This window comes from Gemmiger formicilis, from assembly GCF_016900095.1.
Lineage (GTDB): Bacteria > Bacillota > Clostridia > Oscillospirales > Ruminococcaceae > Gemmiger > Gemmiger formicilis_A.
This window is the reverse complement of sequence record NZ_JACJJP010000022.1, coordinates 1-54,935: the sequence shown is the minus strand read 5'-3', so window position 1 is coordinate 54,935 and position 54,935 is coordinate 1. Positions and strand designations below refer to the sequence as shown.

Genomic DNA, 54,935 nt, shown 5'->3' with positions numbered 1-54,935 from the left:
ATTCACCGGGCTGGGGCCCGGTGAACAAGGAATGGTTTTAATACCATTGCCCAACAGCAACTGCTAATGGCAGACTCCGGGTTGGCAGCGGCTTTCCCTTATGGTTTTTAATTTTTTCCTTGCTCAGGTCCCCCAGGACCTGAGTAGGCCGTCCCGGAGGGGTGGCCGCATATGGGTCCAGGGGTGAAACCCCTGGTCGGCGTCCACCGCCTCGAAACGGTGGCGCTTTTTCCGTCGCTTTTTGGCGTCAAAAAGCGACAACCACACGGCTGCCAGCCGTTACCCCCGCAGCCGGGCGCCCAAAAGCAAAAAAACTTACTTCCGCACGCCCTTCTCCAGGGCCTCGATCTTATAAAGATCCACGTTCTCCTCGGCCCGTTCCACGGCCACCTTGCGCATGTCGCTGCGCACCATCAGGCGCACCAGCTCCTCAAAGGGGGTCTTGGTGGGGTTCCAGCCCAGCTCAGTCTTGGCCTTGGTGGGGTCGCCCCACAGGTTGACCACGTCGGTGGGACGGTAGAAGTCGGGGCTGACCTCAATGAGCACCTTGCCGGTGGCCTTGTCGATGCCCTTCTCCTCCATGCCTTCGCCCACGAACTCCAGCTCGATGCCCACCTCGTGGAAGGCCAGCTGGCAGAACTCCCGCACGCTGTGCTGCTCGCCGGTGGCAATGACGAAGTCATCCGGCTTGTCCTGCTGCAGGATCAGCCACATGCACTCCACATAATCCTTGGCGTAGCCCCAGTCCCGCAGGCTGGACAGGTTGCCCAGATACAGCTTGTCCTGCTTGCCCTGGGCGATGCGGGCCGCCGCCAGGGTGATCTTGCGGGTGACGAAGGTCTCGCCCCGGCGCTCGGATTCGTGGTTGAACAGGATGCCGGAGCAGCAGTACATGTGGTAGGCTTCCCGGTACTCCTTCACGATCCAGAAGCCGTACTGCTTGGCCACCGCGTAGGGGCTGTAGGGATGGAAGGGGGTCTTTTCGTTCTGGGGAACCTCCTCCACCTTGCCGTACAGCTCGCTGGTGGATGCCTGGTAGATGCGGCAGGTCTTTTCCAGCCCGCAGATGCGCACCGCTTCCAGCAGGCGCAGCACGCCGGTGGCCACCACATCGGCGGTGTACTCCGGCACGTCGAAGCTGACCTGCACGTGGCTCTGGGCCGCCAGGTTGTAGATCTCATCCGGGCGCACCTCGCCCACGATCTTCACCAGGCTCAGGGAATCCCCCAGGTCGCCGTAGTGCAGGTGGAACTGGGGATGCCCTTCCAGATGGGCGATGCGCTCCCGGTAGTCCACGCTGGAACGACGGATCATGCCGTGGACGTCGTAGCCTTTTTCGATGAGGAACTCGGCCAGATAGCTGCCGTCCTGCCCGGTCACGCCGGTGATGAGGGCTTTTTTCATGTTTTGACTCCTTTTTGCGTTGGGCCCCGTCCGCCGGGCGGCGGGGTTGTATTTTCTTGCGGGGCGGGGTTGTGCGCCAAAGCGGCAGACTTCGCCCTTGTATTTTGCCTGGTATCCAGTATAATGGTTTTGACAAGCCTTGACAAGGGAGGATATTGCCGCAGTTTTTGCACAATCTTGCCCTGTCCTGTGGGAGGTGATTTTTTGTCCGGAACCGGTTCCTTTCCCCCGTTTTACGACCCGTCCAGCGTGCGGGTCATCCTGACGCCCTCGGCCTTTGCCCGGCAGAACCTTTTCTTTCTGCAGGAGGCCGGGCACATCCGGCTGCTGGAAAGTCACGCCGGCACCCAGCGCAGCAACCTGGACAGCTTTCTGCTGGTGCAGGTGGCGGCGGGCAGCGGGCGGCTGCAGTACGACGGCAAGGTGTGGCCGCTGCATCCGGGGCAGTGTTTCTGGGTGGACTGCCGCCGCCCCCACGGCTACCGCAGCGCCGACGACGACCCCTGGGAGCTGCGTTGGGTGCACTTCAACGGGCACAGCGCCCCGGCCTTTTACAAGCTGTTTGCCGCCGGGGGCACCCCGGTGTTCACTCCCGCCGACGCCGGCGCCCCGGCGCGGCGGCTGGACCGGGTGCTGGAACTGGCCCGACACTGGGACGCCACCGCCGAGCTGGAAGCTTCCGCCGAGATCGGGGCGCTGCTGGCGGGGATTCTGGCGGCCCGGGCCCGGGCGGGGGCCGAAACCGCCCCCGCCGCCGCCCGGCTGGAGGAGGTGCGGGCCTACGTCATTGCCCACTGCACCGAGAACTTCTCCCTGGACGAGCTGGCCGCCCGGTTTTACCTGAGCAAGTATTATCTTGCCCGCAGTTTCAAGCAGCGATACGGGGAGACCATCGTGGACTGCCGCCAGTCCGCCCGCATCGACCGGGCCAAGCAGATGCTGCGCTACACCGACCTGACCCTGGGGCAGATCGCCGCCGAGTGCGGGTTCAAGGAACAGGCCTACTTCACCCGGTGTTTCCGGGCCGCCGAGGGCCAGACCGCCACCGACTACCGCCGGGCCTGGCGGGGCCGCCGATGAGACAAAAAAACAGGCTTCCCGCCTTGGGAAGCCTGCTTTTTTTTGCTTGATGGGATGCTCACCCGATGGTGACGCTCCAGGTGAAGGTCTTGCTTTCGCCGGGGTTCAGTTCCTCGTGCTTGCCGGCCTCGTTCACGCTGTTGGCCCAGCCGTTCCAGGGCTCCATGCAGACAAAGCTCTCGGCGTCCTGCTGCCACAGCACGCCCTTGCCGAAGACATCCTGGTCAAAGGCCACGGTGACCTTGTGGCCGTTGCCGGCATCGGTCATGACCATGGGGGTCTTGACGCCGGTGAGCAGACGGATGGAATCGGCGGAGCCTTCCTTGCGGGTCAGGGTGATGGGCTGCACCGCGGCGGGCTGTTCGCCCTTGGCGTCCTCGGAGCAGGTGGCGGCGTCAATGGCAAAGCTGACGTTTTCCAGCTTGCTCACGCCGAAATAGGGGTGGAAGCCCACGCTGAAGGGCAGCACCTTGGCGCCGGTGTTTTCCACGGTCAGGGCCAGGGTGGCGGTGGGGCCTTCCAGGGTGTATCGCATGGTGAGCAGGAAGTCGAAGGGGTAGACGAACTTGGTCAGGCCGTTGGGGGCCAGGGTCAGCTCGATGGCGGTATCGTCCGCCTTCTTCACCTGCCAGGGCAGCAGGTCGGCAAAGCCGTGGACTTCCATGGGATAAGCGGCGCCGTCAAAGATGTGCACGCCGTTATCCGGCTTGCTGCAGCTGGGGAAGAGGATGGGAATGCCGCAGCGGGGACGGTCGGTGGATTCGAAGTTCTTGTCCCTCAGCCAGAGGTACTCCTCCCCCGCCTTGGTAAAGCTGGTGGCCATGCCGCCCTTTTCGGGGGTGACGGTCAGGGCGTAATCGCCGTCGGTGAGGGTGAGGGTGGCGTAACGAACGCCGTATTTTTCGTAGGTGCCGTTGGTCAGAGTGGACATGGCAGAAAGCCTCCTTTTTGATTTCCTGCCTCTATTTTACAGCATCACGCCGTCTTTGAAAATAGAAATTTCCCGGAAACCTTTTTCCTCGGCCTTGGTCTTCTTGCCGGAAGCCACTTCCAGCACCAGGTCATACAGGCCCTGGGCGGTCTCGTCGATGGTTTTCTCGCCGTCGGCGATGACGCCGGTGTTGTAGTCGATCCAGCCCGGCTTTTTGGCGGCCAGCTGGCTGTTGGTGGACACCTTGAGGGTGGGGGCGGTGGCGCCGAAGGGGGTGCCCCGGCCGGTGCTGAACAGGATCAGGTGGGCGCCGGCGGCGGTGAGGGCGGTGGCGGAAACCAGGTCGTTGCCCGGGCCGTAGAGCATGTTCAGCCCCTTGGTGGTGACGGCGTCGCCGTAGCCGATGACGTCCATGATGGGGGCGGAGCCGCCCTTCTGGACGCAGCCGCAGGACTTGTCTTCCAGGGTGGTGATGCCGCCCTGCTTGTTGCCCGGGCTGGGGTTCTCGTACACCACCTCGTTGTGGGCGATGAAGTATTCCTTGAAGCCGTTGATCATGGCCACCGCCTTGTGGAAGACCTCTTCATTCCGGCAGCGGTCCATGAGGAAGCCCTCGGCGCCGAACATCTCGGGCACCTCGGTGAGGACAGTGGAGCCGCCCCGGGCCACCAGCATATCGCTGAACCGGCCGATGGTGGGGTTGGCGGTGATGCCGGACAAACCGTCCGAGCCGCCGCACTTCATGCCCACCACCAGTTCGCTGGCGGGGATGGGTTCCCGGTGGAACTGCCCGGCGTAGGCGGCCAGCTCTTTGAGGATGTCCCGGCCGGCGGCCAGCTCGTCCTCCACGTCCTGGCAGGTCAGGAACTTGACCCGGTCGGGGTCATAGTCGCCGATTTCGGCCACAAACTGCTCGTGGGTCAGGTTTTCGCAGCCCAGGCTGAGCACCAGCACCGCCGCCGCGTTGGGGTGGCGCACCAGGGCCGCCAGCAGCTTGCGGGTCTGGGCATGGTCATGGCCGGTCTGGGAGCAGCCGAAGGGGTGGGTGAAGGTGTACAGCCCGTCGATGGTGCCGGTGACCAGGTCCTGGTTCTGGTTCACCAGGGCCTTGGCACAGTCGTTGACGCAGCCCACGGTGGGGATGATCCAGATTTCGTTGCGGATGGCCGCCCGGCCGTCCTTGCGACGGAAGCCCATGAAAGTTTCGGGCTGCACCGGGGCGGGATAGTTCAGTTTGGGGTTGTAGGTGTATTCCAGCTCCCCGGACAGGTTGGTCTTGACGTTGTGGGTGTGCATCCAGGTGCCTGGCTGGGCGTCGGCGGTGGCGTGGCCGATGGCAAAGCCGTACTTGATGACGTTCTCCCCTGCTTTGATGGGGCGGATGGCCATTTTGTGGCCCTGGGGAATGTCCTCGGCGGCGGTGACGGTGCCCACGCCCTCCACAGGCACTTCGGTGCCCTTGGCGATGGGATGCAGGGCCACCACCACGTTGTCGTCGGGGTGGATATGGATGGTCAGCGGCATGGTTGATTCTCCTTATTCCTAAGTTGTTTTGAGAAAGGCGGCCCGAGATGGACCGCCTGGTTTTGGTTTGCTGGGTTGCGGGCAAGCGGGTGCTTGCGGGGGGAACGGCTGCTGAAGGCTCCCCTGTGCAAGGGGAGCTGGCGGCCGCAAGGCCGACTGAGGGGTTGGAGACTTGACGGGTTTTCCCGGTAACGGGAAATCAGGCAGGGTTTACAACCCCTCCGCCGCTGCGCGGCACCTCCCCTTGCACAGGGGAGGCTTTCCGGAAGAGCCATTCAAATCCATTCCTTGCTCACCGGCCCCAGGCCGGTGAGTAGGCCGTCGTAAGGTGGCCGCATCCCCGGGTCCAGGGCCGCAGCCCTGGTCGGCGTCCACCGCGTCGAAACGGTGGGACTTTTCGCTTCCTTTTGGTCACAAAAGGAAGGACTCTTCGGCAGGCTTCCGTCCGCCAGGCGACAAGAGCCCGGCCAACCCCTCCGCCGCTGCGCGGCACCTCCCCTTACACAGGGGAGGCTTGGAGGAAAAAGGTGCGGCACCTCCCCTTGCACAGGGGAGGCTTTCCGGGAGCGGCCCGGATTTCATTTCTTACAGGCAGGAAGCATACGCCGCCTTGGCGCCTTCGGTGCGGATCTTGGTCAGATTTTCCACGGTGCGCTGTTCAAAGCCGGGCACGGCGGTCAGGTCCTGGCCCCACATCTGCTCGTTGGTCATGACGGCATGCACCAGGGTGGGGATGTCGTCGTCCTTGTGGGCGTTGTAGAATTCCAGCACCCAGCGGTCGTCGGAAACGGTGTACTCGTTGCCGGCGGGGCGCTTGCAGACCAGGCCCTTGTCGGTCAGGCCCTGGATGTCGTTGGAATAGAAGGCGATGTAGGCGGCCAGGCCCATGCTCAGGCAGGTGGGCAGGGTGCCGTTCTTTTCCACATACTCCAGCAGGGAGGGCATGTTGCGGGCCCGCCACTTGGAGGTGGAGTTCAGGCTGATGCTCATCAGCTCATGGTTGACAAAGGGGTTGTTGAAGCGGTCTTCCACGGCGGCGGCAAACTGCTTGCAGTCTTCCTGGTCCAGGGGCAGGATGGGCACCACCTCTTCCAGCAGCATCTTGTTCATGAAGCCGCGGATGACGTCGTCATGCATGCAGTCCCGCACAATGTCGAAGCCCGCCAGATACGCACCCAGCACAAAACCGGTGTGGGCTCCGTTCAGGATGCGAACCTTGCGTTTCTTGTAGGGGGTAACGTCGGGCACCACCGGGCAGTTGAGCCCCGCGGCCTTGAACGGGAGCTTGTCCTCCAGCCAGGCCGGGCCTTCGATGTTCCACACGCCGAAGATCTCGCCCACGTCGATGAGCTCGTCGTGGTAGCCGTTTTCCTCCTCCAGACGGGCCACCTCGGCGGCGTCGCGGATGCGGCCGGGCACGATGCGGTCCACCAGGGTGGAGCAGAAAGTGCAGTCCTCGTTGACCCACTTCTTGAAGCCGTCGTCCAGGCCCCACTGGTCAATGTACTGGTTCACGCACTTGAGCAGTTCCTTGCCGTTGTTGTCGATGAGCTCGCAGGAAAGCACCACCACGCCGGGCTTTTTGGCGTTGTAGCGTGCCAGCAGCACCTGGGTGAGCTTGGCCGGGAAGGAGGACGGCGGGCAGTCGTTGGCCTGGCAGGCAGGGTCGTAGACGATGCCGGCCTCGGTGGTGTTGGAGACGATGTACTCCAGATCATCCGAGACGGCCACCTGCATCATGGCGTCGTAATCTTCCTTTTCATAGGGGTTCAGGCAGCGGGACACGCTGGAAATCACCCGTTTGGCGTCCACCTTTTCGCCGTTCTGCCGCCCGCGCAGGTACAGGGTGTAAAGCCCTTCCTGGGCGTTGATCAGCTTGGCCAGGCCGGGGGCGATGGGCTGCACCAGGCAGCACTTGCCGTTCCAGCCGACCTTCTCGTTGGAGACATCAAACCAGTAATCGACGAATGCACGCAGGAAATTGCCCTCGCCAAACTGCAGGACCTTTTCCGGGGCGTCCTTGAGGACATAGCCCTTGTAGCCGGACTTTTCCAAGACTTGGTAGTTCAAGGTTTCCATGTGAATGCTCTCCTTACGTTCGCAAAATTCGCGCCCTGCCCATGCCACGGCACACTTTGTGCGCAGCCAATAGACGCTCAATATCACCCTTATTCTAATTTTTTTGGGCGGGCGCGTCAAGATTCATTCTTTTGCCAACGCACATATTTTGCGCATCTGTTTTTGGTTTTGGTCGTTTCTGCGTTTTGCACAAGCCCAACCCTTAATTTTTGGCAGTTATTTCGGGTTCTGGGCAATTTTTGCAACTTGTTCCCCGGGGGTTTCCTATGTATAATGGTAGCAGGTTATGTTGTATTTGCCCGCCCGAAAGGCGCACAATCCGTTCCTTTTGGGGCCGCAAAACGCCAAAGGTTAGCAAAGGAGTACCGGTTTATGAAAGCTTTTATGGACAAGGATTTCCTGCTGGAAACCAAGACCGCGCAGCACCTGTACCACGATTACGCCGCCCAGCAGCCCATCGTGGACTATCACTGCCACATTCCCCCGCAGGAGATCTATGAGGACCGCCGCTTTGAGAACATCGCCCAGGTGTGGTTGGGCGGCCATCAGGTCCTGGCCGACGGGTCCGATTATTATTTCGGCGACCACTACAAGTGGCGCGTGATGCGTTCCAACGGCGTGCCGGAAGAGTATATCACCGGCGACAAGCCCGACCGTGAGCGGTTCCAGAAGTTTGCCGAAGCGCTGGAAATGGCCATCGGCAACCCCATGTACACCTGGTGCCACCTGGAGCTGAAGAAGTACTTCGGCTATGAGGGCGTGCTCAACGGCGACACCGCCGAAGAGGTGTGGAATCTGTGCAACGACAAGCTGCAGCACGACCCCAACATGACCGTGCGCGGCCTGATCGAACAGAGCAACGTGGCCATGGTGGGCACCACCGACGACCCCATCGACAGCCTGGAATGGCATGAGAAGATCAAGAACGACCCGTCCATCAAGGTGGTTGTGGCGCCTTCCTTCCGTCCGGACAAGGCCCTGAACATCATGAAGCCCGGCTTTGCGGAGTACATCCACAAGCTGGAAGAGGTGGTGGGCCGCAAGTTTGCCTGCGCCGACTGCGTGGTGTCCGCCCTGGACGAGCGGCTGCAGTTCTTTGTGAAGATGGGCTGCCGCGCTTCCGACCACGGCCTGGACTACGTGCCCTATGTGGAGACCGACGTGGACAAGGCTTCCGAGGCGTTCCGCAAGGCCATGGCCGGCGAGCCCCTGACCAAGGAGGAGGGCGACGCCTACACCACTTACCTGCTGATCAAGCTGGGCCGCCTGTACAAGAAGTACAACGTGGTCATGCAGATCCACTACAGCTGCCTGCGCAACGTGAACAAGCACATGTACAAGAAGCTGGGCCCCGATACCGGTTACGATATGATCGCCGTGACCGACGGCAGCGCTTCCATCAGCAGCCTGCTGTCCGCCCTGACCGAGACCGGCGAATGCCCCAAGGTGATTCTGTACAGCCTGAACCCCGCCGACTTCGACATGCTGGGCACCATTCTGGGCGCCTTCCAGGATGAGGAAGTGCCGGGCAAGATCCAGCTGGGCAGCGCCTGGTGGTTCTGTGACACCGACGACGGCATGTACCAGCAGATGAAGACCCTGGCCCGTCTGGGCCTGCTGGGCAACTTCATCGGTATGCTCACCGACAGCCGCAGCTTCCTGAGCTACACCCGCCACGAGCTGTTCCGCCGCCTGATGTGCAACCTCATCGGCAACTGGGTGGAGAACGGCCAGTATCCCAACGACGAAAAGTCGCTGAAGAAGATTGTGGAAGGCATCAGCTACTACAACGCCAAGCGGTATTTCAATCTGTAATATTTGTTTGCCGAATATACAAAGAGGAGAATCTCCGGAAGGAGGTTCTCCTCTTTTGGTTTGCGGGCACCGAGACCGGCTCCCCTGTGTAAGGGGAGCTGGCGCCGAAGGCGACTGAGGGGTTGTAAGCTTCTTGGCAAACGGCTGCCTGCCGTTGGGTTGTCGCTTTTTGACGCCAAAAAGCGACGGAAAAAGCGCCACCGTTTCGATGCGGTGGACGCCGACCAGGGTTTTCAACCCTGGACCCATATGCGGCCACCCCTCCGGGACGGCCTATTCACCGGGCTGGGGCCCGGTGAACAAGGTATGGTTTTAATACCATTGCCCGGTAACGGCTGCTGAGCAGAAACTTTCCCTTGCGCCATTTTAATCATTTTCCTTGCTCAGGTCCCCCCCAGGACCTGAGTAGGCCGTCGTAAGGTGGCCGCGCATCCCCGGGTCCAGGGCCGCAGCCCTGGTCGGCGGCCGCCGCATCGAAACGGCGGGACTTTTCGCTTCCTTTTGGTCACAAAAGGAAGAACTAAACGGCCAGCAGCCGTTCCCCCAGAAGCCAGAAACAAAAACAGGCTTCCCCTGTTCGTACCGAACAAAGGAAGCCTGTGATTGGTTTATTCCTGCGGCATCGCCGGGCCGGACTTGGGCAGCGGGATCTCGGGCATGAGCTCCTCCGAGACGATGCTGAGCATCCGTTCCAGGTTTTGCAGCTCTTCCACCGTGAAGCGCTGCTTGGCCCGGTCCACCACCTTTTGCAGATAGGCATAGCTGATGCTGTAATAATCAATGTACTTGCGGGTGGGGTACAGGTGGTATTCGCGCTTGTCGGTTTCGGACTGTACCTTCTTCACATACCCCTTTTTCACCAGATTGTTGATCTTGTAGGCGGCGTTGGGGGTGGACAGGTTCATCATGTTGGAAAACTCCGCGATGGTCGGGCTGCCCAGCGCCATGATGACCTCCATGCAGAACGACTCCACCGTGGTCAGCGTGGCTTCGCGGGTTTCGAACTTGTTGAATACCTGTTTGTAAAAGTGCAGTTTGAACTTGGTATACACCTGCTGAAAAGCTTGATCCAGCATCGCAAAAACCTCCTGCGGATCGGGTTTGCGGGCCGCCGCGCCGCGGGCGCGGCGCAGCCGTATGGCCGCCCGAATCTGTTTTGTGTCCTTACAGGTCAGTATACCATGTTTCGGCGCGATTGAACAGCCCTGCGCAGAATTCAACGGGCGTTCTCCCGGTCGACGATGGCAAAAGTCAGCTCGGCGTTGACGGCCCGCACGCCGTCCACCCAGGCTGTCGCCTTGCCAACGCCCACAGGCCCGTGGCGTTCAATCAGCTCACATTCCAGGGTCAGCACGTCCCCCGGCACCACCTGGCGGCGGAACCGGGCGTTCTTCACCCCGCCGAACAGCGCCAGCTTGCCCTGGGCGCCTTCCTCGCTCAGGGCGGCCACCGCCCCGCACTGGGCCAGGGCTTCCAGAATCAGCACCCCGGGCATCACCGGCTGGCCGGGAAAATGCCCCTGGAAAAAGGGTTCGTTCATGCTCACGCACTTGATGCCCCGGGCCCACTGGCCGGGCTGGTAGTCGGTGATGCGGTCCACCAGGGCGAAGGGATACCGGTGGGGCAGGATTTCCGCGATCTGGGCCGCCGTCAGCACCCGCGGCGGATCATTGGCAACAATGGCCATGGCTCAGCCCTCCCAACGTTTGAAGATGACGGCGGCGTTGTGCCCGCCGAAGCCCAGGCTGTCGCTGAGGGCGTACTCCACCTGTTCCTGCAGGCCGTGGCCCGGCAGATAGTCCAGATCACATTCCGGGTCGGGGACCTTCAGGCCGATGGTGGCGGGCAGATACCCTTCGTGCAGGGCCAGGGCGGTGAAGACGCCCTCCACCCCGCCGGCAGCGCCCAGCAGGTGGCCGGTCATGGACTTGGTGCTGGACACATGCAGCTTGTAGGCGTGTTCCCCGAACACCGCCTTGATGGCGGCGGTCTCGCAGGAATCGTTCAGGTGGGTGCTGGTGCCGTGGGCGTTGATGTAGCCGATGGCCTCGGGGGCCAGGTCGGCGTCCTTCAGGGCCAGGCGCATACAGTCGGCGCCGCCTGCCCCGCCGGGGGCGGGGGCGGTGAAGTGGTAGGCGTCGCAGTTGGCGCCGTAGCCCACCACCTCGGCGTAGATCTTGGCACCCCGGGCCCGGGCGTGTTCCAGCTCTTCCAGGATCAGCATACCGGCGCCTTCGCCGATGACAAAGCCGCCGCGCTCCGCATCAAAGGGGATGGAAGCCCGGGTGGGGTCGTCGGTGGTGTTCAGCGCCTTCATGCTGGTGAAGCCGCCCACCCCCAGCGGGCTGATGCAGCTTTCGGCACCGCCGCAGACGGCCAGGTCCTCGTATCCGTCCCGGATGCGGTGGAAGGCGTCGCCGATGGCGTTGGTGCCGCCGGCGCAGGCGGTGACGGGGCTGGTGCACATGCCCTTGAGACCGAAGCGGATGGCCACCTGGCCCGCCGCCATGTTGGCGATGGACATGGGCACAAAGAAGGGGCTGACCTTGTCAAAACCCTTGGCTTCGCCCTTGGCGTGCTCCTCCTCGATGGTGGGCAGGCCGCCGATGCCGCTGGAAATGATGGTGGCAAACCGGCTGGCGTCGGTGTGTTCCATATCGATGCCGGAATCGGCCATGGCCTCGGCGGCGGCCGCCACCGCAAACTGGGTGAAGCGGGCCATCTTGCGGGCTTCCCGCTTGTCCACGCGGACGGCGGGGTCGAAGTCCTTGACTTCGGCGGCCACCTTGACCTTGCTGTTGGTGGTGTCGTAGTGGGTGATGGGCCCGATGCCGCACACGCCCTGCTTGATGGCGGCCCAACTTTCGGCCACCGTGTTGCCGGTGGGGTTGACCGTGCCCAGGCCGGTGATGACGACTCTGCGTTTTTCCATGGGAAACCTCGCTATCCTTTATATACCAATCTATACAAATTACCTCAGTGCCAAAACGATGGGAACCCGCGGGCCCGCAATTGCCCGCGTTTTTTAATTCGTCAGGGTCGGCGGACATGCGCCGACGGCCCTGACACCGCCAGGGAAATTTTACGCCGAATTGTGTGCGAGCCGCTGCGCGGCGAGTGCGCGGTTCGGCGTAAAATTTTGTCGAGGGGGATTCCAAAGAGGGGGAACAGGCACGGCAGGCAATTGCCGTGCGGGCCTGTGCCCCCTTTTGACATCTTACATCCCCATCCCGCCGTCCACACACAGCACCTGGCCGGTGATGTAGGCGGCGTTTTCGCTTGCCAGGAAGGCCACCGCGTTGGCCACGTCCTCCGGCGCGCCGATGCGTCCCGCCGGGATGGAGGCCACCGCGGCCTGCTTGGCGGCGTCGGTCATGGCGTTGGTCATGTCGGTGCCGATGAAGCCGGGGGCCACCGCGTTTACGGTGACGCCGCGGGCGGCGAACTCCTTGGCCAGGCTCTTGGTCAGGCCGATGAGCCCCGCCTTGCTGGCGGCGTAGTTGGTCTGGCCGGCGTTGCCGTGCAGGCCCACCACGCTGCTGATGTTGACGATGCGGCCGTACCGCTGGCGCATCATCAGCTTGCAGGCGGCCTTGCAGCAGAAGAAAGCCCCTTTCAGGTTGGCGCTGATGACCTTGTCGAAGTCCTCCTCCTGCATGCGCAGGATGAGCTTGTCGGCGGTGACGCCGGCGTTGTTCACCAGCACGTCCAGACGGCCGAAGGTCCTGGCGGCGGTGTCCACCAGGGTCTGGCAGGCGGCGGGGTCGGTGACGTCCGCCTGCAGGGCCACGGCCTGCACGCCCAGGGCGCGGCAGTCTTCGGCGGTCTGTTCGGCGGCGGCCGCACTGGCGGCGTAGTTCACCGCCACGTCATAGCCCTGGGCGGCCAGGGCCAGGCAGACGGCCCGGCCGATTCCCCGCCCGCCCCCGGTGACCAGGGCGGCGCGGCGGATGGTTTCTGCTTCGCTCATGCCTGGGCCTCCTTGAGGGCGGCGACGGCGGCGGTGAAGTCGTCCATCGTCTCGATGTTCAGGCAGTTGATGGCGCTGCCCACGGTCTTTTTCACAAACCCGGAGATGGTCTTGCCCGGGCCCACCTCCACCACGGTGTCCACGCCCAGCTCGGCCAGACGGCGGATGGTGTCCTCCAGGTAGACGCTGCTCTGCACCTGCTTTTCCAGCAGGGCGGGAATGGTGTCCCCTTCGCCCATCTCACGGCCCAGGCAGTTGAAGAGCACCGGCAGTTCCATGGGCTTGAAGTCGATGGTCTGGAACTTTTCGGCCAGGGCATCCCCCGCCGGGTGCATCAGGCTGGTGTGGAAGGGCCCGCTGACCTTGAGGGGGATGCAGCGCTTGGCCCCCGCCGCCAGAGCCAGCTCGGCGGCCTTGTCCACGGCGGCCTTCTCGCCGCCGATGACCAGCTGGCCGGGGCAGTTGTAGTTGCAGATCTGCACCACGCCCAAAGACGCAGCCTCGTCGCAGCAGCGCTGCAGGGCTTCCCGATCCAGCTTGAGGACGGCGGTCATGCCGCAGTCCAGGCCCTCGGAGGCCTTGGCCATGGCCTTGCCGCGGAAGGCCACCAGCTCCACCGCGGTTTTGGCGTCAAAGACGCCCGCACATTCCAGGGCGGAGTATTCGCCCAGGGAAAGGCCCGCGGCGTACTCGGGGCGGATGCCCTCAGCGGCCAGCATGGCGGTGACGCCCACGGCGAAGGCCACCATGCAGGGCTGGGTGTACCGGGTCTGGTTGATGACCCCCTCGGGGTCGGTGAAGCAGGTGGTTTTCAGGTCAAAGTCCAGGCCTTCGGCGGCCTGGTCAAAGACCTTCTTGAACACCGGGGAGGCCTCGTACAGGTCGGCGCCCATCCCGGCGTGCTGGCTGCCCTGACCGGCGTACAGGAATGCAAGTTTCATGGTGCAATCTCCTTTTTTCACAGCTGGATGGCGGACACCTCACCCAGACGGGTGCGGCAGTCGGTCATCAGGTCGTCCAGAATGGCGGCCACCGGGCGCACTTCCTTGAGCATACCTGCCACCTGGCCGGCCATCAGGCTGCCGGTGTCGGTGTCGCCCTCAAAGACGGCCCGGCGCAGGCTGCCCAGGGTGTACTTTTCCAGTTCCATCTTGTCGGCACCCGCCTTTTCCTGGCGGACATACTCCCGGCTCATCCGGTTTTTCAGCACCCGGACGGGGGTGCCGCCGATGCGGCCGGTGACGATGGTGTCGCTGTCCTTGGCCTTGAGCAGGGCGGCCTTGTAGTTGGGGTGGATGGGGCATTCCTCGCTGACCAGCAGGCAGGTGCCGATCTGGGCGCCGCAGGCCCCCAGGGCGAAGGCGGCGGCCAGCTGACGGCCATCCGCAATGCCGCCGGCGGCGATGACCGGCACATCCACCGCGTCCACCACCTGGGGCACCAGGGCCATGGTGGTCATCTCGCCCACATGGCCGCCGCTCTCGGTGCCTTCGGCGATAAGGGCGTCGGCGCCGCACTTGACCAGGTGTTTGGCCAGCACCGCGGCGGCCACCACCGGAATCACGGTGATGCCGGCGGCTTTCCAGCTTTCCATGTACTTGCCGGGGTTGCCGGCACCGGTGGTGACGAACCGGACGCCCTCCTCCACCACGATCTTGGCGAACTCGTCCGCCTGGGGATGCATGAGCATGATGTTCACGCCGAAGGGCTTGTCGGTGAGCTGTTTGGCCTTGCGGATGTTGTCCCGCAGGCTGTCGGCGTTCATGCCGCCGGAGCCGATGAGGCCCAGCGCGCCCGCGTTGGAGCAGGCGGCGGCGAATTCGCCGGTGGCAATGTTGGCCATGCCGCCCTGAATCAGGGGGTATTTGGTGCCCAGAATCTCGTTCAGCAGTTTCATACAGCCCTTCCTTTCACCGTGATGAGCATACCGCCCCAGGTCAGCCCGCCGCCGAACCCGATGCAGGCAATGTGCATGCCAGGGGTCAGGCGGCCTTGTTCGGCCAGTTCGTTCAGCGCCACCGGAATGCTGGCGGCGCTGGTGTTGCCGTGGCGGTCCATGTTTTTGTAGAATTTGGCGGGGTCGGCCCCCAGTTTCTTGACGCAGTGGTCGATGATGCGGCTGTTGGCCTGGTGGCAGACCACCCAGTCCAGGTCGTCCAGGGTCTTGTGGGTGGCGTCCAGCACCGCGTGCAGGGTGCGGGGCAAAGCCTCCACCGCAAAGCGGAAGACCGCCCGGCCGTCCATGCCGATAGGCCCGGCGATGGGGGTGGTGATGGCCATATCTCCCCTTGCGCCCAGGTCGATGGCAAAATCGGGGTCATCGGCCAAGGCGAAGACCGCCGCCCCCGCCCCGTCCCCGAACAGGACGCAGGTGCTGCGGTCGGTCATGTCCATCAGGCGGGACAGCTGTTCGCACCCGATAACCAGAGCGTACCGCCGGGGGTCCCCCGGCCGGGTGACCAGCAGGCCCCGGGCCACCGCCGCGGCGTAGATGAAGCCGGAGCAGGCGGCGTTCACGTCCAGCACCGGAATGTCCTGGGGCAGGCCCAGTTCCTTCTGGACCAGGCAGGCGGTGCTGGGGGTGGCGTAGGTGGCCGAAAGGGTACCGCAGACGCAGCAGCCGATCTGTTCCGGGGCCAGGCCGCTGCGTTCCAGGGCCTGGCGGGCGGCGGCCACGGCCAGGGTGGTGCCGGTTTCGCCCTCGGCGCAGAAATGCCGCTGGCGGATGCCGGTGCGGGTGGTGATCCATTCGTCGCTGGTGTCCACCAGCTTGCTCAAATCCTCGTTGGTCACCAGCCGGCCGGGCAGCGCCCCGCCGGTGGCAATCAGCTGCAAACCTTCCATACTTTCCCTCGTATCTATGTCACAAACCGATCTGACGGTACTTTTTGTAGCGCTGTTCGGCCAGGGCCTTGCCACTGAGCTTGCACAGCTGGGTCAGGTGGCGTTCCAGCGCCGCGTCCAGGGCGGTGAACAGGGCCTTGTGGTCCCGCTGGGCGCCGCCCAACGGTTCGGGGATGACCTCCTCCACAATGCCGTCCTGCTGCAGGTCATGGGCGGTGAGCTTCATGATCTCGCAGGCTTCCCCGCTGCGGGAGGAATCCTTCCACAGGATGCTGGCAAAGCCTTCGGGGCTCAAGACCGAGTAGACGGCGTTTTCCAGCATGAGGATGTGGTTGGCCACGCCCAGGCCCAACGCGCCGCCGCTGCTGCCCTCGCCGGTGACCACCGAGATCACCGGCACGGTCAGCCCGCTCATCTCGGCCAGGTTGCGGGCGATGGCCTCGCCCTGGCCCCGCTCCTCGGCCTCCTTGCCCGGGTAGGCGCCCGGGGTGTCGATGAAGGTGATGATGGGACGGCCGAACTTTTCCGCCTGTTTCATCAGGCGCAGGGCCTTGCGGTAGCCTTCGGGGCCGGGCATACCGAAGTTGAAACGGAGATTTTCCTCGGTGTTGGAGCCCTTGCGGTGGCCGATGACGGTGACCGGCAGCCCCTTGTACCGGGCAATGCCCCCCAGGATGCTGGGGTCTTCCCGGCACTGGCGGTCGCCCCGCTGCTCAAAGAAATCGGTGAACAGCACGTTGATGTACTCGTCGATGCGGGGGCGGCCCTGATGCCGGGCCAGGAACACCCGGTCGGCGGCGGTCAGGTCGGTGCATTGGTTCAGCAGTTCGGTGCGGCGGGCCTCCATGACCTCCAGGTCGGGGGTGTCGGCGCCGTCGTTGCCCAGCAGGGCGTCGGCGGGGTCGTCGGTGGCGCCCGCCTCCCGGGCGGCGTTGATGGCCGCGTCCAGGTCTTCGACCTCTTTCAGAATATCCTTGATCATGCGCCGTGCTTCCTTCCTTGGGTGTGAAGTTTGAGGATGCGGGTCAGGGTGGCTTTCATCTCGCTGCGGGGCACCACCTGGTCCACAAAGCCGTGGTCCAGCAGGTATTCCGCCCGCTGGAAACCCTGGGGCAGCTTCTGGCCGATGGTCTGCTCGATGACACGGGGCCCCGCAAACCCGATGAGGGCGCCGGGCTCGGCCAGGGTGATGTCCCCCAGGCTGGCAAAGCTGGCGGTGACGCCGCCGGTGGTGGGATGGGTCAGGTAGCTGATGTACAGCCCGCCCTTGGCCTGGAACCGCTGGATGGCGGCGCTGGTCTTGGCCATCTGCATCAGGCTGAAGATGCCTTCCTGCATACGGGCGCCGCCGCTGGCGGAAAAGATGATCAGGGGCAGTTCCTTCTTGGCGGCGTACTCCACCGCGCGGGTGATCTTTTCGCCCACGGCGGTGCCCATGCTGCCCATGAAGAAGCGGCTGTCCAGCACGGCGGCCACCACCGGCACACCGCCCACCTTGCCGGTAGCGGTGACGGCGGCGTCGGCCAGGCCGGTCTTGGCCCGCTGGGCTTCCAGCTTTTCGTCATAACCGGGGAAATCCAGGACGTTCTTGCTTTCCAGTTCGCCGTCCAGCTCCCGGAAGGAGCCGTGGTCCAGCACCATGCTCAGGCGGTAATAGCCGCCGATGGGCTGGTGATGGCCGCAGTTGGGGCAGACATACAGGGTGCTGGCCCAGGTCTGGCGGGTGGCGCGTCGCTCGCACTTTTTGCAGGTGAAGTAATGAGGCGGCTGCCAGCGGGGGGTGTCCAGCCCGGCATCACGCCGTGCCTTGAGCTGGAACATGCGCTCCCGGCTGCCGACGGCAAAAATCTTGCCAACGTCCATGGATGTTCCTCCTGTTATCGTTCGGGTGTTGTGGTTGGGGCGCGATCAGGCGTTCTGGGTCAGGTAGTTGTAGATGTCGCCCACCGTCTTCATGTTGGGCAGCTCCTCGTCGGGGATGGCGGTGCCGAAGGCTTCCTCAATGGCCATGTTCAGCTCCACAGCGTCCAGGCTGTCGGCCTGCAGGTCGTCGGCCAGGCTGGCCTCCATGGTGACCTTCTCTTCGTCAGCGTTCAGGGTGTCCACAATCACGTTCTTCAGTTCGTCAAAAGTCATGGGGATGCTCTCCTTATCTTGTTTCAGTTTTTGGTTGGGTCCTGCCCGGGCGGATTCGCCTGGTTTTTTACCTAAATTTATTTAGCTAAAAAGGACGATTGTAATTATACACCCCGGGGCGGATTTGTCAAGAATTTTATCTTAATTTATTGAGGTATTTTCTTTTTTCCCGGTTTTTTCACCCAAATCCTGTCTATTTCACCCAATATTCAGGTTTTTTTCGCAATTCGGGGCCTAGGATTTCCCCCGTAGGTATGGTAATATGAAAGGGCGAAGTCCGCGGCCGGCGGACTGTGAAGGAGAAGGCGGCCGCGGTGGAAACAAAGGAGTTTTACATTTGAACGCACTGTGGTTTGAAATTCTGATCTGTTTTCTGGCGGGGGCCGGGGCAGGCATCGGCACCGGGTTTGCGGGTATGAGCGCCGCCACCGTCATCAGCCCCATGCTCATCACCTTTCTGGGGGTGCCGGCCTACGACGCCATCGGCATTGCCCTGGCCAGCGACGTGCTGGCCAGCGCGGTGAGCGCGCGCACCTACGCCAAGACCGGGGCCATCGACCTGAAAAACGGTTTTGTGATGATGTGCGGGGTGCTGTGCATGACCCTGGTGGGCAGCTGGCTTTCCACCTTTGTGCCGGACGGCACCCTGGGCAACTTTTCGGTGGTGATGACCCTGTTGCTGGGGCTCAAGTTCCTGTTTTTGCCGGTGACCTCCACCCAGCGCACCATGCAGGGGGGCAGCCAGGTCGTCCGGATCCTCAAGGGGGCCGCGGGCGGCGCCGTCATCGGGCTGATCTGCGGGTTCTTCGGCGCCGGGGGCGGCATGATGATGCTGCTGGTGCTGACCGTGGTGCTGGGCTATGAGCTGAAGACCGCCGTGGGCACCAGCGTGTTCATCATGACCTTTTCGGCCCTGACGGGGGCGGTGAGCCACTTTACCCTGGGTGCCCCACCCCGGCCGGACCTGCTGGTTCTGTGCGTGCTCTTCACCCTGCTCTGGGCGCAGATCGCGGCGCGCATTGCCACCCGGGCCAGCACCCTGACCCTCAACCGCCTGACCGGCATGATCCTGACCGTGCTGGGCATTGTGTTGGTCTGCATCACCTATTTATAAGGCAAAAGCCATTTATCAAAAGTGAGGGACAAGATCATGGATCTGAAAAAGCGCAAGAAACTGATCGTTGGCGTCATCCTCGGGGTGGTCGTGCTGGTTGTGGCCGTACCGCTCATTGTGCTGGGGGTGTCCAAGGCGTTCACCGCCCAGGAAAGCGTGGTCCGCACCGACTGGGAGTTCGAGACCGGAGACACCATCGGGGAGAATTCCCAGCTGGAGGTCACCTACGCCGAGGCGGAGCTGGGGGACGGGCTGCGGGCGGTGCAGCTGATTCCCGACGATATTGAGGAGGAAGGGTTCACCTTCTACGACACGGCGGTGCAGCAGCGGCTGGCCGGGGCCCTGGACAGCCTGAAAAACGGCGGCATGAACTGGACCGCCACCACCCCCCTGGCGGTGCTGAACCCCTTCGGCACGGCGGGCAACGAGCTGTATCTGTATTTCCAGACCGACGTGGCCACCAAGGTGAGCTACACCATCCATGTGGAGGATGAGGACATCCCGGATTTTTCCGCCTATGCGGCGGACGCTTCGGGGCAGGAGTACACCCGCACCCATGAATTCCAGATCATCGGTCTGGTGCCCGGGGAGACCAACCACGTCACCATGACCATCTCGGGCAGCTGGGGCAACGCCCGGCAGATCGTGAACTTCACGGTGGATATGCCCGAAACCCGCTCCGGCTACGCCACCAAGCTGGAGGTGACCGACGGCAGCTCCGAGACGGCCCAGGCCGGCGGCCTGTTTGCCATGATGCGGGTGAACGGGTATCTGGGCTACGGCTTTTTCTACGACAACGACGGCATCCTGCGGTACGAGATGGTGCTGGAAGGCTTTGGCCTGGACCGGATGCTGTTTGACGGCAACGAGATCATCACCTGTGTGTCCTCCTCCAAGCTGGCCCGCATCAACGGGCTGGGGCAGGTGACCCAGGTGTACGACCTGGACGGGTACGAGCTGCACCACGACATCGGCTTCGGCGCCGACGGGGAGGTGCTGGCCCTGGCGGAAGTGGCGGAGGGTGAGACGGTGGAAGACCGGGTGCTGTCCATCGACCTGGAAAGCGGCGAGGTCACCGAGCTGCTGGACTTCACCCAGGTGATGGCGGGCTACTTTGCCATGACCCGCCCCGTCACCCCCACCGACGACTTCTTCTGGCAGGCGGGGGAATGGGACTGGATCCATCTGAACAGCCTGCAGTACATGGCGGAGGACGACAGCCTGATTGTCTCCTCCCGGGAAACCTCCACCATCATCAAGGTGGCCAACATCCACAGTGACCCCACGGTGGACTGGCTGGCCGGGGACAGCCGGTTCTGGACCGACACCCCCTATGCGGACCTCTGCCTGACCCAGGTGGGCGACTTTGTGCCCCAGTACGGCCAGCACTGCGTGGAACTGCTGGACCAGGAGAGCGACGGGGTGTACACCCTGGTGATCTACAACAACAACTACTGGTCGCTGAACACCCGGGACGACTTTGAGCTGGACGTGGCCGACAGCGTGGGCACCGACCTGTACGGCGACGGCAGCGAGACCAGCCAGGTGTACGTTTACCGCATTGACGAGAACGCCCGCACCTTCGAACTGGCGGACAGCTTTGATGTGCCCTATTCCAGCATCGTGTCCGACGGCGTGCACTGCGACAATTCCCAGAACTGGGTGGTGAACAGCGGCGTCTCCATGGTGTTCGGAGAGTACGACCCCGACGGGGTGCTCATCCGGGAATACAAGTACGAGTGCACCATGCAGAACTACCGCACCTTCAAGTACGACATGACCGGATTCTGGTTCGGCTGATCCCGAATCCCCACAAACACGCAAAGCAAAGAGCCTCCCTTGCGGGAGGCTCTTTTTGGGATTGATAAGAAACTTTTCCGGCAGTGTATTTCAAATCCATTCCTTGCTCACCGGCCCCAGCCGGTGAGTAGGCCGTCGTAAGGTGGCCGCATCTTGGGTTGGGCAAGGTTTCTGCCTCGTACCATTGGCCGCTTTGTGCGGCCGACCTATTTCGGAAACAACGCTGCGCGTTGCTTTTTTGCATGGCGCAAAGCGCCATCGGGCGGCATAGCCGCCCGGGCAAAAAACGCCCTGGTCGGCGTCCACCGCATCGAAACGGTGGGACTTTTCGCTTCCTTTTGGTCACAAAAGGAAGGACTTCCCGGTAGACTACTGTCTGCCAAAAAGAAAATACTGGTAAAACAAAACCACCCCGGAAAACCCTTTCCGGGGTGGGACATCTCATCCTTGTATCACTTGAATACCCGGCGCAGCGCCACGGTGACGGCGGTGGAGATCACACCGCTGGTGACGGCCTCAATCAGGCCCTGCACCCCCACCATGACCACGGCCACGGCCAGCGGGGCAGGAATGCCGGAAGCGGCCAGCATCTGCTGCACCTGCTGGTTGCTCAGCATGTTCTGGATCTGGTCCAGCTGGTAGAAGAAGCCCAGCAGGCAGCTCATGAAAAACAGGGTGTTGAGCAGCGGCGCGCTCAGGGCGCCCACCACGCAGGCGGCCTTGTCGTGGGTCTTGAACAGCCGGGCGGCCCCTTTGTACAGCAGGCCGCAGCACAGGCCGCAGGCCACCCGGGCCACCACGCAGGTGATGAAGCAGAATACCGGGTTGTACTGGAAGGCGAAGGCCGTCAGGCCGCCGGTGCCGTTCACGGCGTTCATGAAGCTGGTCAGGCCGAAGATCAGGCCCAGCCAGGCGCCGCCCACCGGGCCCACCAGCATGGCGCCGATGGCCACCGGCACGGTGAGCAGGCTCATGGTCAGGGGGCCCACCCGCAGGTAGCCCAGGGGGGTGTAGGCCATGACCAGAATCACCGCCGTCAGCAGTGCCAGCTGGGTCAGGGTCCGTGTGGTGGAACTCATGCGATTCACGGGATTGTTCATATTCAATTTTCCTCCTGCTGCCGTCCTTTCTGCAAGGTACAGCGCATATTTGCGGCATCCGCCGCACACACAGTATACGCCGCTCTGCCCCCGATTGCAAGGCCCTTTGCGCCGTGTTATACTGAAAAAAACACCAAAGGGGGCCGCAGAATGGAAAAAACCTGGTTTCATGTGGACGTAAACTCGGCGTTTCTGTCCTGGTCGGCCCTGAAAGCCCTGCGCCAGGGCGCCGAGCTGGACCTGCGCACCGTGCCGTCCGCCGTGGGCGGGGACGAGGAAAAGCGCCACGGGGTGGTGCTGGCCAAGAGCGGTCCGGCGAAAAAATTCGGCATCCATACCGGGGAATCCCTCTTTTCCGCCCGGCGCAAATGCCCGGAGCTCATCGTGGTGCCCCCGGACTTTGATTTCTATGTGCAGAACTCCAAAGCCATGATTGCCATTCTCAACCAGTATTCCCCGGTGGTGGAGCAATACAGCATCGACGAAGCTTTTGTGGAGATGACCGGCACCGAGCGGCTCTTCGGCCTGCCCATCGAGACCGCCCACCAGCTGCGGCGGCGGATCAAACAGGAGCTGGGGTTCACGGTGAACATCGGGGTGGCCCCCAACCGGCTGCTGGCCAAGATGGCCTCCGACTTTGAGAAGCCGGACAAGGTCCACCGCCTGGAAGCGGAGGATGTGCCCCGCAAGCTGTGGCCCCTGCCGGTGGGCGAGCTTTTCGGGGTGGGGCCCAGCGCCGCGCGGCGGATGGGGGAGCTGGGCATCACCACCATCGGGCAGCTGGCCAACACCGACCGGGAACTTCTGGTGGGGGTGTTCGGCGCCCGGGGGGATACCTTCTGGAACTATGCCAACGGGCGGGAAAGCGACCCGGTGACCAAGCAGCACAGCAAAGACAACTCCTACGGCAGCAGCGTCACCCTGCCCGCCGACCTGAACAGCCCCGCCGAGGCGGACACCACCCTGCTGGCCCTCTGCGAGGCGGTGGGGCAGCGGCTGCGGCTGGACGGCCGGTGCGCCCGGGTGGTGACGGTGCAGGTGGTGGACAACGCCTTCCGGCGCAAGAGCCACCAGGTCACTCTGGACGGCCCCACCGACTCCACCGACACCCTGTACCGCACCGCCAAGGAACTGCTGCGCCAGATGTGGCCCGCCCGCCCCGTGCGGCTGGTGGGGGTGAAGGCGGAACGCACCGGCACACAGGGGTATGAGCAGCTGGACATGTTCTCCAACCCCGCCAAGAGCGAAAAGCAGGAGAAGCTGGACCGCACCGCCGACGCCCTGCGGGCACGGTTCGGGGACGGAGCGGTCATGCGGGCCAAACTGCTGCACCCAGACGACAAAACCGCCCGCCCCGGCGCCCTGGGCGCCGCCAAAGCCCGGGACAAGCGCAAGGTAAAGTGATGTTTTCCCCGCGCAGAGATACAAAAAAAGCCCTGCTTTCCCGCAGGGCTTTTTTTGGTGCGCCATTCCCATCCAAAAACCAACCAAGGATTTCTTTGTCCCGGATGGTGGGGATGGCATCCCCCTCTGGTTTTTCCTTTTGCGCACATTTTTAATTCGTGCAGATAGTTTTGGAATATTTTCATGTGGTACGCAGAAATTTTGTTTGCTCCCCATGGCAAAACCCGCTATACTGGAACCAAAATCCATCCGAGGAGGGGCACCCGTGAAGATTCTGCTTGTGGAAGATGACACCGCCATCGCCGGGGCGCTTACAGCCTTTCTGATCCAAAAAGGCTGCCGGGTCACCGTCTGCCCCACCCTCTCGGGGGCTCGGGACCGGCTGGTGACCGACTTGCCCGATGTGGCCGTGCTGGACTGGAACCTGCCCGATGGGGCCGGCGCGGACCTTTGCCGGGAGCTGCGGCAGCGCTGGCCCCGGCTGCCCCTTCTGATGCTGACGGTGCGGGACGACACCCGGGATATCCTGGCGGGGTTCGCCTGCGGCGCCGACGATTATGTGACCAAACCCTTTGACCGGGAGGTGCTTTACGCCCGGCTGCTGGCCCTGGGGCGGCGCAGCCGTCCCGACGAGGATGCGGGGCTTTCCTGCGGCGGCATCCGGCTGGATCCGGCCCGGCAGACGGTCACCTGCCGGGGAGAGCCGGTGGCCCTTGCGCCGCTGGAATACCAGCTTCTTCACCTGCTGATGGAAAACAAGGGCCGCACCGTCACCCGGCAGCAGCTGCTGGACGCCCTGTGGGACAAAAACGGTCACTTTGTCAATGACAACACCCTCACCGTGACCATGAAGCGGCTGCGGGAAAAACTGGGCCGTCCCGCCTGCCTGAAAACGGTGCGCAGCTTCGGCTACCGATTGGAGGAATCCCAACCATGAAACCTTCTTTTGTGCGCCGGGTGGCGGTTCCGGCGGTCTGTCTGCTGGCGGTGGCGGTGGTGACGGGACTGCTGGCCTTCTGGTCCGCTGCCCGGCAGCTGGCTTTGCTGGACGGTTTCTGCACAGCCCTGGTGGCCCGCGCCCCCGAAACCGCCGATGCCGTCTACGCCCTGGTGAAGGATGGAACCTTTGGCGGACAGGCTTCCCCGGGTGTGCTGGCGGCGCTGGGGTACCGCCCCCGGGATTTTGCCGCCGGGACCGGGTGGCTGTTCGCCGTGGCCGGGGCGGCGCTGGGTTTGGGGCTCGCCCTGTTGGGCGGGGGATTTTTCCTTTCCCGCCGGGCCGCCCACCGGCAGCGGCAGCAGCTGATCCGCCTGCTGGAAGCCGCCCGCACCGGCCAGCCCCTGCCGCTGCTCACCGGGGACGGCATGGCCGAGGGCAGCCACGCCCGTCTGGCCGATGAGATCCAGAAAACCGTCACCGAGCTGGCCCTCACCCGGCAGGAGGCGGTGAGGGCCCGGGACCGGTTTGCCCAGAACCTTGCCAACATCGCCCACCAGCTGAAAACCCCCCTCACCGCCCTGTCCCTGGCGGCCCAGAGCGCCGGGGCGGATTCCATGGCCGCCCCACTGGCCCGGCTCACCGGGCTGGAGGAATCCCTGCTGTTGCTGGCCCGGCTGGACACCGGAGCCCTGCCTTTGCACCCCGAGTCCTGCGATCTCTACACCCTGCTGATGATGGCGGCGGACAACCTGCAAAATTTGGCCTCCTCCGCCGGGGTGACGCTGGACATCCCGGAGCTGGACCCCATCCCGGTCACCTGCGACCCCGACTGGACGATGGAAGCCCTTCTGAACCTGATGAAAAACTGTGTGGAGCACGCCCCTGCGGGCAGCGCGGTCCGCTGCCGCTGCCGCCGCAACGCCCTCTACACCGAGGTGGTGCTGCAGGATGCGGGGGCCGGTTTCTCCCCGGCCGATCTGGACCATCTGTTTGAGCGATTTTACCGCGGAGAGCACCCAGGCCCCCACAGCACCGGGCTGGGGCTGGCCATTGCCAAAGAACTGCTGGAACGGCAGAACGCCCTGGTCCATGCGGAGAATGCCCCCGACGGCGGCGGCCGGTTTGTGGTGCGGTTTTACGGGTGACTGTCACCGGAATGTCACCTTGCGGTGGTAGAATGGACGCCAAAGGAGGACATTTCATGGAACTGCTGCGTTGTACCGATCTGAAAAAAGTGTACGGCAAGGGGGACACCGCCGTCTGTGCCCTGGACGGCATCGACCTGACGGTGGAACGGGGGACCTTCGTGGCCGTGGTGGGGGCTTCCGGCTCGGGCAAATCCACCCTGCTGCATCTGCTGGCCGGGGTGGACAGGCCCACCGCCGGGCAGGTCCTCATGGACGGGGTGGAGGTGGGTTCGCTGGACCCTACTAAGGCCGCCCTCTTCCGCCGCCGCAAGGTGGGGCTGATCTACCAGTTTTTCAACCTCATTCCCACCCTGTCGGTGGAGAAAAACATCGCCCTGCCCCTGCTGCTGGACAAGCGGAAGCCTGACCCAGATTTCCTGGCTTCGCTGCTCCGGACGCTGGGTCTGGAGGAAAAACGCCAGGCCCTGCCGGTCCAGCTTTCCGGCGGGCAGCAGCAGCGGGTGGCCATCGCCCGGGCACTCTGCTACCGCCCGGCCCTGCTGCTGGCCGACGAGCCCACCGGCAACCTGGACCGGAAAAACAGCGCTGAGATCCTCGACCTGCTCCGGCTCTTTCACAAGAATCTCGGCCAGACCATCCTGCTGGTGACCCACGACGAAGCCCTGGCAGCCCAGGCGGACCGGGTCATCACCCTCAGCGACGGGCGGATCGTCAGCGACCGCCCACGGGGGTGAGGACCATGTGGAAGAGTTTTTCCCGGGACGATCTGGCCCATACCCCCGCCGCCGTCCGGACGATGGCCTTGTCGGCGCTGGCGGCTTCCTTTTTTCTGGCGCTGCTCTGCGGCCTGTTTTACAACGCCTGGGCCTACGAGGTGGACCGCGTTCTGCGGGAGGAAGGCAGCTGGCAGGCCCGGCTGACCCTGACCGACGATGGACAGGCGGAAACGCTGGAACAGTTTGCCCAGGTGGATACCATCACCCCCGACGAGGGGCTGTCCGGGCCGGACGCCCTGGTGGTGAAGCTGACCTTCCGGGACAAAACCGCTGTGTATGACACGCTGGGCCTCATCCGGGACCGGCTGGGGCTGGACAACGACCAGATCCAGACCCACGACACCCTTTTGTCCCTCTATGGGGTCACCGACCCCGACCACCCGGCCCTGCTGCTGCCCTTCCTGACCGGGGTGCTGGCGCTGCTGGTGGCGGCGCTGGTGCTTTTGCTGCGCAACGCCTTTGAGATCACCATGCAGGCCCGGCTCCACCGGCTGGGCATTCTGGCCAGCGTGGGGGCCACGCCCCGCCAGCTGCGCCTTTGTCTGCTGCAGGAGGCCGCTGCCGTCTCCCTGCTGCCGCTGGCTCTGGGCACTTTGCTGGGCTTTGCCGCCTGCTGGGGGGTATTGGCGACGGTCAATCAGGTGGCCGCCGGTCTGCCCGACCGACAACCGGCGGTCTTTACCCTGCATCCGGCGGTGGCCGCTGCGGCGCTGCTGGCGGCGCTGGTCACCGTCCTGCTTTCGGCCTGGCTGCCCGCCCGCCGGCTCTGCCGTATCCCTCCGCTGGAAGCGATGCGGGGCACCCTTCCACCCCAGGCGAGAGGAACGGGCAAACGCTCCCTCACCACCCGCCTGCTGGCGCGGTGCTTCGGCATCCGGGGAGAACTGGCCGGCAGTGCCCTGCAGGCCCAGAAAAAATCCCTGCGCATCGCCAACCTGTCCCTGCTGCTCTCCTTCCTGGGCTTCACCGCCATCCTCTGCTTTTTCACTTTGTCGGGCATCAGCACCGACATGACCTACTTTGCGCGGTACCAGGACGCCTGGGACGTGATGGCCACCCTGCCGGATACCCGGCTTTCCGACTTTTCCCTCACCGGGGAGCTGGCCGCTCTGCCCGGCGTGGAGGACTGCCTGGTCTACGAAAAAGAGCAGGCCGCCGTCCTGCTGCCCGCCGAAGCCCAGAGTGATGCCTTGCGGGAGCTGGGCGGGCTGGGCGCACTGGCCGGGGAGGAAGCCACCGCCACCCAGGACAGCTGGCTGGTGAAGGCACCCCTGGTGATTCTGGACGATGCCGGTTTTCTCCGCTTCTGTGCGGAAGTGGGCATTGCCCCTTCGCTGGACGGGGCGGTGCTGCTCAACCGGGTGTGGGACAGCCAGCACAGCAATTTCCGCAACCGGCAGTACCTGCCCTTTGTGCAGCCCGACACCACCGCCCTCACCCTGGCGGAGGGGGACGGCCCCGCGCTGGGGGAATTGCCCCTGCTGGGCCTGACCGATACCCCGCCCAACCTGCGGGAAGAATATGACCAGTATACCCTCGTCCTGTTCTGGCCCCAGAGCCTGTGGGAGCGCTGGACGCAGGAACATTCCCTGCCCACACCGGCGCATGATCCGGAGGTGCTGGTACGCCTGCTGGGGCGGGAGGGCATCTCCCAGGGGGAATGCGAAACGCTGCAGGAGGAAGTCGCCGCCCTGCTGGAGGGGGCCGGGTATGCCTGTACCGTGGAAAACCGGCTGACCGAACGCGCCGACAACGACCGGATGATCCAGGGAGCCCTGGCCATTCTGGGGGCCTTCTGCCTGCTGGTGGCGGCCATTGGGCTGGCCAATGTCTTTCTCAACACCTTGGGCTTTGTGGAACAGCGCCGCCGGGCCTTTGCCCGGTATCTCTCCCTGGGGATGACACCCCGGGAGCTGCGCGGTCTCTTCTGGATGGAAGGGGCGGTGCTGGCCCTGCGCCCGCTGGTCATCACCCTGCCCCTCACAGCCGGCATGGTGGCCCTGATGCTCCGGGCCAGCTACCTGGACCCGGCCCTGTTTCTGGCCGAAGCGCCGGTGTTGCCCGTTGCCCTTTTCGCGCTGGGCATCCTTTTCTTTGTGGCGCTGGCCTATGCCCTGGGTGCCCACCGGGTCCTTTCTGCCGACCTGACCGGGCTGCTCAAGGATGACAGTCTGCTATAAATACAGCAACAGGCCCGCTGATCAATGGGAGATTCACGCGGACTGGAGCTGTTTGTCCGCAACTAGCGTACCTCACTCCTCTCAACCGTTGGATGGCCCGGCTGAAATTACTGTGCCGGTTATTGTTTTTTCTTTCTTTCCTCCACCATCTTAACAAACCATTCAACCATAGCGGGGTCACTGTGAGAGAAGAAAGAACTTTGCTTTTTATCCAGAGCAGAGATCCGATTCATATCTTCCGGTTCCAATACGAAGTCAAAAACCTGCAGATTTTCCTCCATCCGAGCCTTATGAGTGGATTTGGGGATGACCACAACACCTCGCTGAATATGCCAGCGTAAAATGATCTGTGCGGTCGTTTTGTTGTACTTCTCGGCAAGTTGAGCCAGTACAGGATTTTCAAATAAGCCTCCGCGCCCTTCTCCGAAAGGGGCCCAGGCCTCCATCTGAATCCCGTACTTGTCCATCCACTTTTTTGCTTCTGTTTGTTGATGAAATGGATGGGTCTCCACCTGATTGACCATAGGTTTGATACGACTGAAAGAGGCGATATCTACCAGCCGGTCCGGATAAAAATTGGAAACACCGATAGCACGCAATTTTCCTTCGCCATAGAGATCTTCCAACGCCCGGTATGCCCCGTAATAATCCGAAAACGGTTGATGAAGCAGAACTAGATCTAGATATTCGGTTTGCAATTTCCGCATGGATTCCAGAACCGCTTTTTTTGCTTCCTCATACCCATAATGTTCAATCCAGACCTTTGTTGTCAGGAAAATATCTTTTCTGGGCACACCGGATTTGACAATGGCATTACCGACCTGTTCCTCGTTGAAATAGCTTTGTGCTGTGTCGATGGATCGATACCCCACAGCCAGGGCATCCAGTACGCAACGTTCACATTCTTCTTTGGATACCTGATAGACGCCATATCCTACAATCGGCATTTTCACGCCATTATAGAAAGTAACCTGTTCCATTTTTACTGCCTCCGTTCTCTCTGAGGAAAGAATTGTTGTTATGGATGTTTTGTGGTACCATACCAAGTGTAGCACCCGGTTGTAGCTACCGGTCAATAGCTTTTTTGAAAAATTTCGAAAGGTTGAGGTTCTTTCTATGCAGTACAGCATGAAACAGACTTGTCAGAAAGTAGGGATGACCTATGAGGCATTGAAATTTTATTGCAATCAGGGATTGGTTCCCCATGTAAAACGTGACAAAAACAATTACAGGATTTTTGACGAACGCGATATTGAATGGATTAAAGGCTTGATCTGCTTAAAACGTTGCGGAATGAGCCTGGAGGGCATGAAGCGTTATCTAGCGCTTTGCCTACAAGGCAAATCCAGTATTCCCGAACGAAAAGAAATCCTGCAAAAGCAGCGGGAAGTTCTCCTGAAGAAAATGGCGGACTTGCAAGAGGATATCGCCTACATCGATAGGAAGCAGCACTATTATGACGATGTTCTAACAGGAAAGACCAGATACATCAGCAATTTGATTGATATTGATGAAAAATAAAGAGTTGGATTTTCTCTTGCTATCTGGAACAGTTAGTAGTGGTGCGTCTTTAATGAAATTTTCCCAAAGCCCCAGAACTTTATCACCTGAACAAGAACCCGATTTTGGAATTTGGCAAATAGCCCTGAAAATAATATTGTTATAGGACAAACGCCTTGCAGCAAGGATGCTCCCCGCCGCAAGGCTATTTCTATTTCATAAACTGCAGATAAAAAACAAATCCGAACGCACCTTCAAAAAGAAGTACGTTCGAATTTGCTTTTAATGGTGCACCAGCTCAACATCCCGGATTATTGCAATAAAAAAGAGCCCTACGTTTTCCGTAAGGCTCTTCTTGGTGCGCCATCGGGGACTCGAACCCAGGACCCACTGATTAAGAGTCAGTTGCTCTACCAACTGACCAATACTAATGGTGTAGTTAAAATTCCCCATGTAGTTCTTCTCCCAAAAACTGCTTATATGTTCCTCGCACATGGATTGTAATCTTGTATCCTTTTCCAACCTCCACCTTCTCGAACAGCTGTGCCAGGATAGCTCTTTTCCTCTGGACTGTGGCAAGATCAAATTCATTTGCCCAGCCGAGGAATTCATCGTAGTAACTGCGGATCTGCTGTACCGTGGTCCGGTCATCATTGTTCTGCAATAGAGTTGCGTACTCACCTTTTGCTTGCCTGACTTCAGCCTCTGCCTGGGCAATCAGTCGGGCCAGCATCTCCTGCGAGAAGGCGCTCTCCCCTTCCAGACATTTCAACACTTCATCCTCATAGCGTTGTTGCTTGTACTGGGCTGCCTTGATTTTCTTCTCGGCAGCCTGCTTTTTTCTATTATGGTTTGCTTCTTGCTGACGAATCTTCTGCTCGATGCTCTTATCATAAGGCTCGCTCTTAATCTTGCGGAACAGTTCATCGGCGTAAGTAAGCACAATTCTGTCTACCCGCTCTGCCAGATAAAGTGACTGACCATCACATTGCCGCAGGTGCTGGCCGCGCTGGTAGCAGTTGTACTTTGCCTGCACCTTTTCCCGGATACTCCCATCGGCCAGTTTATATCGATCTGTATGCAAGAAGGCCGACATCTTCGCCCCGCAATGTGCGCAGACTATGATGCCGGCCAATAATGTTGGATTGCCGCTCTTTTGGGCGGCATTTTTTTCTTTCAGAGCCTTTTTGCTTCTTTTGCTGTTCATCTCGTTGGCCTTGGCGAACAAAGCCTCGTCAATGATCTGCAGCTGCGGCATAAACTCCGACCGTGCCGCCTTGGTAATGATATATCCCGTGTACCCCTCGTGCTGGATCATCCGTTTAATGTTGGAGGACTGAAACTCCGCTCCCTGGCGGGTACGCAACCCCCGCTGGTTCAGCATCTGCGCCATGGCATAGGCAATGACCTGTCCGGCCTGCACCTGCTGACCCACCGTAACACAGATGCCGGAGCAATGAGCATACAGAGTCGTCAGCCCGCCGCCGTGGTCGATCTTGACATAGTATCCGTAGCTGCCGCCCCAGCTGTCGGTGGCGTTGGCAATGGTGACGGTGCCGTCTGCGGCGGCCAGAATTGGCGTTACCTCCGGTGCCGAGATATCGGTACCGCTGTGGTAACTGACTTCTCCCGTGAAAGGATCGGTGCGGTACCCTTGCGGCGAGGTGATTGTTCCCGCCACCGGCAGCGGCCATTGCAGGGCACCATCCGCAAACACCGTATCCATGCCGGGCGCCATGAGCTCCCCGCTCCCCTGCACAAAACCACCCAGCAGTTCACCCCAAAGGGTCGCGGTATCTTCTCCTGAAAGCAGTGTGAGGTACTCGTTCTGCCGTTCTGTGAAGTGATAAGCATCCCGCATTTCTTCCGGGGTGTGGTGGGTCAGTTGGATGACCAGAACCGTTTCGGTGATGGTTGTGGTTTCCGATTCGCCAGCTTCATTGGTTTGCTCCACCTCACGGGTTTGTGTTTCGGTGCGCCAGTCCAGTTCGTTCATATCCCAAAGAACAGTGCGCAGCCGCTCCACGTTATCCTCATCCAGATAGGCAACAGCGGCACCATTGGCATCGCCCGCCGTTTGAGACGCAAAAACCGCCAGGACATCCTGCCATGCAATGGCATAGTTGCCATCGTTTGACTCGATCTCCTGGCGGTCATATTCTGTGCTGTCCTCAATTTCTTCTAGTTGGTCCCGATATTCTTCAGTTAGCTGTTCCACGGCAGCCTGCACGGTGACGGCATTTTCATCGGGCGTTTCCGCTGCAAAGAAGATGCCGTAGGCGGAACCTGCCACCAAGGCGATCAGGCAAATCAAAAGCACGATAAAGGCCGTAACCCAGCCCCCTGCGACCAGCGCCACTGCGAGGCTCCACAGGACAGCCAGCAGGTGCCGGACGGCCGAGCGTAGAACCGTCGCTGTCTTTTTGGCCGCTTCTACGCCTTCACGGGCGGTTTGTCTGGCACGGCACAGCACCGCTTGTGTGCGCTGTGCCGCTTGCCGGGCCTGCTTCTCTTGCCGCACCGTGTTGGCTGCCGTGCGGAGTTGCTTTTGATCCCGGTCGACGCCGCGCAGTCCTCTGGCAGCACTCTTGGCCCGCCTCTGCCGTTCCTGGAAATTCTGGATTTGCTTCTTTGCCGCGCGGCGTTTCTGTTCCTGCCTTGCAGCCGTTTTCGGGTCTGGATTGGCCGTGTCTGGGTGCAGCGAGTTTCCTTCCCGTATTTCCTCCCGTGGCGGGCACTGGTTCGGTTTGTGTCCATGGGCAAAATGTCTGCGGGCGCTATTCCCGGCTTTCCCTAGAGCAAAGGCCGCGCCATCCTCCAGCAGCGTTTCCCCCTGTCGGATGCCCTGTTCCTCCATTTCCTGTGCGGAAGCATAGCTGCTCTCCGGGTCTGTTTTCGTTGCCGAAAAGACCCTCTCCTTGCTTTTCAGCCACGCCTGCCGGGCCATCGTTTTGGGCAGGGTGCGGGATGGCTGTTCTTTGGGCAAGCGCCCGCCGGGTTTCTGTTTGATTTCTTTATGCGTGTACTCTTTCATGGAATCACCTGCTTTACAAAATGGTCTTATAGACAGAAATGACCACCTGCCCCATCAGCAGGTGGTCATCTCTATCTACAGGGTCATGGATCGCATCGGCCGCAGGGTGTGTAGCCGCGGCTGATCAGTTCTTCCCGTGTGGCATCGGCAAAGTCATCTGCAAGGGTGTCCAAAACCTAAATTCCTGACTACTAAAAGCCAAACCGATGGAGATGCCATTTCACATTTCCGTCGGTTTGGCTTATGGGGAGAAAACAGCGCTGGCAACTTTTACAGCTTTGAAGCCGCCAAGTCAACAATTTACCTTTTGCAATTGATTTTGCTTTGCACGAAATTGTTATCCTACAATTATCGGTTAACTTTGTAGAGAATTCTTGCCTCCCAGGGCTGCAAAGTATCGGGGGTGGCGGTACAGTTTTCAATCAGAACCCGGGCGCCGCACCAATTTTCGGGCACAGTCCAGGGGGTGGCTTCGTCGCCGAAGTTGCACACCACCAGCATTTGCTCCGCCCCCAGTGCCCGCTCATAGATAAACAAGCGGGGATGCTCCTCTTCCAGCAAGGTAAAGTCACCATCCACAAAGACCGCGTACTGTTTGCGCAGGGAAATGAGCTTCTGGTAATAGGCAAACACCGAATCTGGGTCGGCCAGTTCCTCCCCGGCGTTGACGGTGGTATAGTTGGGATTCACCGGCAGCCAGGGGGTGCCGGTGGTAAATCCGGCGTTGGGGGTATCATCCCACTGCATAGGCGTGCGTGCATTATCCCGCCCTTTGGCGTAGATGGAGGCCATAACTTCCGCTTCCGGGTACCCTTCGGCCATCCGCTTATGATAGAGGTTATGAATCTCCACATCCCGGTACTGCTCTATGGGCAGCTGGATGTTGGTCATACCCAGTTCCTCGCCCTGGTAGATATAGGGCGTACCCTGCATACCGTGGAGCATGGTGGCCAGCAGTTTGGCGGAACGGCCCCGGTACTGCCCGTCGTTGCCCCAGCGGGAGACGATGCGGGGCAGATCGTGGTTGTCCAGGAAAAGGCTGTTCCAGCCGCAGCCATGAAGTTCCCGCTGCCAGCGGGCAAAGCTCTGCTTCATCTTGACAAAAGGCAGGGGTGCCAGGTCCCATTTTTCCTTGCCGGGCTGCTGGTCCAGACACATCTGCTCAAACTGGAACACCATGGACAGCTCGCTGCCGTCGGGGGCACTGTACAGTTTGGCCCGGGGGATGTCTGCGCCCCAGGCTTCGCCCACCGTGACCAGGCAGCCTTTCTGGAAGGTTTCGGCGCTGAGTTCCCGCAAGAATTCATGCAGGCGCGGGCCGTTGTTGGTGATTTTGCGGTCCGGTTCCTTGGCGATCTGGTCGATCACATCCAGACGGAAGCCTTCCACCCCCTGGTCCATCCACCACAGGATCATATCATAAATTTCCCGCCGCAGAGCCGGATTTTCCCAGTTCAGGTCGGGCTGCTGGGGGGCAAACTGGTGGAAATAATACTGCTGCACCTCAGGCACCCACTCCCAGGCAGGGCCGCCAAACACCGCCTGCATATCGTTGGGCAGCTGGTCGGGGGTACCATCCCGCCAGACATAATAATCATGGTAGGGATTTTCCCGACTTTGGCGGGCCTGTTGGAACCAACGGTGCTGATCGGAAGTATGGTTGAGCACCAGGTCCATCATGATGCCGATACCCCGGCGCTTGCCCTCCCGTATGAGAGTGCGCATATCCTCCAGCGTGCCGAACAGCGGGTCAATATCCCGATAATCCGAGATATCATATCCGTTGTCCACCTGAGGTGACGCGAATACCGGGGAAAGCCAGATCACATCCACCCCCAGGGTCTGCAGATAATCCAACCGCCGGACAATGCCGGGAATATCCCCCACACCACTGCCGGTGGTATCCTGAAAGCTGCGGGGATAAATCTGGTACACGACGGCGGATTTCCACCAGTCTTTTTTTGTCTTGTCAAGCATACGCTTCCTCCTGTGCCCAAAAGGCACTCATTGTAAGGCGGTCTTTACGCCAGAACCTCCCGCAAAAGGCGGGCATAGTCGGCACCGTCGCAGTATAAATCGCAGGGCGGCGGTGTTACACCGTCGGTATTGAGAAAACAGGTTCGGATTCCCAGTGCCCGGGCAGGGGCCATATCGTCCTCGGGACTGTTGCCAACCATCAGGCAATTCCGGGGCGGCACCCCCGCCGCTTGCAGCGCCAGACGGAAATAGTCCAGGTCCGGCTTTTTGACACCGTGATCCGAAGAGATAAAAATTTTATCGAATCGATCCCACAACCTCAGACGGCGCATTTCCGGCTCGGTGAACAGACGCTGGGCGTTGGACAGCAGAAAGACCCGCTTGCCTGCACCGCGCAGTGCATCCAACAGGCTACCCGCTCCGGGGTACAGTTTCGATACATCGGTGGAACAGGCACGAAACATCCGCCCCACCTCGGCAAGAACGGAGGGCGGAACCGATGCCACCTCTTTTTGGGCGAACAGCGCCCCAAACACCTGCTCCAGACAAATTTCCACCAGCCTTTTGCCGGTAGCGGCCTGGGCAGCTGCCTCCTGCCGGGAGATTTCCCTCCGATAAGCGGCACGCAGTGTTCCGGGCGTGTAGGATGCCCCATAGTACCCGTACAGATAACACAGGGGCCGCCACACCCGGGTCAAATCCTCCTCGTCCGTATGGATTCGGATGAGGGTTCCGTACAGATCAAAAAAGACCACTTCCATGTCTTTCATTGGCTTCTCCTTGTGGGGCCGGCAACATCAGCGCCGGATGCAGATGCCGCCGGGGGCCAGCCGGTTCCCGGTCAGGCCCCGTGCAAACAGGACCTCTTTTTCCGGGCAAAGTTCCCAGGGTGTATTTCCGGCGTTGAGCAGTACCTCCACCCTGCCCCGGCAGTACCACACCTGCCGGGCCCCGGGGGCTTGCCGGAACACCGGCATGCCGTCCCGCAGTTCGGGCAGGGTGCGGCGCAGGGCGATGAGACGGCGCAGCTGATCGATCCTCTGCTGGTTTTCGGTGGTATTCATCTTGTCCCAGGGCATGCAGCGGCGGCAGTCCGGGTCATGGCCGCCGGGCAGAGCCACCTCGGTACCGTAATAGATGCAGGGGCTGCCGGGCAGCGTGAACAGCAGCGCCAGCTGCTGGAAAAAGGCATCCTCACTGCCCGAACGGGTGAACAGCCGGTCGGTATCATGGGAATCCATCAGGTTAAACAGCACCTCGGTGGTCTGGCAGCGGTAAAGGTGCAGGCAGCGGTAAAGCTGCTCTGCCAGTTCCCCGGCCGTCCGGGCAGAGTCGGCAAAAAAGTCCTTCACCGCCTGCTGCAGGGGGTAGTTCATCACAGCGTCGTACTCGTCCCCTTCCAGCCAGGGGGAAGCATCGTGCCAGATCTCCCCCAGCAGGTAGACATCGGGACGGATGGCCCGCACCCGACGGCGCAGTTCCTTGAGCATCCGGTGGGAGATTTCGTTGCCCACATCAAAGCGGATGCCGTCCACGCCGTAATCCCGCACCCAGCTTTCGCACAGGGTGCCGAAATAGTCGATGACGGCGGGGTTGTTGGTATTCAGCTTGGGCATATCCGCCGCAAAGGCAAAGGAAAAATACCGTCCGTCCCGGGTACCGCCCGGGGCGGCTTCCGGCGGCCAGCGGTTGACCATGAACCAGTCCCAGTAAGGGGAGTCGGGGCCATTTTCCATCACATCCCGCCAGGGAGCAAAGTGGGGGCCGCAGTGGTTGAACACCGCATCCAGCATGACCCGGATGCCCCGGGCATGGGCCTGTTCCACCAGCTGTTTCAAATCGGCGTTGGTGCCAAGTTCGGGGTCCACCCGGGTATAATCCCGGGTGTCGTACCGGTGTACCGAGTCCGCCGCAAAGATAGGGTTGAGATACAGCCCGCTGACACCCAGCGAGGCCAGATAGTCCAGCTTTTCGCAGATGCCGGGCAGGTCGCCCCCAAAACGTTCCCGGTTGGTCACGGGGCCTTCCCGCCAGGGGGTCTGGTTGGCACTGCCCTTGCTGCGGCAGAACCGGTCGGGGAAGATCTGGTACCAGACGGTGTCCCGCACCCAGGCAGGGGGCGCCGGGATATCGGCAGGGTTCATCCAGGGCTGGTAAAAGCCCGCCGGGTGTGTTCCGTCCTGCCGGTCAGGGGTACAGAAACCGTCCTCACCGTACAGCCAGACCTGCCCGCCGCTGTGCAGTTCAAAATGGTAGCGGCACCGCTTGTAGGGCGGGCGGATCACCGCAGTCCACCACAGGGCATGGTCCAGGGGCTGGGGGTCGGTCAGTTCCCGGCTCTGGCCGTGCCAGCGCTCGGCCCCGCCCAGAATGCCCGCCTCAAAGGGGTCGCCCCAGTGCAGAAAGACCCGTTCCACCTCGGGGCCGGTCTGCAGGCGCAGCACCAGCTCGTCGGCGTTCAAGGCATAGCTCCAGGGTGCCTGGGCCCTGTGAAAAACCGCGGCAAAATTCATACCATATTCCTCCGTTGCAGGATCAGCGGCCGGTAAGCGTGCAGGGCGGCCGCGGCCCGGTCCAGGTCAGGCAGCCGCCACTCCCAGTTGGGGGAGCCTACGGTGCCGGGGGTGTTCATCCGGGCGCTGGCGTCCAGTTCCAGTATATCCTGTACCGGCAAAATCGTCCAGCGCGCCGGGGATGCCAACGCGCACCGCACCAGCCGCTGCACCACTGTGCCGGTGCCGAAGCCCTGCCGCCGCATCCAGCGGCGCAGCTTGCGCCGGGCGGCCACAGTCAGGCTGTTGTACCATTCCAGCAGAGTGGCGTTATCGTGGGTGCCGGTATAGCAGATCAGGTTTTCGCTTTGGGACCCGATATCCCGGGCCTGTTTGCCGGTGGTATCCAGTGTAAATTCCAGCACCTTCATGCCTTTCAGGCGGTAGTGGTCCCGCAGGGCCAGCACCTCCGGGCGCAGGTCGCCCAGGTCCTCGGCCACCAGTTCCAGGCCGGGCAGTTCCCGGTAAAGGGTATCCAGCACCGCATAGCCGGGGGCCTCAATCCAGTCCCCTTCCATGGCGGTGGGGCAGGATGCGGGTATCTTCCAGTAGGTATCAAAGGCGCGGAAATGGTCAATGCGGATCACATCAAAGAGCTGTTTGTTGTACCCGATACGCCGCACCCAGAAATCAAACCCGGTTTGCTGCAGGTGGTCCCAGTCATAGATGGGATTGCCCCACCGCTGGCCGGTGGCGCTGAAATAGTCCGGCGGCACCCCGGCCACCCAGGCGGGGCGGCCGTCGGCGTCCAGCAGGAAGTTTTCCTTCCCGGCCCAGACGTCTACCGAGTCCACCCCCACATAGAAGGGTACATCCCCCATGATACGGATGCCTTTTGCGGCAGCAGCGGCCCGCACCGCCTGCCACTGGCGGGCAAACTGGTATTGCAGGAAGGTCTGGTACTCCATCTCTTCCCGATAGGGGGTCAGGTCCCCGGCCCGGTTCTCGGGCCAGGTGCGCTGCCATTCCGGCCATTCCAGCCAGCAGCGGTTGTCGTTTTCCTTTTTAAAGGCCCGGAACACCGCGTAGTCCCGTACCCAGTCCCGGGCGGCAAAGGCCCGGTAGTCCTCGTCGGGCACAAAAGCCTGCCAGGCAGCGCGCAGCAACGGTTCCTTGTACCGGCGCACGGCCTCATAGTCCACATGGTTGACGGGCAACGGAAAGCCTTCCGGCAGATTCGGCAAAAGCCCCTGGGCGGCCAGTTCCTCCAGGCTGAGGTACATTTCATCCCCCGCACAGGAGGAATAGGGCTGGTAGGGGGAATTGCCGTAGCCGGTGGGGTTCAGGGGCAGAATCTGCCACAGAGTAACGCCGTTTTGCCCCAGCAGTTCCAGCCAGGCCCGGGCCGCAGGGCCCAGGTCGCCGATGCCGTAGGGCGACGGCAGAGAGGATACTGCCAGCAGAATGCCCGTTTCTTTTTGTTGTACGCACATGGGCGTCACCTCACAGATGCCAGATATCACGGTTGTACTCGGCAATGGTGCGGTCGGAGGAGAAGAACCCTGCTTTGGCAATGTTCACCAGGGCCTTGCGGCTCCAGGCAGCTTCGTCCTCGTAGTCGGCCAGCATCCGCTCCTTGACAGCGATGTACTCCTTCACATCCAGCAGGGTCATGAACCAGTCCTTGCTGATCAATTCCTTGTACAGGCGGCAGAGGCTTTCCACATCGCCGATGCGCAGCATCTTTTTGTCCACGATAAAGTCCACCAACCGGGCAATATCGGGGTCGCCGTCGTAGAATTCCGCCGGGTGGTAGGCATTTTCGGCATAGAGGCGGATGACTTCTTCGGAGCTTTTGCCGAAGCAGTAGATGTTCTCCTCCCCTACCAGGTCGGCGATCTCCACATTGGCGCCGTCACGGGTACCCAGGGTCACAGCGCCGTTGAGCATGAACTTCATGTTGCCGGTGCCGGAAGCCTCCTTGGAGGCCAGGCTGATCTGCTCCGAGATATCGCAGGCGGGAATGACCTTGGCCGCCTTGGTCACGTTGTAGTTTTCGATCATGACCACTTTCAGCCAGGGGCTGACCTCGGGGTCATGGTCGATAAGGTCGGCCAGGCAAAGAATCAGGTGGATGATATCCTTGGCGATGGTGTAGGCGGGGGCCGCCTTGGCGCCGAAGATCATGGTCACGGGGCGGGCCGGTTTGCGGCCTGCCTTGATCTCCAGGTACTTGTAAATGGCATAGAGGGCGTTCATCTGCTGGCGCTTGTACTCATGCAGGCGCTTGACCTGCACATCGAACACCGAGTCGGTGTCCAGCACGATGCCCTGGGTGGATTCCAGATAGCGGGACAGTTCCTCCTTGTTCTGCTTTTTGATGGCACGCAAGGTGCGCAGCACCTGGGGATCGTCCCGGTAGGCCAGCAGTTTTTCCAGCTGATCGGCATCCGCCTTGAAACCGGGGCCGATGAGGCTCTCGATATAGGCAGCCAGCGGCTGGTTGCAGTGGAGCAGCCAACGGCGGAAGGTAATGCCATTGGTCTTGTTGTTGAACTTTTCGGGATAAAGTTCATAGAAGGACCGCAGTTCCGATTCTTCCAGAATTTTGGTGTGAAGGGCTGCCACACCGTTGACACTGTACCCGTAGTGAATATCGATGTGGGCCATGTGTACCCGGTCCTGGTCGTCCAGAATGGCCACACGGGGGTCGCTGCTCACGGCCTTGGCGCGGCGGTCCAGTTCCTCAATAATGGGCACCAGCTGAGGCACCGCCCGGCGCATAAAGTCCATGGGCCATTTTTCCAGGGCTTCGGCCAGAATGGTGTGGTTGGTGTAGGCGCAGGTCAGGCTGACCTCCCGCACGGCATTGTCCATGGACATGCCCTGCTCGGTGAGCAGGCGGATCAGTTCTGGAATGATCATGGTGGGGTGGGTATCGTTGATCTGCACCGCCACATGCTCATGGAGGGTATCGGGGGTGTAGCCCCGTTCAGCCAGTTCTTTCAGGATCAGCTGGGCCGTGCTGCTCACCAGGAAATACTGCTGATAGACACGCAGCAGCCGCCCGGCATCGTCGCTGTCGTCAGGGTAAAGGAAGAGCGTCAGGGTATGGGGAATATCGCTCTTGTCGAAGGAGATGCCCTCCCCGATGCGGGATTCATCCACCGTATCCACGTCAAACAGATGCAGGGCGTTGCACTGGCCGTTGTAGCCGGGCACCGCAATGTCGTACATGATGGAGTTCAGGCTGAACCCGCCGAAAGGCACCGTGAACCGCACACCGGTATCGGTCAGCCAGCTCTGGGGGGTGATCCAGGGGTTCTTTTCTTCTTTCTGCTTGTGGTTTTCCAGCTTCTGGTAGAACAGGCCGTCGTGGTAGTTCAGCCCGGCGCCGTCGCCGCAAAGGCCCAGCGTGGCAATGGAATCCAGGAAGCAGGCCGCCAACCGTCCCAGGCCGCCGTTGCCCAGGGAGGGTTCGTTTTCCGCCTCCTCAATGGCGGTCAGTTCGTGGCCGTGGCGGGCCAGCAGGTCTTTGGCCTCCTCAAACAGGCCCAGGTTGATGAGGTTGTTGCTCAGCAGTTTGCCGATGAGAAATTCCGCCGATACATAGTACAATTTGCGGTCGCCGGTGGTCTTGGGCAGGGCCGCCATCTTTTCTTTGGTAAACAGCATCAGCGCCTGGTAGACCTGGCGGCTGTCGGCGGTGTCCAGGGTTTTGCCAAACTGTTCGTTCAGGATTTCCTGCAATCTCTGTTCCATCATACTTTCCCTCACTTATGATCGAAAAAATCCGGCACGGAGCGTTCCAGTGCCTCGTACACCCGCAAAAGTTCGCCCACGCTCCAGGCCTGGGCAAAGCACCCGCGGGAGGCGGTGGGGTTTTCGCCGTCGTAGATTTCGGGCAGCTGGCCCACGCAGCCCTCCCGCAGGGCGGGTTCCAGGGCGGTAAGCCAGTGGGCCACCTGCTGCCGGGCGGCGGCGCTGTGGCCATTCACTTTCAGGTAGGCCAGGTAAAAGGCACCCAGGGGGAAGGGCCACACCGTCCCCTGGTGGTAGGCCAGGTCCCGCTCTTTCTGGGGGCCGCCGTACACCGGGTGGAAGGCCGGGTCCCCGGGGGCCAGGGTGCGCAGCCCCACCGGGGTGTACAGTTCCCGCTGAACCGTGGCCACCACCCGGGCTTCCTGCCCGGGGTCCAGCAGCGGGAAGGGCTGGGCTACGGCCCAGATCTGGTTGCAGCGGATCTGTTCATCCTGCCCGGTGCCGGAAATAACATCCCGCAGGCAGCCTGCTTCCTCCCGCCAGAAGGCGGCCCGGAAGCTTTCCCGCACACGGTCGGCCAGGGCGGCGTAGTCCCGTCCGTCCAGCTCCAGGGTGGCGGCCAGTTCCGCCAGCATCCGCAGGGCGTTGTACCAGTAGGCGTTGATCTCCACCGGTTTGCCGTGGCGGGGGGTGGGCAGGATCTCCCCGATGCGCACATCCATCCAGGTCACCTGATCCAGCCCCTGCCCTGCGGCGATCAGGCCGTCCGGTTCCATGTGAATGCCGAACCGGGTACCGCTCCGGTAGGCTGCCACGATGCGCTCCATCACCGGCCAGGCCCGGCGCACAAAGTCCAGATCTCCGGTGTAGCGGGCGTAGAGCCACACATCCCGGATAAAAAGCAGCGCCGCGTCCACCGTGTTGTACATGGGAGCGGTTTTGCCTTCCGGGAAAAGATTGGGCATCAGGCCGTCCTGCTCATACTGCAAAAAGGTTTCCAGGATGCTTTTGGCCTCGGCATAGCGGCCGGTGGAAAGAGTACAGCCCGGCAGGGCGATCATGGTATCCCTGCCCCAGTCCTCAAAGAAGGGGTAGCCTGCCAGAATGGTCTTGCCGCCGGTGGAGTCCCGCCGGGCGATGAACGCTGCCCCGGCCTGGGCCAGCTGCCGGGCCGCCGTGGCCCGGAACCCGCCCTGCCGTTCCCACAGGCGGCAGCGCCTGTCGGCCTGCCGCAGCACCCGGGCTGCCGGGGGCGCTGTTTTTTCCAGCGTGAACACCAGATCCAGCGTTTGACGGCTGCCGGGGGCCACGGTGCATACCACCTGCAGGCAGGCGGCGGTCAGGCCGGTTTTGCGCCGGCCGTCCGGTGCATCGCAGGGGTAGTACAGCGTCTGCCAGCCCAGGGGGCAGGGGGTCAGCTGCCCGTTGGTGCGCACCGTCAGGTCCAGCCCGGCAGCGGTCACCCGGTTGCCCCGCAGGGTAAAGGTCTGGGTCTTGCGCAGGTTTTTGCCCTTGGGTACAAACTGCAGCCAGGGGATCACCGTCAGGGTGCAGGGGGTATCGCCGGGATTTTCCAGCTGATAGCGCAGAGCCACGGTGTTCTGTTCCCAGTCCATGGCCAGTTCTTTTTCCACCTGTACCCCCTGCCACTGGTAGACCCACCGGGGCAGGCCGTCCACCTGGGCAAAGCAAAGGTTCTGCCAACCTTCCTCGGGGCTGCCCTTGGCAAAGGTCTGGGTGGAAAGATAGGTAGCGGCCCCGTTCCGGGTCAGTTCCTCCTCCACCCGGTGGACGATGTTCCACCGCACATTGGGGGCCCGGGTGCAGGCCATCAGCAGGGCGTGGTCATTGCGGGCAGCCCCGCCGGTAAGGGTCTGGGAGCAAAAGCCCCCCAGCCCGTTGGTCAGCAGAAAGCAGTGCTCCGCTCTGTGGGCGCTGTCTGCCAGGTCCTGTTTGCCAAACACAAAACGCATGGTATCTCTTTCTTTCTCACAGTTGGGATGGTTTGCCCAGAATCAGGGCCGTGCCGGGCGCCGCCGTAAAGGTGGGGGCGGTTTGCGGCTGCTGCCAGCCAAAGGTGGTTTCTCCATCGGCCAGGCACTGCCAGTCCTCGCCGTCCGGTGTACAGGTATATGCCTGTCCCGAGGCATTGTATACAAGGTACAGCTGCCCCCATCGGCTGCCGGTATTGTCCAGCAGCGCCGTCACACAGCGGGGGGCGGGAGTTTCTACCCGCAGCAGCCGCCGGGCGGCCCCGGCGCTCTTGTCGCACAGGGCGGGCAGCTGCTTGCGCAGCGCCATCAGGCCCCGGTAGTAGTCCACCAGGTCCCGGTGGTCCCAGGCCCGCTGCCAGTCCAGCCGGTTCAGGGTAATGGGCGCATTGTGGGTGTCCCGCTGGCCCTGCTTGGTACGGCCGAATTCCTCGCCCGAAAGCAGGAACAGCCGCCCCTGGCAGGTCATGTAGACCGCTGCCGCCAGCCGATTGGCCCGCAGCACCCGGGGGGTGCCTTCGTCGTAGCGCCGCCGGGGGTCCAGGGTATCCACCAGTTTGTCCCACAGGGTCACATCGTCATGGCAGGACACATAGGTGATGGTCTGGGTGGGGGCCGCCGTATGGAAGCCCCGCCCGCCGGGGCACCAGGCCGTCAGACTTTGGGCCACGGCCCCCTCTTTGCCGCGGCCGCCGTTGACAAAACCGGCGCTTCGGGTGTGCTGTACACTGCCTTTGACCGCATCCCGCACGGCGTCGCAGAAGGCGCCGATCTCCGGGTCCAGGGTGGGCAGGCTCTTTTTGCCCGCCAGCCGGGTCCCCCGTTTGCAGGCGGTGGGGCCGGCGGCCCAGGGTTCGCCAAAGACCAGTTTTTCTCCCCGGCCGTAGCGGGCATCCAATGCGGCGCGGATGCGCTGCATCAGGTCGGTGTCCAGCAGGCCCATCAGGTCAAAGCGGAAACCGTCCATGTGGTATTCCCCGGCCCAATAGAGCACCGAGTCCAGAATATACTGGCCGCACATGGAGCGCTCACTGGCCAGGTCGTTGCCGCAGCCGGACCCTTCGGACCAGCTGCCGTCGGGCCGGTGGCGGTAGTAGTAGCCGGGCACCGTGCGTTCCAGCCAGGAATCCCGGTGGTAGGTGTGGTTGTACACCACATCCATAATCACCCGGAACCCCTGCCGGTGCAGCGACTGGACCAGCTCTTTCAGTTCCCGGATGCGCAGAGCGCCGTCCCGGGGGTCCAGAGAATAGGAGCCTTCCGGCACATTGTAGTTGACGGGGTCGTACCCCCAGTTGAAGGAGGCATCGGGGGCCGCTTCGTCCACCGAGCCGTAATCAAACACCGGCATCAGCTGGATGTAGTTCACCCCCAGCCGCCGCAGGTAGCCGAGGCCGGTGGGGTGCTGCCCGTCCCCGTACAGGGTGGTATCGGTACAGGTGAATGCCTTGTACTTGCCCCGGTACGCCTGCGGGAACCCGCCGCTTTCGTCCCAGGAAAATTCCCGCACATGCACTTCGTAGATGATATCCTCCGCCTGGCGGGCGGGGGCCTTGTCCTGCTGCCAGCCCTCGGGGTCGGTGGCGGGCAGGTCCACCACCATGCTGCGGCCGCCGTTGCAGCCGCAGGCCCGGGCGTAGGGGTCGGCGGTGGTGCGGGTCACGCCGTCCACCGTCACCGCAAAGTCGTAGTAAACACCCGCCAGCCGCCGGGGTGCTTCGTAGTACCAGACGCCCCGGTCCTGGGGTTCCATCTCCACACATTCCAGCGGGTCCGAAACCACCCCTTCGGGGTAAAGCCGCAGCTGCACCCGCTGGGCCGTGGGGGCCCACAGGCGGAACCGGGTGCCGGTGTCGGTTAGGCGGGCGCCCAGGTCGCCGCCGTCATAGTGGTATTGCCGGGCAAATTGGGGGCTGTTGAAATCCATACAGGGAACACTCCTCTGGCAGGGTCGGCCGCCGGGAGATCAGCCCTTGACGGCGCCCGACATGCCATCCACGTAATATTTCTGCAGTTTCAGGAACAAAATCGCAATGGGGATAGAGATGAGCACCGCACCGGCGGCAAAGCTGGTGTACCAGCTGTCGATGTACTCTTTTTCCAGCATCTTCCACAGGCCGATGGCCACGGTGTACTGGTCGGAGTTGGCCCGGCAGATGACCTTGGCAAAGATGAAATCCACCCAGGGGCCGATAAAGGCGGTGAGCACGGTGTAAACGATGACCGGCTTGCTCAGGGGCAAGGTGATCTTGGTGAAAATCTGCCACCGGGTGCATCCGTCAATGCGGGCGGCTTCGTCCAGGGCCATGGGCATGGTATCGAAGAAACCCTTGGCGATCTGGAAGCTCAGAGCCGCGCCGCCGGAGTAGCACAAAATCAGTGCCAGGCGGATGAGAGAGCCTTCGGTGAGGCCGATGGCCTTGAGGATGAAGTAGACGGCGATCATGGACATAAAGCCGGGGAACAGGCCCAGGATCATCGCCATGTTCATGTAGGGCTTGCGCATCTTGAACCGCATGCGGGACAGACAGAAGGCCGCCGACAGCACATAGAAGCTGGACAGGATGCAGGAGAAAATGGCGATGATCAGGGTATTCATGAACATCTGGGGAAAGTTGAGGATGGTGGTATCGGTGAACAGTCGGATGTAGTTGTCCAGAGTCAGGCTTTTGGGAAAGAAACTGGACACATAGGAGCCTTTTTCCGCCCGGAAACTGGTCATCACGACCCACAGCACCGGGAACACCCAGATGGCGGCCAGCACCGCCAGTAGGGTGTGAACCAGGACATTGTTGCGCCGACGGATGGCTTTTGCACTCTTGTACTGTTTCATGATCAGAAACCGCCCTCCTCTTTATAAGACTTGCTGCGCCGGTAGGTGAACAAAGCGCCCACCGACAGGATGATAAAGGTCATGATGCCCACCACGGCACCTACGTTGTAATACTGCTTGTCGATGGTCAGCTTGTACAGCCAGGTGACCAGCAGGTCGGTGCTGCCCGCGGTGGAAGCCAGGTTGGTGACCGGGTCGCCGCCGGAAAGCAGATAGATAACGTTGAAGTTGTTCACGTTGCCGGTAAAGGTGGCAATGAGGTAGGGGGTGGTGACATAGAGCATATAAGGCAGGGTGATGCTGAAGAAGGTGCGCACCGGGCCGGCGCCATCCACCTTGGCGGCGTCGTACAGTTCGGCGGGAATGTTCTGCAGCACGCCGGTGAGCTGCATCAGGGTGTAGGGCACACCCACCCAGATGTTGACCACGATCACGGTGACCCGGGCCCAGGTAGGGTCGGTGAAGAAGGGCAGGCTGGCGTCCGGGGCGATCAGGCCCAGGCTGCGCAGCAGCACATTGACGGCACCATTGGGCTGCAGCATGGTGCGCATGATCAGCAGGGACACAAACATGGGCACCGCGCTGGAAAGTACGAAGCAGAACCGCCAGAAGCCCTTGAAGCGGGTATCTTCCCGGTTGATGAGCAAAGCCAGCAGCATACCGAAGATGTAGTTGGTGAAGGTGGCGAACACCGCCCACACCAGGGTCCAGGCCAGCACCGACCAGAAGGTGCTGCCCAGGATGCTGTTGGAATCAAACAGAGTGGCGAAGTTTTCCAGCCCCACCCAGTCGAAAAGAACCAGGTGATTGCCGATCTTGCTGTAATTGGTGAACGCCATGCAGATCATAAAGACCAGCGGCAGGATGGTCAGCGCCGTGATGAAGAACATGGGCGGGGTCATCAGCAGACGGTAGAGGTTTTCGTCCAGCAGGGTGGCCAGGTCTTCCCGGAAGGTGTTCACATGGCCGCCGCTGCTTTGCAGGCACTGAGCCTTGTAGGCGCTTTTCAGGCTGCCCCGCCAGACCAGGAACATCACCAAGGTGATGAGGATGGTGGCTACGCCGTACAGCAGGAGCAGGATGGACTGATCGCCCTGCACATACAGGTAGACCTGCTGGGCTTCGTCCCACACCTCCTGCTGTTCCACCTCACCCAGGGTGACCAGCATCTTCAGGTTATACAGCCCGCTTTGTACCATAAAGGCCAGCCAGGCCAGTTCAGCGGCCAGGTAGAGCACACCTTTTACCGCCTGACCGTGGCAGATACTGCCCAGCCCCATGACCACCGCCGAAAGCCGGGTGGTCATATCGCCTTCCCGCAAGGCCGCCAGGCAGGTATAGGGGGAATAACCTTCGCTTTGTTTTGCTTTCAACATATTCATCATTTCCACCTCATGCGCTGCTCAGATTCCGTTGCTGTTCATGGCGTCATTCATGGCCTTGGTCTGTTCGGCGGCGTTCTCCTTGGTCACGCTGCCGTTGCGGATGGCCTTGCCCATGTTTTCCACCGGCGTCCAGCAGTTGTTCATGCTTGCCACAAAGGGCTGCAGGATGGACGTGCGGTCAAAGGTATCGTTCTGGGCCTTGACCACCGGGTCCGCCGCGATTTCGGGGTCGCTGTTCAGCTCGGTGTTGCAGGGGATCACATTGCGCAGCTCGTAGTGCAGGCGCTGGGCTTCCGCCGAACCCAGGTACATGGCCAGTTCCACCGAAGCCTTCATATGCTTGGTGGATGTGTTCACCCCAATGGCTTTGGATCCGGCATAGGCATACATCTGCTTTTCTTCCCCGTTCAGGGTGTAGGTGGGCAGTGCCGCCACACCCATGTTGTCGCCCAGGATTTCCTCCACGGCGGCGGCATCCCAGGAGCCGGAGAAGATGGCGTTGATGCTGCCGTCCCGCAATCCCGCCAGACCGGAACCGTCCTGGTCGATCTTGAAGTTGGGATTGGCCACCAGGTCCACCAGGTATTCGGTCACTTCCACGGCGTTCTCCCCGCCGAAGTCGGCGCCCAGTTCCTCCTGGGTGCCGTCCCCGAAGAGGGTGCAGCCGTTGCCGAAGTAGAACGCCGGCAGGTACCAGGAGTTCACGAAGGGGAAGCTGACCACACCATTTTCCAGCATGGTGTCCAGGCTTTTCACATCCTCCTCGGTGAACACGCTCTTGTCATAATACATGTACCAGGTATTGGTGGTAAACGGCACACCGTAGATGTCGCCATCCAATGTCAGGGAGTCCAGCAGCGTTTCGCTGTTTGTAGCCTTCAGTTCCTCGGCATAGATACCGCCGAATTTGGCCAGTGCGTTGGCATCGGTCATGGTGGTCAGGGTGTCGTTGGCGTACATGAACACATCGGCGCTGGCGTCCGGGTCCTGAGACACAGCAGTAGCCGCTGAAGCTTCATCCGACACGCCGTACACAAAGGTGATATCCCATTCCGGGTGCAGGGCGGCAAAGTTTTCGCAGCAGGTCTGCAGCCATTGGCCGCTGTCTTTGGACTGGTCCTCCGACGGGGACCATACCATCAGACGAATCTTTTCAGCGCCGCTATCGCCGGACACAGGACCACAGCCTGCCAGCAAAAGTCCCGCCGCACACAGGCCCGTGGCAAGTCGTAACGATTTCTTGTGCATGCTTACTCCTCCTTGTTTCGCTTTGTTTCGCTACACCCACTATACACTCCTCCCCCATCAGAATCAAGACTTTCCAGAAAAACCGCAGTTTTTTCTGCTTTCTGCACAACCAAGCAAAGGGGAAATTGTGCTTTTTCACAGTACAGCGAAACAATACGAAACACCTTACGAAACATTTCCGCTACTGGTGATTGCCTTTTGCCCGAATTGAGGGTATAATACAGATAAAAAACAGAGTAACAGCGGAGAATATGTATGGTCACCATTCAAAATATCGCGGAAAAATTAAATGTTTCCAAAGGGACGGTCTCCAAGGCATTGAACGGCGCGCCTGACGTGAGCGAAACATTGCGAAAATCTATTTTGGAGACCGCTGTGGAGATGGGCTATTCCCGCACCCTCCACAAGCGGGATGCCAAGACCCTTTGCATCTTCATCGAGAACATGTCCTGCCAAGAGCCCAACGACTTCGGCTACGATATTGTGGTGGGTTTCCGCAAGGCGGCGGAGCCTTCTGGGTATCTGGTGGAGGTGGTCCCTCTGGACGACAAAACCCAGAAGCACACCCGCTACGACGAGTATATGCTCAAACACAACTATGCCGGAGCGTTGTTCCTGGGATTGTCCCTTTCGGACGTATGGCTGCACGACCTACAGACCGCCCACACCCCCGCCGTGTTGCTGGACAACTACATCAAAGCCAACCCCTACACTTGTTATATGGGTGTTGACAACGCCGAGGGCATGGACCTGGCGGTGGCCCACCTGCGCAGCCTGGGGCACACCCGCATCGGCTATCTCAGCGGCGGGCTGGGTTCCTATGTAAACCAGACCCGTTACAGCGCTTTTTTCCACGCGCTGCGCAAAAATGGATTGCCGGACGACCCTCATCTGGCGGGAAGTGATTATTTCTTCTCGGAATGTCTGCAAAAGCATCTGCCCGCCCTGCTCAAGCAGAATGTAACGGCCATTCTGTGCAGCCATGACCTACTGGCCCATACGGTGATGCTCCACTGCCTGGAACTGGGCATCCGCATCCCCCAGGATCTGAGCATCATCGGCTTTGACGACCTGCCCCTGTGTTCCTACACCATGCCACCGCTGACCACCATCCGCCAGGACCGCACCCAGCTGGGCAAAAGCGGCTTTTACGCTCTTTCCAGCCTGTTGGCCGGGGTGCCCATCAGCACCCTGCTGCTCCATGCCCAATTAATCCTTCGTCAATCTACTGCAGCTCCAAAAGAGCACCCGTAAAACACAAAAAGACAGATACATTATGTCAGACCCTTGCTGGAAGCTGTTTTCGGCGCATATAAAATCTCGCCCGACTTTGTAGCGGTGCGAGTTTTTTGTATCAAATATACTTTCCAATACTTTTCTCCCATTTATATCCCAATAATCAATTCACATTTGCGCCCCCTTGGATCTCAAAATGCAAATGCGGCCCTGTCGCCCTCCCAGTTTGCCCCACATATGCTATGACCTGTCCGGATTTCACCTGCTGCCCCGCTGTAACACAGATACTGGAGCAATGGGCATACAAGGTCGTGAGTCCGCTGCCATGGTCGATCTTGACATAGTACCCGTAGCTTCCACCCCAACTATCAGTGGCATTGGCAATGGCCACGGTGCCATCTGCGGCAGCAAGGATACGCTGTTGGAGAAGATTCAGGCCTGTATCGCACCTCAGGACAAAATAAGAGTAGGGCTTGAGGCAACCGGACATTACAGCTACAATCTGCTGGGGTTTCTTTTGGACAATGGTCTGGCCACCTATCTTCGCCATGGAGAAATCCAGGCAGCCCTATCGCTCAGCGGCTTGAGCCATCTATTTGAATAGACAGCGGGGGTCTGATAAGACCTCAGCTTTGCTATACCCTTTTTTGAACCATCTGCCTGTGAGCACTTCCACTCATTTTCAGGGTTGACTTTTAATAGTTAATCTTTCCTGGTATATTCCGGCACATCAGACTCCGGTGCCGACGATCAGGTCCAGAATCTCTTTGGCAAAGGTTATGACTGAAAAACGAAAACCACCAACCCGTCAACGCCCGATACAGGTCAAGTTTTTTGTAGACGAAAAAGAGCTTGACCTGATAAAACAGAAAATGGCACAGATGGGAACGAACAACATGAGTGCCTATCTCCGCAAAATGGCAATCGATGGGTATGTTGTGAATTTGGATATGCCTGAACTCCGTGAGTTGACTTGCAAAATGAAACGGATATCCAACAGCGAAAACCAAATTGCCAAACAGCTCAACACAACGGGTAACATCTACGAAGCTGACATTGAAGAAATCAAAAGGAATCAGGAGGAAATTTACGAAGGCATTAAAAAAATCCTGCTTTCTCTTTCCCATCTGAAATGTAGATGAACTGATAAAAGCGGAACAGGCATGACCGAAATCATGCCTGTTCCAAGAATTTCACCTATTACTGTTTTACGACCACTATAATGTAAAAGAATTTTCTTCGCTAGATACTATTGAATTTGGGTTATGCAGCTTTGCAACTGCAAAAGCAAAAACCAGTAGCAACGGAAACACAGATAATAGTGCTTGTATAGCTGTTACGCTTGGGTCGGCACCTATTTGTTGCAGAAAGTAAGTTGACAATACCAACTGGCTATCTGTCTGCAAAAAGGTCATGGGTTGTTCAAGCATGTTCCAACTCTCAGCCACCGATAATAGGCTACCTGCCAGTATGTAGGGGGAAAGCATTGGGATATAAATCCGGAAAAAGCATTGCCGAGTAGAAGCTCCTTCACAGATTGCTGCTTCGAACAGGCTAGGATGAATTTGCTCACTGCCAAACCAGAAGATCAAAACAAGAAAAGGCTGGAAGGCAGACATGAGCACGACACCGCCCGCGTGGTGTAAAAGATGCATCCGATCCAATAAAAGATATTGTGGAAGTATGAGTGCTTGTTGAGGAAGAAACATCAACAAAAGGCAGAGATAGAGCACTTTTCGGGCAATATGCTGCGGAAGCATTTTCGAAAGTGCAAGGCCTGCGGGTATGTTGACCAACCACTGTAGCAGTAGATCTCCTACAGCAAGTATAATCGTATTTAGATAGGCAGCCCAAAATATCGTTTCAAGTTCCAGAGAACTTTCCAAAAGGGAAAGAACACCAGCTTTTACAAATGGGAGGAGCAAAGCTGCGCAAGGAAGTATGTACAGGAACACAAGCGACTTGAAGAGCGGGCGTTGCCAGCGGGGATGTTTAATCATGACCGCCCACCTTCTTTCCTTTTCCAGACAGGTAATTTCCAAAAGGCCGAAAAGAATACGAGTAGAAGCAACGGGATAACAATGAGAAAGACCGACGCCGCCTCCAGTCTGGCAAAATTCATGTTACTGAAATTGTTTTGCAGGAAATGTTGTAAACTGTACAGTGATTCTGTAGGATGCGCCCCACCCAAAAGCAAGGCTTCGCGGAAACAGCGAAATGAATTGTATACAGCTAGGATGGCACAAATTCCCAAAGAAGGGGCTGTAAGAGGAAGGCGAATGGAAAAAACAATTCGCCAATAAGAGGCCCCTTCCAGTGCAGCTGCCTCCAAGTATTCTTCCGGAATTGAGCCCAACGCGACTATTAGAATCAGAAGCGAATATCCAAGCCCTTTCCAAAGAACGAGACAGCCAAAAACCATACCAGCCACTTGTCCCGTAGACCAATCTGCAGGTAAAAGGGAAAACAGACCATCGATCTGCGAAGTTCCGAACAACTGAGAAACAATTTCTACCACACAGACGGCTGGCAAAACGGCGGGTAAAAAGAAGAGAGCCGATGATCTACCACCGTGGATACGATGGCACAGTAATGCCAGAAGAAACGCGATACAAAGATTCAAAGGCAGGACAAATGCCCAAAGAATCAGAAGGTTACGAATTGCCAGCAAGAAGGTATGATTCTGCAACAGTTCTATATAGTTTTCCATCCCCACGAAGGTATTCCCCATACCATGGTAAAAACTGCGGATGAACGCTATAACAAAAGGAAGCAGATAATTGACCATAATGGCCAGAAGCATGGGTACTAGTAAAAGCCCGCCTATGATATGTCGTTGTCGGGACAGTGATCCACTTTTTACAAAGAAATTCATGGAATTCCTTTCATTCATCCAGATACATCTGCAGTCTGGGCGTCAGCGTGTTAATCAATTCATCCAGCGATGTGTCTCCGTAGAGATAGTCGTTCAAGGAGGATGTCAGTATATCATCTCCCGTTTCACTCTGCCCCAGCTCCAATGCACTGTACCAAATGGTATGAAAATGTGCGGATGTTATTTGGTCGCAAATAGACTGAATGCTCTGCACAGTGGTGTCTTGCAGATTACCGCCATAGGTTTTCTCACGAAAGGCAATGTCCTCTTCGGAGAGCTTTTCCTTGGAAGCATCGTAGACAAGAAACTGATGCTCATTTTCAAGCGAAGACTTTGTGCTGTCGCGGCGTACAGGCAGTTCTTCCGTGGTACAGGGATAAGCAGCGGCATCCTGGCATTCGGCGCTCATCAGATAATATAGCAGTTCTGCGCACTGCTCTGGATATTGTGTGCCTGCACTAGCCATTGCGTAGCTGGAAATTTCTGCAGTAATGCTGCCATTTTCGTTGGGAATTCCTTGAACAAACGGGGCGATGCCTTTGGTATCCAGGGGGTGCAAGGTTCCCAGCGCGATGTCTGACATTTCCAGAAGGCCAAAAGGTGTTCCCTCAGCTAACGCATCAATCTGCTGCGAGTCATAGTTGTTGAAAAGATTAAGCTGATGGGTGGTGTAATCCTTTTCAATGGTTAAAGCCTGACGGACAGCATCAGTATCTAACTGAATAGCGCCTTCCTGGTAGTCAATCAACGGTTGATCAAGTAGGTTTGTCAAGCTCAAAGAATATTCGACCTGTTTGCCGTTTTCCTTCAGGACACGGGACAATTCCTCAAAAAAAGCTGTTTGATTCGCTGAGGCTATATCCGGCTGAAATCCACTTTCTGTGATAACGTTCTCTGCTCCAACAAATAAAGGGACCGAAAAAGAAAGTGGCAAAATATATTGCTGGCCATCCAGTTGCCCGGTAGCAAGAACCGCGGAATAGTAGTTAGCAGGATCAAATGAATTGGCATCTGCATAGTCGGAAAGATTCAAAAAGGAGTGATTCTTCATTGCTTTTTGAACGTCCGGGAACAAATTCTCATCCGTGAATCGCAAAGTCTGCATCAGAAAAATATCGGGTCCGCCACCTGTTATGATCTCAGTATTCAGCTGGTTGATCTCCGATTCTCGTGCAGCTTGATCGCTGGCACCACTTACAGGAGATACAAATTCCAGATGAATTTCCGGATGAGAATCCTCGAAGTCCTTTAATTTTTCGTAGATGGGAAAATGCGCTTCTTCATCAGTGTAAACGGCTTCCAGATACACGGACAGGGTGACAGTTTCGTTTTTCTGTGATGAGCTCATGGTGGGAGTGTTCGAACTCTTTGGATTTTCTGAGCTACTTGATGCTGTTGAAACGCACGAGGTACAGCTTATCAGAAGAACGATAGAAGCCACAAGTAGAGCAGCAGCTTTTTTCATGCCATATCCTTTCGATTAACATTCCAGGTGAGTTAAGATATCTTGTAATTTAGTAGGAATACTTCACGCACAAAAAAGTACATAACATGCACGTTTTTATCATTATAGCATACGGTAATAGGTGCAACAAGCAAGCAGGAAGCAAATCGAGTAAATCTTTCAGCCATTACTCAAAAATTTACAATAGCTTACCAATCTTCCATCCGAAATAGTCGTTCTGATTAATAATGCCGCCTAAAAGGAATGTTTTCTCATTGCTCCATCTTGTGAGAAGATTCTGGAATGCCTGGTTGTGAACTACAATCGCAATGTGCTCAAATGCTAATGGATTGCAAGTGCAAGGGAGTTGGCATTTTTCCTCGTTTACCGGAATGAATTCAATGAGAGCGCAATCCTCTTGATCCAACCATAATAGCTGACGAAGCAACGTCTGCAACGATTCATTTTCTTCTATGGAGAGAATTGTTTCCGGCACGTTCAACGCGTGAGCTATATTCTTAATCAGGTTACGTTTTGGAGTTCGATACCCTATCTCATATTGAGCGATACGATTTGCCCCACTCGCTCCCAGTCCAATCCGCTCACCTAACTCCCGTTGCGTCATGTGACGATGTTGACGGATTAGACGAATTTTAGTTCCAATTTTCATGATATAATTCTGCCTCCACCTTGTAGACACGTTCGAAGCGTTAACATACTATATTCGTCTGGTTTACATGCAAAAAGGGAGGACCGGCGCTCTGTGCCAATCCTCCCAATATCGATCAATATGAAAAACGCCCTGCTTTCCAGCAAGGCGTTTCTTTGGTGCGCCATCGGGGACTCGAACCCAGGACCCACTGATTAAGAGTCAGTTGCTCTACCAACTGAGCTAATGGCGCTTATAAAAGCA

At 59.9% G+C, this 54,935-nt stretch carries 44 protein-coding genes, 1 tRNA gene and 1 pseudogene; 13 read left to right on the top strand and 33 right to left on the bottom strand.

Annotation, left to right across the window (positions count from 1 at the left end; genetic code table 11):
* Positions 1-315: 315 nt before the first annotated feature.
* Positions 316-1,404, bottom strand: a complete 1,089-nt coding sequence (gene gmd / locus H6B15_RS10835; protein WP_204647999.1) for a GDP-mannose 4,6-dehydratase — start codon at positions 1,402-1,404, stop codon at positions 316-318.
* 204 nt (positions 1,405-1,608) lie between these two features.
* Between gmd and H6B15_RS10830 the strand changes: the two genes are divergently transcribed.
* Positions 1,609-2,484 (top strand): helix-turn-helix domain-containing protein, encoded by an 876-nt coding sequence (locus H6B15_RS10830; RefSeq protein WP_204647998.1) that lies wholly within the window; start codon positions 1,609-1,611, stop codon positions 2,482-2,484.
* 58 nt (positions 2,485-2,542) lie between these two features.
* On the opposite strand, the gene H6B15_RS10825 is transcribed toward H6B15_RS10830, so the two are convergent.
* The 3 genes from H6B15_RS10825 to H6B15_RS10815 all read right to left on the bottom strand — a co-directional run bounded on the left by H6B15_RS10825 (position 2,543) and on the right by H6B15_RS10815 (position 7,018).
* On the bottom strand, positions 2,543-3,415 hold the full coding sequence (locus H6B15_RS10825) for an aldose epimerase (protein ID WP_204647997.1): 873 nt from the start codon (positions 3,413-3,415) through the stop codon (positions 2,543-2,545).
* 36 nt (positions 3,416-3,451) lie between these two features.
* Entirely contained in the window at positions 3,452-4,939 is a 1,488-nt protein-coding gene (locus H6B15_RS10820) for a UxaA family hydrolase (RefSeq protein WP_204647996.1), read from the bottom strand.
* 585 nt (positions 4,940-5,524) lie between these two features.
* Positions 5,525-7,018, bottom strand: coding sequence for a tagaturonate reductase (locus H6B15_RS10815; RefSeq protein ID WP_204647995.1), 1,494 nt, complete (start codon positions 7,016-7,018; stop codon positions 5,525-5,527).
* Positions 7,019-7,390: 372 nt separating this feature from the next.
* Between H6B15_RS10815 and uxaC the strand changes: the two genes are divergently transcribed.
* Positions 7,391-8,833: a glucuronate isomerase gene (gene uxaC / locus H6B15_RS10810; protein ID WP_204647994.1), complete on the top strand. Its 1,443-nt coding sequence runs from the start codon at positions 7,391-7,393 to the stop codon at positions 8,831-8,833.
* 608 nt (positions 8,834-9,441) lie between these two features.
* On the opposite strand, the gene H6B15_RS10805 is transcribed toward uxaC, so the two are convergent.
* The 10 genes from H6B15_RS10805 to acpP all read right to left on the bottom strand — a co-directional run bounded on the left by H6B15_RS10805 (position 9,442) and on the right by acpP (position 17,783).
* Positions 9,442-9,909, bottom strand: a complete 468-nt coding sequence (locus tag H6B15_RS10805; protein WP_204647993.1) for a MarR family winged helix-turn-helix transcriptional regulator — start codon at positions 9,907-9,909, stop codon at positions 9,442-9,444.
* A 140-nt stretch (positions 9,910-10,049) separates the two neighbouring features.
* Positions 10,050-10,520: a 3-hydroxyacyl-ACP dehydratase FabZ gene (gene fabZ / locus H6B15_RS10800; protein ID WP_204647992.1), complete on the bottom strand. Its 471-nt coding sequence runs from the start codon at positions 10,518-10,520 to the stop codon at positions 10,050-10,052.
* Between the two features lie 3 nt (positions 10,521-10,523).
* Positions 10,524-11,765 (bottom strand): beta-ketoacyl-ACP synthase II, encoded by a 1,242-nt coding sequence (gene fabF / locus H6B15_RS10795; protein ID WP_204647991.1) that lies wholly within the window; start codon positions 11,763-11,765, stop codon positions 10,524-10,526.
* 285 nt (positions 11,766-12,050) lie between these two features.
* Positions 12,051-12,803 carry a 3-oxoacyl-[acyl-carrier-protein] reductase gene (gene fabG, locus H6B15_RS10790; protein WP_204647990.1) on the bottom strand — a complete coding sequence of 251 codons (753 nt, stop codon included), beginning with the start codon at positions 12,801-12,803 and terminating at the stop codon, positions 12,051-12,053.
* Positions 12,800-13,744 (bottom strand): ACP S-malonyltransferase, encoded by a 945-nt coding sequence (gene fabD / locus H6B15_RS10785; RefSeq protein WP_204647989.1) that lies wholly within the window; start codon positions 13,742-13,744, stop codon positions 12,800-12,802. The genes fabG and fabD overlap by 4 nt, the downstream gene beginning before the upstream one ends.
* A 17-nt stretch (positions 13,745-13,761) precedes the next feature.
* Complete coding sequence (locus tag H6B15_RS10780) at positions 13,762-14,700, bottom strand: nitronate monooxygenase (protein WP_204647988.1); 939 nt, start codon at positions 14,698-14,700, stop codon at positions 13,762-13,764.
* Positions 14,697-15,647, bottom strand: a complete 951-nt coding sequence (locus H6B15_RS10775) for a beta-ketoacyl-ACP synthase III (RefSeq protein ID WP_204647987.1) — start codon at positions 15,645-15,647, stop codon at positions 14,697-14,699. Before H6B15_RS10775 ends, H6B15_RS10780 begins: the two co-directional genes overlap by 4 nt.
* 19 nt (positions 15,648-15,666) lie before the next feature.
* Positions 15,667-16,629: an acetyl-CoA carboxylase carboxyltransferase subunit alpha gene (locus H6B15_RS10770; protein WP_204647986.1), complete on the bottom strand. Its 963-nt coding sequence runs from the start codon at positions 16,627-16,629 to the stop codon at positions 15,667-15,669.
* A complete protein-coding gene (accD, locus tag H6B15_RS10765) occupies positions 16,626-17,510 on the bottom strand; it encodes an acetyl-CoA carboxylase, carboxyltransferase subunit beta (RefSeq protein ID WP_204647985.1) in 885 nt (294 codons plus the stop codon). The genes H6B15_RS10770 and accD overlap by 4 nt, the downstream gene beginning before the upstream one ends.
* 45 nt (positions 17,511-17,555) lie before the next feature.
* Positions 17,556-17,783, bottom strand: a complete 228-nt coding sequence (acpP, locus tag H6B15_RS10760) for an acyl carrier protein (RefSeq protein WP_204647984.1) — start codon at positions 17,781-17,783, stop codon at positions 17,556-17,558.
* 346 nt (positions 17,784-18,129) lie between these two features.
* Between acpP and H6B15_RS10755 the strand changes: the two genes are divergently transcribed.
* Both H6B15_RS10755 and H6B15_RS10750 read left to right on the top strand, forming a co-directional pair.
* Complete coding sequence (locus H6B15_RS10755) at positions 18,130-18,897, top strand: sulfite exporter TauE/SafE family protein (protein WP_204648001.1); 768 nt, start codon at positions 18,130-18,132, stop codon at positions 18,895-18,897.
* 36 nt (positions 18,898-18,933) lie between these two features.
* Entirely contained in the window at positions 18,934-20,697 is a 1,764-nt protein-coding gene (locus H6B15_RS10750; RefSeq protein ID WP_204647983.1) for an aryl-sulfate sulfotransferase, read from the top strand.
* 452 nt (positions 20,698-21,149) lie between these two features.
* Here H6B15_RS10750 and H6B15_RS10745 read toward each other — a convergent pair whose 3' ends face one another.
* Positions 21,150-21,797, bottom strand: a complete 648-nt coding sequence (locus H6B15_RS10745) for an ECF transporter S component (protein WP_204647982.1) — start codon at positions 21,795-21,797, stop codon at positions 21,150-21,152.
* Between the two features lie 150 nt (positions 21,798-21,947).
* Here H6B15_RS10745 and H6B15_RS10740 point away from each other — a divergent pair, with 150 nt between their 5' ends.
* From H6B15_RS10740 to H6B15_RS10720, 5 genes are all read left to right on the top strand, one after another.
* A complete protein-coding gene (locus H6B15_RS10740; RefSeq protein ID WP_204647981.1) occupies positions 21,948-23,201 on the top strand; it encodes a DNA polymerase Y family protein in 1,254 nt (417 codons plus the stop codon).
* A 265-nt stretch (positions 23,202-23,466) separates the two neighbouring features.
* Entirely contained in the window at positions 23,467-24,138 is a 672-nt protein-coding gene (locus H6B15_RS10735; RefSeq protein ID WP_345941978.1) for a response regulator transcription factor, read from the top strand.
* Entirely contained in the window at positions 24,135-25,286 is a 1,152-nt protein-coding gene (locus tag H6B15_RS10730) for a sensor histidine kinase (RefSeq protein ID WP_204647979.1), read from the top strand. The genes H6B15_RS10735 and H6B15_RS10730 overlap by 4 nt, the downstream gene beginning before the upstream one ends.
* 56 nt (positions 25,287-25,342) lie before the next feature.
* Complete coding sequence (locus tag H6B15_RS10725; RefSeq protein WP_204647978.1) at positions 25,343-26,023, top strand: ABC transporter ATP-binding protein; 681 nt, start codon at positions 25,343-25,345, stop codon at positions 26,021-26,023.
* A 5-nt stretch (positions 26,024-26,028) separates the two neighbouring features.
* Positions 26,029-28,245 (top strand): ABC transporter permease, encoded by a 2,217-nt coding sequence (locus H6B15_RS10720; protein ID WP_204647977.1) that lies wholly within the window; start codon positions 26,029-26,031, stop codon positions 28,243-28,245.
* Between the two features lie 119 nt (positions 28,246-28,364).
* Here H6B15_RS10720 and H6B15_RS10715 read toward each other — a convergent pair whose 3' ends face one another.
* A complete protein-coding gene (locus tag H6B15_RS10715; protein WP_204647976.1) occupies positions 28,365-29,225 on the bottom strand; it encodes an aldo/keto reductase in 861 nt (286 codons plus the stop codon).
* A 136-nt stretch (positions 29,226-29,361) separates the two neighbouring features.
* On the opposite strand from H6B15_RS10715, the gene H6B15_RS10710 reads away from it, so the two are divergent.
* Complete coding sequence (locus H6B15_RS10710) at positions 29,362-29,766, top strand: MerR family transcriptional regulator (protein ID WP_204647975.1); 405 nt, start codon at positions 29,362-29,364, stop codon at positions 29,764-29,766.
* Positions 29,767-30,184: 418 nt separating this feature from the next.
* On the opposite strand, the gene H6B15_RS15535 is transcribed toward H6B15_RS10710, so the two are convergent.
* From H6B15_RS15535 to H6B15_RS10650, 11 genes are all read right to left on the bottom strand, one after another.
* On the bottom strand, positions 30,185-32,779 hold the full coding sequence (locus tag H6B15_RS15535) for a peptidoglycan DD-metalloendopeptidase family protein (RefSeq protein ID WP_243424380.1): 2,595 nt from the start codon (positions 32,777-32,779) through the stop codon (positions 30,185-30,187).
* Positions 32,780-33,127: 348 nt separating this feature from the next.
* Positions 33,128-34,756, bottom strand: coding sequence for a glycoside hydrolase family 13 protein (locus H6B15_RS10695; RefSeq protein ID WP_204647974.1), 1,629 nt, complete (start codon positions 34,754-34,756; stop codon positions 33,128-33,130).
* Positions 34,757-34,800: 44 nt separating this feature from the next.
* Positions 34,801-35,526 (bottom strand): HAD family hydrolase, encoded by a 726-nt coding sequence (locus H6B15_RS10690; RefSeq protein ID WP_204647973.1) that lies wholly within the window; start codon positions 35,524-35,526, stop codon positions 34,801-34,803.
* 27 nt (positions 35,527-35,553) lie between these two features.
* A complete protein-coding gene (locus H6B15_RS10685) occupies positions 35,554-37,269 on the bottom strand; it encodes a glycoside hydrolase family 13 protein (protein WP_204647972.1) in 1,716 nt (571 codons plus the stop codon).
* Positions 37,266-38,741: a 4-alpha-glucanotransferase gene (gene malQ / locus H6B15_RS10680; RefSeq protein ID WP_204647971.1), complete on the bottom strand. Its 1,476-nt coding sequence runs from the start codon at positions 38,739-38,741 to the stop codon at positions 37,266-37,268. The genes H6B15_RS10685 and malQ overlap by 4 nt, the downstream gene beginning before the upstream one ends.
* 10 nt (positions 38,742-38,751) lie before the next feature.
* Positions 38,752-41,013 (bottom strand): glycogen/starch/alpha-glucan phosphorylase, encoded by a 2,262-nt coding sequence (locus H6B15_RS10675; RefSeq protein ID WP_345941977.1) that lies wholly within the window; start codon positions 41,011-41,013, stop codon positions 38,752-38,754.
* An 8-nt stretch (positions 41,014-41,021) separates the two neighbouring features.
* The gene (locus H6B15_RS10670) at positions 41,022-42,983 is read right to left on the bottom strand and encodes an amylo-alpha-1,6-glucosidase (RefSeq protein WP_204647970.1); all 1,962 of its coding nucleotides are present in this window, start codon (positions 42,981-42,983) and stop codon (positions 41,022-41,024) included.
* A gap of 16 nt (positions 42,984-42,999) precedes the next feature.
* On the bottom strand, positions 43,000-44,928 hold the full coding sequence (gene pulA, locus H6B15_RS10665; protein WP_204647969.1) for a type I pullulanase: 1,929 nt from the start codon (positions 44,926-44,928) through the stop codon (positions 43,000-43,002).
* Between the two features lie 39 nt (positions 44,929-44,967).
* Positions 44,968-45,834, bottom strand: a complete 867-nt coding sequence (locus H6B15_RS10660; RefSeq protein ID WP_204647968.1) for a sugar ABC transporter permease — start codon at positions 45,832-45,834, stop codon at positions 44,968-44,970.
* Positions 45,835-45,836: 2 nt separating this feature from the next.
* Complete coding sequence (locus H6B15_RS10655; RefSeq protein ID WP_345941976.1) at positions 45,837-47,210, bottom strand: carbohydrate ABC transporter permease; 1,374 nt, start codon at positions 47,208-47,210, stop codon at positions 45,837-45,839.
* Positions 47,211-47,237: 27 nt separating this feature from the next.
* Positions 47,238-48,467, bottom strand: a complete 1,230-nt coding sequence (locus H6B15_RS10650; protein WP_204647966.1) for an extracellular solute-binding protein — start codon at positions 48,465-48,467, stop codon at positions 47,238-47,240.
* Positions 48,468-48,722: 255 nt separating this feature from the next.
* Here H6B15_RS10650 and H6B15_RS10645 point away from each other — a divergent pair, with 255 nt between their 5' ends.
* Positions 48,723-49,721, top strand: a complete 999-nt coding sequence (locus H6B15_RS10645; RefSeq protein ID WP_204647965.1) for a LacI family DNA-binding transcriptional regulator — start codon at positions 48,723-48,725, stop codon at positions 49,719-49,721.
* 145 nt (positions 49,722-49,866) lie between these two features.
* Here the strand turns inward: H6B15_RS10645 and H6B15_RS10640 are convergent, their stop codons facing one another.
* Positions 49,867-50,094, bottom strand: coding sequence for a M23 family metallopeptidase (locus H6B15_RS10640; protein ID WP_345941975.1), 228 nt, complete (start codon positions 50,092-50,094; stop codon positions 49,867-49,869).
* A 27-nt stretch (positions 50,095-50,121) separates the two neighbouring features.
* Between H6B15_RS10640 and H6B15_RS10635 the strand changes: the two are divergent.
* Both H6B15_RS10635 and H6B15_RS10630 read left to right on the top strand, forming a co-directional pair.
* Positions 50,122-50,247, top strand: a pseudogene (locus H6B15_RS10635) (IS110 family transposase); the annotation flags it as partial.
* Positions 50,248-50,482: 235 nt separating this feature from the next.
* Complete coding sequence (locus H6B15_RS10630; RefSeq protein ID WP_204647964.1) at positions 50,483-50,845, top strand: plasmid mobilization protein; 363 nt, start codon at positions 50,483-50,485, stop codon at positions 50,843-50,845.
* 75 nt (positions 50,846-50,920) lie between these two features.
* Here the strand turns inward: H6B15_RS10630 and H6B15_RS10625 are convergent, their stop codons facing one another.
* The 5 genes from H6B15_RS10625 to H6B15_RS10605 form a co-directional block, all read right to left on the bottom strand.
* Positions 50,921-51,703: an ABC transporter permease subunit gene (locus H6B15_RS10625; protein ID WP_204647963.1), complete on the bottom strand. Its 783-nt coding sequence runs from the start codon at positions 51,701-51,703 to the stop codon at positions 50,921-50,923.
* Positions 51,700-52,506, bottom strand: coding sequence for a carbohydrate ABC transporter permease (locus H6B15_RS10620; RefSeq protein ID WP_204647962.1), 807 nt, complete (start codon positions 52,504-52,506; stop codon positions 51,700-51,702). Before H6B15_RS10620 ends, H6B15_RS10625 begins: the two co-directional genes overlap by 4 nt.
* Positions 52,507-52,588: 82 nt before the next feature.
* On the bottom strand, positions 52,589-53,926 hold the full coding sequence (locus H6B15_RS10615; protein ID WP_204647961.1) for an ABC transporter substrate-binding protein: 1,338 nt from the start codon (positions 53,924-53,926) through the stop codon (positions 52,589-52,591).
* A 295-nt stretch (positions 53,927-54,221) separates the two neighbouring features.
* Complete coding sequence (locus H6B15_RS10610) at positions 54,222-54,692, bottom strand: helix-turn-helix domain-containing protein (protein WP_204647960.1); 471 nt, start codon at positions 54,690-54,692, stop codon at positions 54,222-54,224.
* A 156-nt stretch (positions 54,693-54,848) separates the two neighbouring features.
* Positions 54,849-54,924: transfer RNA gene (locus H6B15_RS10605), tRNA-Lys, on the bottom strand.
* Positions 54,925-54,935: the final 11 nt, after the last annotated feature.

Bases quoted from the DNA above. Each gene is read 5' to 3' on its own strand.
- gmd (WP_204647999.1), bottom strand. From the start codon at position 1,404: ATGAAAAAAGCCCTCATCACCGGCGTGACCGGGCAGGACGGCAGCTAT.
- H6B15_RS10825 (WP_204647997.1), bottom strand. From the start codon at position 3,415: ATGTCCACTCTGACCAACGGCACCTACGAAAAATACGGCGTTCGTTAC.
- H6B15_RS10820 (WP_204647996.1), bottom strand. From the start codon at position 4,939: ATGCCGCTGACCATCCATATCCACCCCGACGACAACGTGGTGGTGGCC.
- H6B15_RS10815 (WP_204647995.1), bottom strand. From the start codon at position 7,018: ATGGAAACCTTGAACTACCAAGTCTTGGAAAAGTCCGGCTACAAGGGC.
- uxaC (WP_204647994.1), top strand. From the start codon at position 7,391: ATGAAAGCTTTTATGGACAAGGATTTCCTGCTGGAAACCAAGACCGCG.
- H6B15_RS10805 (WP_204647993.1), bottom strand. From the start codon at position 9,909: ATGCTGGATCAAGCTTTTCAGCAGGTGTATACCAAGTTCAAACTGCAC.
- fabZ (WP_204647992.1), bottom strand. From the start codon at position 10,520: ATGGCCATTGTTGCCAATGATCCGCCGCGGGTGCTGACGGCGGCCCAG.
- fabF (WP_204647991.1), bottom strand. From the start codon at position 11,765: ATGGAAAAACGCAGAGTCGTCATCACCGGCCTGGGCACGGTCAACCCC.
- fabG (WP_204647990.1), bottom strand. From the start codon at position 12,803: ATGAGCGAAGCAGAAACCATCCGCCGCGCCGCCCTGGTCACCGGGGGC.
- fabD (WP_204647989.1), bottom strand. From the start codon at position 13,744: ATGAAACTTGCATTCCTGTACGCCGGTCAGGGCAGCCAGCACGCCGGG.
- H6B15_RS10780 (WP_204647988.1), bottom strand. From the start codon at position 14,700: ATGAAACTGCTGAACGAGATTCTGGGCACCAAATACCCCCTGATTCAG.
- H6B15_RS10775 (WP_204647987.1), bottom strand. From the start codon at position 15,647: ATGGAAGGTTTGCAGCTGATTGCCACCGGCGGGGCGCTGCCCGGCCGG.
- H6B15_RS10770 (WP_204647986.1), bottom strand. From the start codon at position 16,629: ATGATCAAGGATATTCTGAAAGAGGTCGAAGACCTGGACGCGGCCATC.
- accD (WP_204647985.1), bottom strand. From the start codon at position 17,510: ATGGACGTTGGCAAGATTTTTGCCGTCGGCAGCCGGGAGCGCATGTTC.
- acpP (WP_204647984.1), bottom strand. From the start codon at position 17,783: ATGACTTTTGACGAACTGAAGAACGTGATTGTGGACACCCTGAACGCT.
- H6B15_RS10750 (WP_204647983.1), top strand. From the start codon at position 18,934: ATGGATCTGAAAAAGCGCAAGAAACTGATCGTTGGCGTCATCCTCGGG.
- H6B15_RS10745 (WP_204647982.1), bottom strand. From the start codon at position 21,797: ATGAACAATCCCGTGAATCGCATGAGTTCCACCACACGGACCCTGACC.
- H6B15_RS10740 (WP_204647981.1), top strand. From the start codon at position 21,948: ATGGAAAAAACCTGGTTTCATGTGGACGTAAACTCGGCGTTTCTGTCC.
- H6B15_RS10730 (WP_204647979.1), top strand. From the start codon at position 24,135: ATGAAACCTTCTTTTGTGCGCCGGGTGGCGGTTCCGGCGGTCTGTCTG.
- H6B15_RS10725 (WP_204647978.1), top strand. From the start codon at position 25,343: ATGGAACTGCTGCGTTGTACCGATCTGAAAAAAGTGTACGGCAAGGGG.
- H6B15_RS10720 (WP_204647977.1), top strand. From the start codon at position 26,029: ATGTGGAAGAGTTTTTCCCGGGACGATCTGGCCCATACCCCCGCCGCC.
- H6B15_RS10715 (WP_204647976.1), bottom strand. From the start codon at position 29,225: ATGGAACAGGTTACTTTCTATAATGGCGTGAAAATGCCGATTGTAGGA.
- H6B15_RS10710 (WP_204647975.1), top strand. From the start codon at position 29,362: ATGCAGTACAGCATGAAACAGACTTGTCAGAAAGTAGGGATGACCTAT.
- H6B15_RS15535 (WP_243424380.1), bottom strand. From the start codon at position 32,779: ATGAAAGAGTACACGCATAAAGAAATCAAACAGAAACCCGGCGGGCGC.
- H6B15_RS10695 (WP_204647974.1), bottom strand. From the start codon at position 34,756: ATGCTTGACAAGACAAAAAAAGACTGGTGGAAATCCGCCGTCGTGTAC.
- H6B15_RS10690 (WP_204647973.1), bottom strand. From the start codon at position 35,526: ATGAAAGACATGGAAGTGGTCTTTTTTGATCTGTACGGAACCCTCATC.
- H6B15_RS10685 (WP_204647972.1), bottom strand. From the start codon at position 37,269: ATGAATTTTGCCGCGGTTTTTCACAGGGCCCAGGCACCCTGGAGCTAT.
- malQ (WP_204647971.1), bottom strand. From the start codon at position 38,741: ATGTGCGTACAACAAAAAGAAACGGGCATTCTGCTGGCAGTATCCTCT.
- H6B15_RS10675 (WP_345941977.1), bottom strand. From the start codon at position 41,013: ATGATGGAACAGAGATTGCAGGAAATCCTGAACGAACAGTTTGGCAAA.
- H6B15_RS10670 (WP_204647970.1), bottom strand. From the start codon at position 42,983: ATGCGTTTTGTGTTTGGCAAACAGGACCTGGCAGACAGCGCCCACAGA.
- pulA (WP_204647969.1), bottom strand. From the start codon at position 44,928: ATGGATTTCAACAGCCCCCAATTTGCCCGGCAATACCACTATGACGGC.
- H6B15_RS10660 (WP_204647968.1), bottom strand. From the start codon at position 45,834: ATGAAACAGTACAAGAGTGCAAAAGCCATCCGTCGGCGCAACAATGTC.
- H6B15_RS10655 (WP_345941976.1), bottom strand. From the start codon at position 47,210: ATGTTGAAAGCAAAACAAAGCGAAGGTTATTCCCCCTATACCTGCCTG.
- H6B15_RS10650 (WP_204647966.1), bottom strand. From the start codon at position 48,467: ATGCACAAGAAATCGTTACGACTTGCCACGGGCCTGTGTGCGGCGGGA.
- H6B15_RS10645 (WP_204647965.1), top strand. From the start codon at position 48,723: ATGGTCACCATTCAAAATATCGCGGAAAAATTAAATGTTTCCAAAGGG.
- H6B15_RS10630 (WP_204647964.1), top strand. From the start codon at position 50,483: ATGACTGAAAAACGAAAACCACCAACCCGTCAACGCCCGATACAGGTC.
- H6B15_RS10625 (WP_204647963.1), bottom strand. From the start codon at position 51,703: ATGATTAAACATCCCCGCTGGCAACGCCCGCTCTTCAAGTCGCTTGTG.
- H6B15_RS10620 (WP_204647962.1), bottom strand. From the start codon at position 52,506: ATGCTTCTGGCCATTATGGTCAATTATCTGCTTCCTTTTGTTATAGCG.
- H6B15_RS10615 (WP_204647961.1), bottom strand. From the start codon at position 53,926: ATGAGCTCATCACAGAAAAACGAAACTGTCACCCTGTCCGTGTATCTG.
- H6B15_RS10610 (WP_204647960.1), bottom strand. From the start codon at position 54,692: ATGAAAATTGGAACTAAAATTCGTCTAATCCGTCAACATCGTCACATG.